General features: G+C 64.8%; 35 protein-coding genes. 8 read left to right on the top strand and 27 right to left on the bottom strand.

What is annotated here, in order from left to right:
- Window positions 1-250 precede the first annotated feature (250 nt).
- The gene (locus tag VF662_RS00205; RefSeq protein ID WP_464136278.1) at window positions 251-1,933 is read left to right on the top strand and encodes a hypothetical protein; all 1,683 of its coding nucleotides are present in this window, start codon (window positions 251-253) and stop codon (window positions 1,931-1,933) included.
- Between the two features lie 36 nt (window positions 1,934-1,969).
- On the opposite strand, the gene VF662_RS00200 is transcribed toward VF662_RS00205, so the two are convergent.
- Complete coding sequence (locus VF662_RS00200) at window positions 1,970-2,905, bottom strand: glycosyltransferase family 2 protein (protein WP_464136276.1); 936 nt, start codon at window positions 2,903-2,905, stop codon at window positions 1,970-1,972.
- 162 nt (window positions 2,906-3,067) lie between these two features.
- Here VF662_RS00200 and rfbH point away from each other — a divergent pair, with 162 nt between their 5' ends.
- On the top strand, window positions 3,068-4,420 hold the full coding sequence (gene rfbH, locus VF662_RS00195; protein ID WP_464136273.1) for a lipopolysaccharide biosynthesis protein RfbH: 1,353 nt from the start codon (window positions 3,068-3,070) through the stop codon (window positions 4,418-4,420).
- Between the two features lie 7 nt (window positions 4,421-4,427).
- Here rfbH and VF662_RS00190 read toward each other — a convergent pair whose 3' ends face one another.
- The 5 genes from VF662_RS00190 to VF662_RS00170 form a co-directional block, all read right to left on the bottom strand.
- The gene (locus VF662_RS00190) at window positions 4,428-5,951 is read right to left on the bottom strand and encodes a hypothetical protein (RefSeq protein WP_464136271.1); all 1,524 of its coding nucleotides are present in this window, start codon (window positions 5,949-5,951) and stop codon (window positions 4,428-4,430) included.
- Between the two features lie 138 nt (window positions 5,952-6,089).
- A complete protein-coding gene (locus tag VF662_RS00185) occupies window positions 6,090-7,787 on the bottom strand; it encodes a hypothetical protein (RefSeq protein WP_464136270.1) in 1,698 nt (565 codons plus the stop codon).
- A gap of 3 nt (window positions 7,788-7,790) precedes the next feature.
- Window positions 7,791-9,152, bottom strand: a complete 1,362-nt coding sequence (locus VF662_RS00180; protein WP_464136267.1) for an NAD(P)/FAD-dependent oxidoreductase — start codon at window positions 9,150-9,152, stop codon at window positions 7,791-7,793.
- A 15-nt stretch (window positions 9,153-9,167) separates the two neighbouring features.
- Window positions 9,168-10,196, bottom strand: coding sequence for a lysylphosphatidylglycerol synthase transmembrane domain-containing protein (locus VF662_RS00175; RefSeq protein ID WP_464136265.1), 1,029 nt, complete (start codon window positions 10,194-10,196; stop codon window positions 9,168-9,170).
- Window position 10,197: 1 nt separating this feature from the next.
- Window positions 10,198-11,217, bottom strand: a complete 1,020-nt coding sequence (locus VF662_RS00170) for a glycosyltransferase family 2 protein (RefSeq protein ID WP_464136262.1) — start codon at window positions 11,215-11,217, stop codon at window positions 10,198-10,200.
- A gap of 248 nt (window positions 11,218-11,465) precedes the next feature.
- Here VF662_RS00170 and VF662_RS00165 point away from each other — a divergent pair, with 248 nt between their 5' ends.
- Complete coding sequence (locus tag VF662_RS00165; protein ID WP_464136260.1) at window positions 11,466-13,190, top strand: hypothetical protein; 1,725 nt, start codon at window positions 11,466-11,468, stop codon at window positions 13,188-13,190.
- On the opposite strand, the gene asnB is transcribed toward VF662_RS00165, so the two are convergent.
- On the bottom strand, window positions 13,191-15,185 hold the full coding sequence (gene asnB / locus VF662_RS00160) for an asparagine synthase (glutamine-hydrolyzing) (RefSeq protein ID WP_464136258.1): 1,995 nt from the start codon (window positions 15,183-15,185) through the stop codon (window positions 13,191-13,193).
- 135 nt (window positions 15,186-15,320) lie between these two features.
- Between asnB and VF662_RS00155 the strand changes: the two genes are divergently transcribed.
- The gene (locus tag VF662_RS00155) at window positions 15,321-16,145 is read left to right on the top strand and encodes a class I SAM-dependent methyltransferase (protein ID WP_464136256.1); all 825 of its coding nucleotides are present in this window, start codon (window positions 15,321-15,323) and stop codon (window positions 16,143-16,145) included.
- A 27-nt stretch (window positions 16,146-16,172) separates the two neighbouring features.
- Here the strand turns inward: VF662_RS00155 and VF662_RS00150 are convergent, their stop codons facing one another.
- The 6 genes from VF662_RS00150 to VF662_RS00125 all read right to left on the bottom strand — a co-directional run bounded on the left by VF662_RS00150 (window position 16,173) and on the right by VF662_RS00125 (window position 22,910).
- Window positions 16,173-17,243, bottom strand: a complete 1,071-nt coding sequence (locus VF662_RS00150; RefSeq protein ID WP_464136255.1) for a glycosyltransferase — start codon at window positions 17,241-17,243, stop codon at window positions 16,173-16,175.
- Between the two features lie 35 nt (window positions 17,244-17,278).
- Window positions 17,279-18,259 (bottom strand): class I SAM-dependent methyltransferase, encoded by a 981-nt coding sequence (locus tag VF662_RS00145; RefSeq protein WP_464136253.1) that lies wholly within the window; start codon window positions 18,257-18,259, stop codon window positions 17,279-17,281.
- A 41-nt stretch (window positions 18,260-18,300) separates the two neighbouring features.
- Window positions 18,301-19,407 (bottom strand): UDP-galactopyranose mutase, encoded by a 1,107-nt coding sequence (gene glf / locus VF662_RS00140; protein ID WP_464136252.1) that lies wholly within the window; start codon window positions 19,405-19,407, stop codon window positions 18,301-18,303.
- A gap of 16 nt (window positions 19,408-19,423) precedes the next feature.
- Window positions 19,424-20,326, bottom strand: coding sequence for a glycosyltransferase (locus VF662_RS00135; protein WP_464136250.1), 903 nt, complete (start codon window positions 20,324-20,326; stop codon window positions 19,424-19,426).
- 8 nt (window positions 20,327-20,334) lie between these two features.
- Complete coding sequence (locus tag VF662_RS00130; RefSeq protein ID WP_464136248.1) at window positions 20,335-21,564, bottom strand: glycosyltransferase; 1,230 nt, start codon at window positions 21,562-21,564, stop codon at window positions 20,335-20,337.
- Between the two features lie 113 nt (window positions 21,565-21,677).
- Window positions 21,678-22,910, bottom strand: coding sequence for an EpsG family protein (locus VF662_RS00125; protein ID WP_464136246.1), 1,233 nt, complete (start codon window positions 22,908-22,910; stop codon window positions 21,678-21,680).
- Between VF662_RS00125 and VF662_RS00120 the strand changes: the two genes are divergently transcribed.
- On the top strand, window positions 22,888-24,021 hold the full coding sequence (locus VF662_RS00120; RefSeq protein ID WP_464136243.1) for a glycosyltransferase family 4 protein: 1,134 nt from the start codon (window positions 22,888-22,890) through the stop codon (window positions 24,019-24,021). The two genes, VF662_RS00125 and VF662_RS00120, sit on opposite strands and share 23 nt — an antisense overlap.
- Window positions 24,022-24,030: 9 nt before the next feature.
- On the opposite strand, the gene VF662_RS00115 is transcribed toward VF662_RS00120, so the two are convergent.
- The 6 genes from VF662_RS00115 to VF662_RS00090 form a co-directional block, all read right to left on the bottom strand.
- Entirely contained in the window at window positions 24,031-25,401 is a 1,371-nt protein-coding gene (locus VF662_RS00115; RefSeq protein ID WP_464136241.1) for an O-antigen ligase family protein, read from the bottom strand.
- A gap of 4 nt (window positions 25,402-25,405) precedes the next feature.
- Entirely contained in the window at window positions 25,406-26,665 is a 1,260-nt protein-coding gene (locus VF662_RS00110) for a hypothetical protein (RefSeq protein WP_464136239.1), read from the bottom strand.
- Complete coding sequence (locus tag VF662_RS00105; protein ID WP_464136237.1) at window positions 26,628-28,859, bottom strand: GumC family protein; 2,232 nt, start codon at window positions 28,857-28,859, stop codon at window positions 26,628-26,630. The genes VF662_RS00110 and VF662_RS00105 overlap by 38 nt, the downstream gene beginning before the upstream one ends.
- Before the next feature lie 33 nt (window positions 28,860-28,892).
- Entirely contained in the window at window positions 28,893-29,651 is a 759-nt protein-coding gene (locus tag VF662_RS00100; protein ID WP_464136235.1) for a polysaccharide biosynthesis/export family protein, read from the bottom strand.
- A gap of 157 nt (window positions 29,652-29,808) precedes the next feature.
- Window positions 29,809-30,627, bottom strand: a complete 819-nt coding sequence (locus tag VF662_RS00095; RefSeq protein WP_464136233.1) for a metallophosphoesterase family protein — start codon at window positions 30,625-30,627, stop codon at window positions 29,809-29,811.
- Between the two features lie 119 nt (window positions 30,628-30,746).
- The gene (locus tag VF662_RS00090; protein ID WP_464136230.1) at window positions 30,747-31,508 is read right to left on the bottom strand and encodes a class I SAM-dependent methyltransferase; all 762 of its coding nucleotides are present in this window, start codon (window positions 31,506-31,508) and stop codon (window positions 30,747-30,749) included.
- 179 nt (window positions 31,509-31,687) lie between these two features.
- Between VF662_RS00090 and VF662_RS00085 the strand changes: the two genes are divergently transcribed.
- Window positions 31,688-31,975 (top strand): PqqD family protein, encoded by a 288-nt coding sequence (locus VF662_RS00085; RefSeq protein WP_464136227.1) that lies wholly within the window; start codon window positions 31,688-31,690, stop codon window positions 31,973-31,975.
- A 7-nt stretch (window positions 31,976-31,982) separates the two neighbouring features.
- Here the strand turns inward: VF662_RS00085 and VF662_RS00080 are convergent, their stop codons facing one another.
- From VF662_RS00080 to VF662_RS00060, 5 genes are read right to left on the bottom strand one after another with little or no spacing between them, the layout of a single operon-like run.
- The gene (locus VF662_RS00080) at window positions 31,983-32,930 is read right to left on the bottom strand and encodes a hypothetical protein (protein ID WP_464136222.1); all 948 of its coding nucleotides are present in this window, start codon (window positions 32,928-32,930) and stop codon (window positions 31,983-31,985) included.
- Between the two features lie 7 nt (window positions 32,931-32,937).
- Window positions 32,938-34,755, bottom strand: coding sequence for an ABC transporter ATP-binding protein (locus VF662_RS00075; RefSeq protein ID WP_464136219.1), 1,818 nt, complete (start codon window positions 34,753-34,755; stop codon window positions 32,938-32,940).
- Window positions 34,756-34,761: 6 nt separating this feature from the next.
- Complete coding sequence (locus VF662_RS00070; protein ID WP_464136215.1) at window positions 34,762-35,211, bottom strand: lasso peptide biosynthesis B2 protein; 450 nt, start codon at window positions 35,209-35,211, stop codon at window positions 34,762-34,764.
- Between the two features lie 45 nt (window positions 35,212-35,256).
- On the bottom strand, window positions 35,257-35,604 hold the full coding sequence (gene csgH / locus VF662_RS00065; RefSeq protein WP_464136213.1) for a curli-like amyloid fiber formation chaperone CsgH: 348 nt from the start codon (window positions 35,602-35,604) through the stop codon (window positions 35,257-35,259).
- Window positions 35,605-35,631: 27 nt separating this feature from the next.
- The gene (locus VF662_RS00060; RefSeq protein ID WP_464136211.1) at window positions 35,632-36,168 is read right to left on the bottom strand and encodes a hypothetical protein; all 537 of its coding nucleotides are present in this window, start codon (window positions 36,166-36,168) and stop codon (window positions 35,632-35,634) included.
- Window positions 36,169-36,332: 164 nt separating this feature from the next.
- On the opposite strand from VF662_RS00060, the gene VF662_RS00055 reads away from it, so the two are divergent.
- On the top strand, window positions 36,333-37,112 hold the full coding sequence (locus VF662_RS00055) for a hypothetical protein (RefSeq protein WP_464136209.1): 780 nt from the start codon (window positions 36,333-36,335) through the stop codon (window positions 37,110-37,112).
- 35 nt (window positions 37,113-37,147) lie between these two features.
- Here the strand turns inward: VF662_RS00055 and VF662_RS00050 are convergent, their stop codons facing one another.
- Window positions 37,148-39,097: a beta strand repeat-containing protein gene (locus VF662_RS00050; protein WP_464136206.1), complete on the bottom strand. Its 1,950-nt coding sequence runs from the start codon at window positions 39,095-39,097 to the stop codon at window positions 37,148-37,150.
- Window positions 39,098-39,339: 242 nt separating this feature from the next.
- The gene (locus VF662_RS00045; protein ID WP_464136204.1) at window positions 39,340-41,886 is read right to left on the bottom strand and encodes a beta strand repeat-containing protein; all 2,547 of its coding nucleotides are present in this window, start codon (window positions 41,884-41,886) and stop codon (window positions 39,340-39,342) included.
- Window positions 41,887-42,234: 348 nt separating this feature from the next.
- Here VF662_RS00045 and VF662_RS00040 point away from each other — a divergent pair, with 348 nt between their 5' ends.
- The gene (locus tag VF662_RS00040; RefSeq protein WP_464136203.1) at window positions 42,235-43,176 is read left to right on the top strand and encodes a glycosyltransferase family 2 protein; all 942 of its coding nucleotides are present in this window, start codon (window positions 42,235-42,237) and stop codon (window positions 43,174-43,176) included.
- A 6-nt stretch (window positions 43,177-43,182) separates the two neighbouring features.
- On the opposite strand, the gene VF662_RS00035 is transcribed toward VF662_RS00040, so the two are convergent.
- Window positions 43,183-44,921: glycosyltransferase (locus VF662_RS00035; protein WP_464136200.1), on the bottom strand; the 1,739-nt coding region annotated here is incomplete at its 5' end.

Raw genomic sequence — 44,921 nt, 5'->3', positions numbered from 1 at the left:
CGCGTCCTCGGCCGGGCCCCGGCCCGGCTTCCCTGCAACTATGACAGCTTTCATGGAAAGGACGTCGACCTTGTAATTGCGCACTTACGCCGCCCGCTATCCGTACCCGCCCGATCCCGCAATCGTTAACTCATTCGGACTGCCCTCCCTTTTGGCCGGCAGCGGCCGCGACGAGGCTTGCGCACCAGGGAGGGTTCCTCCACCGGAGCCAGTGATTTTGAAGCCCCACTACTCCACTGGACCATCGAACATGCCTGAGATCGAACCAGCGGCCGCCAATGTCCCTGCGCCGGGCCGGTCCGGCTGGCTTGCGGACGCCTCGAATTCTCGCCTCGGCACATTGTGCCTCCTCTTCGCGGCGCTCCAGTGCGCGCTGTTGATCGGAACGACATGGTGGACCGGTGCGGTGCCGCAGATGGTGTTCGGCCATGACGTGATGGTGCTCCTCGACGGAGCCTGGAAGCTCAAATGGGGCATCACTCCCCACAGTGATTTCTACTCGCCGTTCGGGGTGCTGACGTTCCTGGTCATCGCCGTCGGGATCGATCTTACCGGGTCGCTGGTGCACGCGATCCCGGCTGCCACGTGCATCGTCGCCCTCTTCGCCCTGCCGCTCGCGCTCTACGCATCCTTCTCGCGCCTCCATCCGCTCATCGCGCTCGCCGCCACGATCGTCCTCATTGCAACCGCGGTCGCTCCGCACGAGCTGCGCTTCGGAAGCGACGTCTGGAGCTACGCCGCCATCTACAACCGCTGGGCCTATCCATTGTTCGGCATTGCGATGCTGATCATGGCCGTTCGGCCCTCCGAGCCCGCAGGGTGGAAGGATTGGGCTGACGGCCTCATCGTCGGTTCCTGCACTTTGCTCCTGATCTTCCTCAAGATCAGCTATGGCCTGCTTGCGGTGGCGCTGATCGTGGGCTTCGCCCCCATCCGGCTCCGTGGCCGCCGCTATTGGTTCGGCGTGCTCGTCAGCGGCCTGGCCTGGCTTTTGGCCTTTGGCTTTCTGCTCGACTGGGGCTTCGGTCATCTTCTCCAGGATATGCGGATCGCCGCGGGAGCCCGCCACGGCCTCGGTCCGATCGAGCTTCTGCGCTGGGGCTGGAGCCTTCGCGCCGAGCTGGTGGCGATGTCCGGGCTTGCGCTGATCTGGTGCGCGACGGGCTCCACCGTCGGACGCGCGGCGCTGCTGCGGCGGGTAATCGAATGCGGCTGGGTGTTCGGTGCCTTTGCAGGATCGGCGGCTGCGATCCTGATGACGAATTCACCGCTCGGCCACCTGAGCGAAACCCCGATCGCCGAACTGGGCGCCCTCGTTTTGCTCGGCGGGATTGTTCGCGATCTCAGGGAAACCGGCGCAGAGGCGGTAGGCCCGGTTCGACCGAAGGTTCTTGCCTTGGCAGGAATTGGGCTGGCGCTGGTCGTGGTGCTGCCGATGACGGGCCGCAACGTAGTGGGCGTTGCCGAGGCGGCGGCGGCAAAGCGGGCCGGCACGACCCTCTCCCCGGCCGAGCGCTTTACGAGCGGGCCGCTGGAAGGCTTGCAGATTTCCGCCTTCGGCGGCGACCCGCCGCTTCCTACTACCTATGTCGGTAAGGTCATGGACGGCCTTCGCCTGCTCCAGCGCACGGGCAATGCCGGCCGAACCGTGGCCGCCCTCGATTTCGCCAATCCCTTCAACGTCGTCCGGGGTGTTCAACCGAGCGAGACGGCGCCGACCTGCTGGCAGCTCGGCTTCCTGTTCTCACCGCAATCGGCGCCTCCAGCCGAGCGCGTCTTCAACGGGCGCGACGTGATCATGGTCCCGAAGCGCTTCGGCGACGGCGACCAGCGGAACCTGACCGTGATGCAGCAATTGTACGGCTCCTATTTCAGCAGGCATTACAGGCTTGCCGGAGAATCGGAGCAGTGGCGGCTCTTCGTTCCCAAGTAACGCGCCCGCCCTGGGGCGCGGCAACCGCTGCGAAGGCTAGAAGTTCAGCCGTTCCTTCTCGATCACGTGCGGGCGCTTCAGAACCTGGGTGTGGATCGCGCCGACATATTCCCCGATCATTCCGATGAAGAAGAGCTGCACGGACATGAAAAAGAAGAAGCCGATGAGGATGGGCGCGGTGCCCATCGCGAACTCACTCCAGAAGAAGAGCTTCGCGAGCAGATAGCCGACTGCGATCAGAAGGCTCACGGCGGACAGCAGGAACCCGGCCATGGTGGCCATGCGAAGCGGGACCTTCGAGTGGTTGGTCACCCCGAGCATCGCCATGTCGTACAGAGTGAAGAAGTTGTTCTTCGTGATGCCGCGCTTGCGCCGGGGCTGGTTGAACGGGATGACCGCAGCATCATAGCCGAGGTCGGCGATCAGCCCGCGAAAATAGGGATAGGGGTCGTCGATGTGCCTGAGCTGCTGGATCACCGCCTGATCGTAGAGGCCGAAGCCGGTGTAGTTCGGGACCAGCTTGATCTCCGACAGGCGCCCGCTCAGCCCGTAATAGAGCTTGCGGACGGCGTACATGGCCGCCGATTCCTGCGACTGGGTCTTCACGCCCATGACGACGCGATAGCCTTCCTCCCACTTCCGGATGAAGTCGGGGACCATCTCCGGCGGGTCCTGGAAATCGGATGCCATCAGGATGACCGCGTCGCCCTGTCCCTGGAGCATGCCGTGATAGGGTGAGCGGATGTGGCCGAAATTCCGGGTGTTCAGGATCACCTTGGTCCTGCGGTCCTCGCTCGCCAGCTCGCGCAGGATTTCGGGCGTGCTGTCGGTCGAGGCGTTGTCGATCAGGATATGCTCGTAATCATAGCCGGGAAGCTCCTCGAAGATCGCCTTGATCCGGCGGGAGAGCTCGCGGACATTCTCCTCCTCATTGTAACAAGGGGTTACGACTGAGATCAGTTTCTGGGCCATGGGGAGGGCGCATTGCATGGTCCCGGCGCGATTTGAAGCCGAAATCAGTCCCTTCCGCTGCAACATCCTTGCCCGCTCCGCGTCCGGGCATGATCCAGGGGTGTTGAGCTTCCAGCCGAAATCGTGCACCGCCCCGCCAGATTGAACTTCAGGAAAGACAAGATGTCCGACGGCCAGCGTTCCGCCATCATCCAGCTTGCGCGCGAATATTTCGAGAACCGCCCGCAGCCAGAGTTCGTGCCGGGGGTCACCTATATCCCGCCTTCAGGCAAGGTCATGGATGCGGACGATTGCGCGCACCTGATCGATGCCTCGCTCGACATGTGGCTGACGGCCGGCCGCTTCGCCGACCAGTTCGAGGAGGAGCTCGCGGCGAAGTTCGGGCGCCGCTATTCGAAGCTGACCGTCTCGGGCTCCGCCGCCAACCTCCTTGCCTTCGCCTGCCTCACCTCCTGGAAGCTCGGCGAAAAGCGGATCAAGCCGGGCGACGAAGTGATCACCGTCGCAGCCGGGTTCCCCACGACGGTGACACCTATCGTCCAATACGGCTGCATCCCCGTGTTTGTTGACGTCGACCTTGCCACCCACAATGTCGATGTGGATTTGCTCGAGGCGGCGATCACCGACAAGACGCGCGCCGTGATGATCGCCCATTCGCTCGGCAACCCCTTCGACGTCGCCCGCGTCGCCGCCTTCTGCAAGCAGCACAAGCTCTACCTGATCGAGGATTGCTGCGACGCGTTCGGCGCCTATGTCCAGGGCCAGCATGTCGGCACGTTCGGCGACGTCGCCACGTTGAGCTTCTACCCGGCGCACCACATCACGATGGGGGAGGGCGGCGCCGTGCTGATGAACAGCCCGCTGCTCGCCAAGATCGCGGAATCCTTCAGGGATTGGGGCCGCGACTGCTATTGCAAGCCCGGTCTAGACAACACCTGCAACAAGCGCTTCGGCTGGCGGCTCGGCCAGCTGCCCAAGGGTTACGATCACAAATATACCTACAGCCACGTCGGCTACAATCTGAAGGTCAGCGACATGCAGGCCGCGGTCGGCGTCAGCCAGCTGAAGAAGCTCGATCGCTTCGTGCAGCGCCGCCGGGAAAATTTCGCCGGCCTCGAGAAGCGGCTGCGCGAGCGTAGGCTGGACGAATATTATCACCTGCCGGAGCCCACGCCGGGCACCGAGCCGAGCTGGTTCGGCTACCTCCTCACCGTCCGCGACGGCAGCGGGATCAACCGCAACGACCTCGTCCGGACGCTGGAAGAGCGGAAGGTGGGGACGCGCCTCCTGTTCGCCGGAAACCTGACGAAGCAGCCCGCCTTCCGCGACGTAGAGTATCGCGTCCACGGCACGCTCACCAACACCGACAAGATCATGAACGACAGCTTCTGGATCGGCGTCTGGCCGGGGATCGACGGCCAGCGGATGGATTATATGGCCGATACCCTGTTGGCGGTGACCCGTGAGCTTAGGGGGGAGAGGGTCGAGGGTCCGCTCGAACAGGCGGCGCCGTAATCGATCTTCAACCGCGAATGCAGGCGAGTATCGTCACATTCTGCCGGCCATAATTGCGGCATTTCCAGGCAGGATCGATAGCCGAAATGCGGGGCGGGTGCCGTGTCGCAAGGGTGTGCGGAACGCGCGCATCGAACGCCCAGATCAGCGCATCCCTCGGCCCGGCCGCCCGGACCAGCGCCTTGTTGGGATCGACGTCGCCCCTGCCTGCAAGGATCAGCGCCCTCACCCTCACCGACGAACCCGCTCGATCGAAGAAGAACCCGCCGGTCCGTTGCAGCAGCTCCTCATAGCCAAGGGCTGTGGTCGGATTGTCCCACAGGAAGATGACCTCCCTGGCGCCCGCGGCCTCCAGATCCGCCGATGCCTGCTGCCAGCTGAAGTCCCACCGCGGATCCGCTTCAGGATCCCTGATCCGCTCGACAAGGGAGGCCGACGCGAGCCACAGGAGCGGAAGGAGGGCGGCCCAGGCAAGGAGCGGAACCCGTCTTCCCCAAAGCCGCAGCCACATCGCCAGAGCCAGCAGGAAGCCTGGAATGAACGGGATCAAGTAGCGGGCCGTGAAGCTTGGACGGATGAAACCCAGGCCGTACACGAAGGCGATTGCCGCCAAGCTGCTTGCCACCGCGATGGTATCGTGGCCGGAATAGGGCCAGCGGGCTTTACGGAATAGAACCCTCGACAGATCAATCGCCGTAGTCGCCGCCACGAGCAGAAACAGCGCCGCCGCGATCCGGCCCGCGCCAAGCAGGAGATCTGGGAACGCCTTCAGCGACTTTGGCGAAAGCAGCTGATGCCAGGCTATGTCAGGGCTGGAGAAGCGTATGTGAAGCGGGAGGTGAACGCTCATCCAGGCGATCATCGGCACGAACAGGAGAGCGGCAGGCCACAGCGCGAGCGCCCCTCTCCTCTTCAATGCCAGGAATGAGACGCCCTGCAGCCCCGTGACGACCAGCGCGTGATAGTGAGTGAGGATCAGCAGCGCCGAAACCGCGGCCCAGGTAAATGCCCGCGCGCGGGAAGGAGCATCCAGAAGTCTGAGGAACAGGATGATCTGAACAGTCGCGAGGAAGAACAGAAGGGCGTAGGGCCGCGCTTCCGTCGCGAAATAGAAACCCGGCAGCCATAGCGCGACGAGGGATGCCCAGAAGAGCCTGGTCATTCGGTCCGGATGGCCGCGCCAGCAGATGAGCAAGGGGGTGGCGACGGAGAAGATGAAGCTTGGCAGGCGGAGCGAGGCGTTGCTTGCTCCGAACAGCTTCTCCCACGTCCAGATGAGGGCGTAGTAGACGGGGCCGCCGAGCTCGTTCAGGCAATCGCGCAACAGCCCCGCGAGGCTGGGCTGGATGGCAATGGCTGCCGTGAATGCTTCATCGAGCCACAGCGGCGCGTCCCAGCCCACCAGGGCTCGGCGCGCCAGGCCCGCGATCAAGGCGGCCGCGACAAGAAGCAGGAGGAACCGCTCGCCCGCAATTGGCTTCAGCTCCGGCCTCTCCGTCGCCGCGGCTGGTGGTGGAAAGTCGTCCGCCATCAGAAATGCGGCGGCGCGCCGCGGCCGGACCTGTCGCAGCGGAGATCAAGCTTGCGCAGCGAGCGTGACTCGCCGCCGCTGCGACGGCGAGATCCGGACGATAAGCGCATCAGGACACGGTTCCGGGCAGCGGCGACATCACAGGCGCCGTTTGCGATAGGCACGCCAATAGTCCGAAGTGGCGACCGGCTCGAACGCCAAGGAGAGGTAGGGGCCGTAGACGCGCTGCATCGCCTCCACGGTGGGCAGATCCGTCGCGACCTTCGGGATCAGCACGACGTCGACGTCGGCGAACATACGCTGCGGGGGACGGTAGGAAGTCTCGGTGAAGGTTCGGTTCACGTGGTTCCACGCATCGACGCCGCGGGGAGATTCCCTCCCGAGCAGTCCGCTGAACGGATTTCCCATGTCGAAAACGAAGATCTTGCCCTCCAGCCGCGGCTCGCGCCGAAGCAGATCCATCCCGTCCTTCAGAGTGATGAGGAACTCAGGTTGAGAGAAGCCCTGCCGATATTTCGTGTTCTTGATCTTGTTGTAGATGTCGAGGTCGGCGCGCTCCGCCCGGTAGACGCGGCGCTGCCCTTGCGGCCCTATCTTCAGCGGGTCGATCATGCCTTCGGCAGTGATGAAGTCGCCGATCTGCTGCTCGTAAGGACCGCCGGTCGGCCGTGCCGATTTGATGGAGAAATAGCCGAGCGTGACGGCCGATACCGTCGCCGGCGGAAGGACTAGCGCCGCGAGCAGCAGCGAGCCCGTAAGCCGCGGCCAAAGAGGGGCTGTCGTCGCCTCGTTGCGGCCGGGGGCGAGGATGGCCACCAAAGCCGCGGGGATCAGCGTCAGCAATCCGGGGCCTTGCGCGTTCTGGTTCGCAAGCAGCAGGCCCGCGCCCGCCATGTACAGGCAAAGCAGCAGCGTCTGCCAGCGGACTGAGCGGTAAACCGCAAGGCCCATCACGAACAGGAAGAGAATGCACGCCATGAAGTTCTGCAAAGCGAGCCGCGACAGCGTGAACAAGGTTCCGCGCAGCGCTCCGCTTGCCTCCGCCGCGGCCGCAATGTCGCGAAGGTAATTTCCGGTGCCTCCCCAGGCGAGCTCGACGAGGCCGATTCCGAGCGCTGTGAGAGCGAGGGAAGCCGGAGCCATGAAGCGCTGCGACGGCAGCAGAAAGAAGAGCGGCACCATGAGCGCCGCTCCGAACATGAAATAACTCACCTTCAGATAGAACATGAGCATGAGCAGCAGTGCGGCCGCCGCCGCATCGATCCACCGGCTGCCCCTCCCCTCCCGGCGCGGAAGGATCATCAGGAACAGCAGCCCGAGCAGCGCATATCCCCACCGGTTGTAGAACATGGCGAAGGAGGTGGAATCAACTTCGTCGCCAATGTTGACCGGGCCAGCCGCGAGCAGGACCGTGTAGATGCCGAAGCCGATCGCGAAGCCCACCGGCAGCCTGGAACGGCAGACGTAGAGGAGGATCGGGGTCAACAGCAGCAGGAACGCCGCGGTCGCCCAAGGCATGAAACCGCCCAGGCCCCCGACGCGGAGGCCGAAGGCGGGAAGGACATAGGCAAGCGGCCCAAGCGGCGAGTGGAAGTCCCGGTTCGGAACCTGCCCGGCCAGCAAGCGATGCGCATTATCGAAGAAGATGAAGACGTCGTTGGTATATTTCCCGCTGTACGTCGCTCCGGGAAGAACGAGCAGGAGCACCGAGAGCAGCACTCCTGCAAGGATCACGGCCGGCACCAGCAGTTGCTCGCGCTCTTCGGCAAGTCGGAAGAGGGAGGCGAACCGCTCCCAAATTCCACCCGACATTTCGGGCATCGGCGAAGCTGCCATGTCCTAAAGCCCCGCCGGCGCCGCGGACGGAGCCGGAAAGCGCTTGCCGATATCGGCCGCCACGCGCCGGCCTTCGCGGATCGCGTAGTTCGTGCCGCGGTCCTCGGGGTAGATCTGCGCCATGGACGTGATCAGCACATTCTCGATCGGCGACTGCTCGGCAGGAATCAGCTTCGAATAACCCGGCTCCGCGATCTGCTGCGAGAAGCGGGCGCGCCAGACGTGGTGGGCGGTCACCCACTCTCGTTTGAAATCGGGGAACATGCGCTGGAGGTGCGGCACCGCGAAGTCGAGCACCTCCTCGTCCTCCATCCGGTAGAGCGCATCGCTCTCCGGAAGATATTTCGAGAGGAACACGATGTGCCGCCCGCCATAGGATTCCGGCGGCTCGAAATTCGTGTGCTCGATCACGCCCACGAACGGGAAGCTGGGATCGTTGACGTTGAGCCAATAGGTCTCGGAAAGGCTTCGATCCATCTCCAGCACCAGGCAGATGTTGGCGAGGTAATCGATGCGGCGGAGGCTTGCGACATAATCGGGGCTGGTGTGCGGCTCCATGACGTCAGCGATCAGCGGCAGCGCTTGGGTCAGAAGCACGGAGGAAGCCTCGATGCGCTCGCCGTTGCTGAACACGGCCGTCGCGCGGCCGTCCTTCACTTCGAGGCCGCTGACGCCCGCATTGACGCGGACGTCCACACCCATCTCCTCGAGCTTGCGCTTCAGCGCCTCTGCGAGCTCCGAGAAGCCGCCCTTGTAGTAAGCGAGCACCTCCCGCCCGTCGGAGGCGCGGCTGCCGCCGCGGAGCGCAAGCTTCTTCCAGAACCAGACCGCGCCCACCTTGTCTGCGTACGGCCCGAACTTGCCGACCAGCAAAGGCTCCCAGACGACCCGGAACACCTCGGGACCGGCAAGCTTGATCAGCCACTCCCGCGCCGTCATGTGCTCGATCGCCTTCCAGTCCTTGATCCGCCGCGCCTTGAGCGCGAGCAGGCCGAGGCGGACGCGGTTGACGAAGCTCAGGGCCTTGAACTTCAGGAGGTCGAGCGGCGTCGACAGCCGGAAGATGGTGTTGGCATAATACATGCCGGTCCGCGTCGGGCGGAACACGACCTCGTCATATTTGCCGATGTCCTTGATCAGGTCCATCACGTGCACATCGTTGGTGAACCAGTGATGGTAGAAGCGCTCGAGCGTATAGGGACCGACCATGAAGCCGCTCGCGAGGCCGCCGACCATCGCCTCCTTTTCGAGCACCACGACCTTGTTGCCGGCTCGGGCAAGCTCGTAAGCCGCGGAAAGGCCGGTGAAGCCGCCGCCGACGATCACGACGGGCGCCGTTTCGGCGATTCGAGTGGGTGCGTTCATTTCAAGGTCGTCTTTCTACTCTGCCGCGCGCGCGGCAGCGGCTGCGCCCCTGGTCCCGAAGCCCGACAGTGCGAGCAACAGGAAACCGCAGGCGGTGGTGGAGAGCCACAGGAGGGCATGGATCAGGATCGCGTAGGCCGCGGCGCCAACCGCTCCCGCGCCGAAGGCGGAGACCGCCTTGGCCGTGAAGAAGTGGAAGGTGCCGACATAGCCCGGAGAGCTCGGAATGATCGTCGATAGGGTACCGATGCTGACCGCGAGCAGGGCGGCGGGAACGGTCGGCGCGACGCCGAGCGCCAGCCCCACCATCAGATAGGCACCGCCTTCGGCAAGCCAGGCAAGTACGCTGAGGGCCACGACCCGCGCCAGGAACAGCGGACGGGAGAGCGTTGCCACCGCATCCGACAGCCGCAGGAGCGCCTCGCCCGCGGGCCTCAGCTTCGGGAGCCGGTCCTCGGCCCAGCGCACCACCAGCCGGATCAGCTGGGGCGCAGCGACGAACATGACGATCGCAGCGGCAACCGCCAGAGCGGCCAGCCTCGCGCCGGAGAGCAGTGCCTCGTCGAGCGCGCTGATTTGCCAGAAGGAGACCGTCGCGAAGAGGAACGCCATCAGCACGAACAGGTCCAGCAGCCGCTCGAGCAGCAGGCTGCCGAGCTGGCCGGCGGCCGGAACGCCGGTGAAGCGCTGGAACGCCACCACGCGGATGACATCGCCCGCCCGCAGCGGAAGCACGTTGTTGAAGGCGACCCCGCCGAGGAACGGTGCGGCCGTGTCCGACAGGCCGACCCGGGCGCCGAGGCTGCGGAGCATGATCGTCCAGCGATAGATTTTGAGCAGGTAGGCAAGGGCGATGCAGCCCAGCGACGCCGCGATCCACTGCGGCCTGGCGTCGGCCAAAGCATCCAGCACCTTCCCGAACGGAACCGTCGCAAAGGTGGCGTAGAGGAACAAGAGGCTGAGCAGCAGCCCGAGCCCAAGCTTGACGCCGCGGCCAAGGCGGCTCCCTCGCGGAGCCGCGGCTTCAGGGCTGCCCGCGCTCACTTCAGGCGCCTTGCCTCACCGGAGCGGCGAGATCGTCGAGCGGAAGGGCGGCACCCGGCTGGATTCGCGGCGCCTGCCCCTGTTCGAAGCCCAGTTCCTCCATCACCAGGAAGAGCGGCCGGTTCTTCGCCTCGCTGTAGATGCGGCCGATGTATTCGCCCATCACGCCGAGGAAGATGAACTGGAGGCCGCCGATCAGCAGCACGGTGATGAAGATCAGCGTCCAGCCGGGCACCCAGATGTCGGTGAAGAGCCGCTGGATGATGGCATAGAGGATGCCGATCACCGACAGCGCCGAAAAAGCGAGGCCAACCGTCGTGACGATCTTCAGCGGCACCGCCGAGAAGGAGACGATGCCGTCGATCGCAAGCACCAGCATCTTGCGAAGCGGATATTTGGAGGTGCCGGCGAAGCGCTCGGCCCGGCTGTAGGGCACGGCCACCTGCCGGAACCCGACCCAGCTCGTCATCGCCCGAAGCAGCCGGTGCTTCTCCCGCATTCGCCCGAGCGCGTCCACCACCGACCGGTCCATCAGCCGGAAATCGCCGGTATCGAGCGGGATCGGCACCTCGGACAGGCGATTGATGAACCGATAGAACATCTTTGCCGTCCAGAGCTTGAACTTGGTCTCTCCCGGCCGGTCGACGCGCTGGCCGTAGACGACGTGATAGCCCTCGCGCCATTTCACCACCATGTCGGCGATCACCTCGGGCGGGTCCTGGAGATCGGCATCGATCAGCACCACCGCCTCGCCCCGCGCATATTCGACGCCTGCGGTGACCGCGATCTGGTGCCCGAAATTGCGCGAGAGGCGGATCACCCGCACCTTCGGGCTCCCCGCCTGGATACTGTGGAGCAGCTCGGCCGTCCGGTCCTTGCTCCCGTCGTCGACGTAGATGATCTCGAAATCGGGCGTGATCTCCCCGAGCGCCCGCGCCAGCCGCTCGTTGGTGTGCTCAATCACCTCTTCTTCGTTGAAGCAGGGGACGATGACAGACAATATCGGAGGAACTGACGACACTCTCTTCATCCTGGCGGGGGCGTTTGGGCTGGTCCGTGCCTAATCGGCGCTCCTGCGGAGCACAAGCTCGGCAGACGCAATCGGCAAGCTGCTGAAACGGCTGACGAACCCCGATAATGGCGACGGCACATACACGTTCGCCGCCGCACATCCAAGCGCGCGTCCTCCGCTGGACTTCGAAGCCGCTTTGCTGTTGAGGACGCCTGATCGAGCGGACAGACCATCGGTCACATGCGGGAGGGCATTTTTTGAAGGTTTCTAGCGACGAGCGGGGCGGGGGTGCACCCCTCGCGAAGCTGGCGAGATCCTGGCAGCCGCTATCGCTCACCAAGCGGCATCTAATCGTCGCCGCCACGCTGGCGGCGGCCGCTTCCATCTTCCTGCTTCTCCTGATCGTGCCGGGCAAATCCGTTCAGGCGCAGATCGCCTCGGATCTATGGCTCTTCCTCGACAGCGGCTACCGCCTGCTGCAGGGCCAGGTGCCGAACCGCGACTTCGGCACGCCGCTCGGACCGCTTACCTATGTTCTGCTCGCAGCGGGCCTCGGGCTGAGCGGGTCCATCGGCGGCATGGTTCCCGTCGCGACAGGTCTGTTCGTAATCGCCCTGTTGCCGCTGACCATCTATTCCAGCCAGACGCGCCTGCCGCTCGGCATCGCCTTGCTGTTCGGGATCTACATCCTGATCCTGGCGATCGCGCCCTTCTTCATCGGAGACGTTGCGCCGAAGCCGACGCATGCGATGTTCTACAATCGCTTCGGCTGGGCAACCTTGAGCCTCCTGTTCCTGTTCCTGCTCCCGCGCCGGGGCGGCTTCGGCAACAGCGGGATCGACGCGGTCGTGATGGCCGCCTGCGTCGCTCTGCTCTTCTATCTCAAGATAACGTTTGCGGCGGTCGCCGCGGCATTCCTGGTCGGGTTGATCTGGTTCCCGCATTCGCGGCGATCCGCGATCGGCGCCCTTCTCCTGACGGCGGCTACGCTGCTGCTGGTCGAACTCTTCTGGGGGGGAACGGCGAACTATCTGAGCGATATACGCTCCGCTGCACGCGCCACCGGAGCGGTTCGCGACGGCTCGGTCGGGCTCGCAGCGAGCATCATCAACAACATCCATGGCAGCTACCTGTTCGCCGCGGTGCTGCTGATCGCCTGGCTGCGGGGCGCACGATGGGACTATCTGTTCATCTGCTTCTGCATGGGCGCTGCCGGGATCGTGCTCGACCGTCATAATTCCCAGGGGCCGGGGATCCTCACCTACGTTCCTGGCGCACTTGCCGCCCTGCTCGCTCCCCGGCGGGGTGGAGCGGCCGCAGCTTTCCCGCACATGGGCACGGCCGGAGCGCTCCTTGCGGGCGCGCTGTTCATCCCAATGGCCGCCTCCGCGCTCGGCAATCTCCTGTTCCACGCATGGAAGGCGACGCACATGTCCACGCCCCAATATGCGGGGACGATCGTCGACGGCATGATCGTCATGGAGCCCGCCACTTCGACACAGACGCTGGCGAAGGCTCAGGGCCTCCGGGCGGCGAAACGGGATTGCGGCCCCATCGAGCCGGGCCTGCTGATCAACCCGGACCGGCCGCCGGTCGAGACCGGGCACGACATGGTCGTCCCGGTCGTCGAGGATGCAGTCCGCTTGCTCGCGGCCAATCCGGCGCTCGGCGGTACGGTCATGGGCTTCGACACAGCCGAACCCTTTAACGCGATCCTGCACCGCCCGCCGCCCAGGACCGGCGTGTCCTTCGTGGATGCCGACATCACCATCAGCGAGACCGTGCACCCCAAAGCGGAGGACCTTTACGGCGACGTCGACGTGCTGCTGGTGCCGAAGATGCCTTGGAAATTCGGTACTTTTCGCCTTTTGGAGCAGCTTTACGGGGATTATGTCCGGCAGCATTTCGTGCTTGCCGACCGTTCGAGCTGCTGGGACGCGTATCGCCGCAAGGTGCCCCGCGCGGTGCGGACGGCGAAGTAGTCAGCCGGCCCGCTGCTCCCGGCGCCAGGCCTGGAACATGAGGATCGACCAGATGGCGTGGGTCGAATCGCTCTGGCCGCTGAGGTGCTGCTGCCAGCGGCGGTGGACGATCGCGGGATCGAAGAAGCCCTCCTCCTTCAGCCGCCGCTGATCGAGCAGCTCCTCCGCCCAGCCGCGCAGCGGCCCGCGGATCCACTCGCCCACCGGGATCCCAAAGCCCGCCTTCGGCCGTTCGAACAGCTGCCGCGGCGCCTCCCGGTAGAGCAATTGGCGGAGGATGTGCTTCCCGCTGCCGCCGCGGATCTTCATCTGGATCGGGATCCGCGCCGCCACCGCCGCCACCCGGTGGTCGAGGAACGGCACGCGCGTTTCGAGGCTCACCGACATCGCCGCACGATCGACTTTGCACAGGATGTCGTCCGGCAGATAGGAGACGGCGTCGCAATACATCATCCGCACCGCGTCCGGCGCGTCGCCGCCCGCGTCCATGTCGAACCCGCAGGCGGGGGGAATGCCCGCATCGCCGATCACCGGCGAGGGCGAGGCGGACCATTCGTCTAGGAAGGTGCTGAAGACGGTATCGACCGTCGAGGCGCGGCCCATGGTGCGGAACGCCTTTTGCACCTTTGTGCCGAAGTGCGGCGGCCGGCGCCGCGACGGAAGCGCGGCCGAAAGCGTGTTCCAGGCACCGGCCGGTAGAGCGCCCATGCTTCGGCCGATGCCGCTGCGCAGGGGCTTGGGCAGCTTCTTCATATGCTTCCAGAGCCGGGCGGTGCCGAAATAGCGGTTGTAGCCGCCGAACAATTCGTCGCCGCCGTCTCCGGAGAGCGCCACCGTCACCTGCTCGCGCGCGAACTTGCTGACGAGGTGGGTCGGGATCTGCGAGGAATCGGCGAACGGCTCGTCGTACATGGACGGGAGCAGCGGGATCACGTCCTGCGTCTCGCGCACCGTCACGTAGCGCTCGTTATGCTCGGCCCCGAAATGCTCGGCGACCTTTTTTGCATATTCCGCCTCGTTGAAGGCCGCTTCCTCGAAGCCGATCGAGAAGGTGCGGACCTTCGCGGTCGAATATTTGTGGTAGAGGTCGACGACGGTCGAGGAATCGATGCCGCCGGACAGGAAGGCGCCGACCGGCACGTCCGCCACCGACTGCCCCTGGATCGCGGTCGCGAGGGCCTGTTCGAGCTGGTAGAGCGCTTCCTCCTCGTCGGCGATCGGATCGCCGAGCCCGGCGCCCACCACGTCGCGATACGACCAGTAGCGGCGGAGCGAGATGCCGCCGCCCGATGTGCCTTCCTCAGGCGGCCCGGACGGACGCCGACGAACGCCTTCGGGCGTGATGGTCAGGATGCTTCCCGGCAGCAGCTTGTAGATATGCTCGTAGATTGAGAGCGGCGCCGGAATATAGGAGCGGGACGCGAACAGCTTCAGCGCCCGCCGGTCGACCTGGTTGTCGAAGCCGTCGAGCCCCTGGATCGTCTTCAGCTCCGATCCGAACACGAAGCGGCCGGCGACCCATCCGTAGTAAAGCGGTTTCTCCCCGAACCGGTCGCGGACCAGCTTCAGCTCGCGCTCGCGCCGATCCCAGAGGGCGAAGGCGAACATCCCGACGCATTTCTCCAGCGTCGCTTCGAGGCCCCAGGTGGCGATGCCCTCGATCAGCGTCTCGGTGTCGCTATGCCCGCGCCAGGGGATGCCGTTGCTGGAGGGGCCGTAGCCTTCGCCGTCAAGCTCGGCGCGGAGCTCGGCATGATTGTAGATCTCGCCATTGTAGACGATCACGTAGCGGCCGTTGTTGGAGACCATCGGCTGGTGCCCGAGCGGCGAGAGGTCGACGATCGACAAGCGCCGGTGGCCGAGCCCGACGCCCGCCTCGGCATCGATCCAGGCGCCCTGATCGTCGGGGCCGCGATGGGCGATCGGGTCCGTCATCCGCTGGACGACCGCCGGATCCATCGACCCGGCGGAGAGAATGCCTGCTATTCCGCACATGAGGCCGCTTTAGCGGGTGATGGGAGAACTGGCCATCTCTAGATAGAGAAACAGGGGGAGGCCGGAGGGTAAGCCCAGTCATTGCTGAGCCGAGGCGCTGATGCTAGCGGCTCCCGAGGCCGAGTGGAGCATAGAGTGGCGAATATAGACGAATCGACCGTGCGGGATTTCGGTCGTGAGTGGCAGTCCTTCAATCAGACGACCTTGCCATCAGAGGAGCTGGAGACGCGCTTCTGGCAGTATTTCGGCCTGTTCCCCTTCCAGGAACTCTCGCAAGGGGAGGGCTTCGACCTCGGATGCGGGTCCGGCCGCTGGTCCGCCCTCGTCGCTCCGCGCGTGGGAAAACTTCATTGCGTGGATCCAGCGGGCGACGCTCTCAACGTAGCGCGCAGGGCGCTGAAGGATCATCCGAATGTCGACTTCCACGAAGCCGACGCACACAATATCCCGCTACCCGACGAAAGCCAGGATTTCGGCTACTCGCTCGGCGTGCTGCACCACATTCCGGACCCGGAAGCGGCTATGGCGAAGTGCGTGCAGAAGCTGAAGCCGGGCGCGCCTTTCCTCGTCTACCTTTACTATAATTTCGAAAATCGGCCCGGTTGGTTCAAGGCGGCGTGGAAGGCGAGCGACATCGCCCGCCAGGCGCTAAGTCGTGCCCCGTTCGGCCTCAAGAAGCTCGTGACGTCAGGCATAGCCGCGACTGTTTATTACCCGCTCGCCCGTGCCGCTCTGCTGCTGGAGCGAGCCGGGAAAAACGTAAATTCCATTCCGTTGAGCCCATATCGGGAGTGGAGCTTCTACTCGATGAGGACCGACGCACTCGACCGGTTCGGCACGCGTCTCGAACACCGTTTCTCCCGAGCTGACATTCGGGCGATGATGGAACGCTGCGGCCTGTCGAATATTCAGTTCAGCGATGAGGTGCCTTACTGGGTCGCTATAGGCCGCAAGAGCTGACGTGGTTCGCCCTGGTTCGCCACTGAACTAGGGAGAGGGCGGCCCCAACATCAGCTCCAGATAGCGGTCGGAGGTGGTTTGTCCGGATATGGCTTCGGCGCGTGCTCGGAGCGCCTCGCGGTCGAGCTCGCGTCCGAATGCGTGCTCCAAGGCCGTCGCCAAGGCCGCTTCATCCCCTACGGGCACGAGCGTGCCGTAACGGCCGCCGGCGAGGATTTCGCGCGGGCCGCTTTCGCAATCGGTGCTCACGATCGGAAGCCCCGAGCGCAGCGCCTCGATCAGCACCAGCGGATAGCCCTCATAGTCGGAGGAAAGCGCAAACAGGTGCGCCGATGCATAATAGGGCCAGGGGTCGGTCGCGAACCCCGGAAGCAACACCTGATCGGCCACGCCCAGCTCAGCCACCAAGCTCTCAAGCGGGTTGCGCAGCTCCCCTTGCCCCAGGATCATGAGCTTCGCCGGCGCGCCCTTGAAGACGCGGGCAAAGCTTCGGACCAGGAGCGCATGGTTCTTCTGCGCCTTAAGCGCACCCACTGTCAGGATGCGCCTTTCAGCCTCGCCCCAAAGCGCTTCGATGTGGGGAGTCGGCGGCAGTGCCGCAGGAGGCCTGCCGACCGGGTTGTACACCACCTCCAGGCTGGCGCGGTCCAACCCGGAGAGGCGCGCCAGGTCATCGGCGGCGTCGTTAGCGACGAGGATACGGGCGTCCGCGAGGGGATAGAAGAGGCGCGTGGACCAGGCCAGCAAGCGATAGGCGCGCGGCCGAGAGGGCGGCACGTGCTTGGAGAGCGCCGCATGGTCGCTGGTGACGAGGCGCGCCTGCGACCGCGCCAGTCGGTGTGCGACGATGCCTAGCACCGTCAGCGGCCACATCGATATCTGCATCGCATGGGGCCGACGCCGCCGGAAATAGCGGATCAGCGGCAGAAGGCCGTTTCGAACGCGGGGGGCCTTGAGATCGAAGACTTGCACTTCGGCCGGAAGCAGGCTCAGCAGCTCGCCCTTCTCCTCCAGCAGCACCAGATCGACTTCCTGTCCCGCCTTCAGAAAGTCCTCGATCAGCCGCAGCGCCACTCGTTCTGCGCCGCCGCCGCGCATATCCGGCAGGAAGAAGGCAAGGCGTTTCGGAGAAGTCACTGCGGGTTCTTGGTGCCGCGCACCACTGCTGACGTGAAGCCGTCGTCCAGCGTCATGATGTCCGCATAGGTGACGGTGGCGCCGGCGCGCTCGAACATCCTGGCGACCGCCTTCACCCGCTGCGGATTATCATATTCCGGCGAATATTGATCGAAGGTATCGAGCACGACCCATTCGCGCAGCTCCTTCTCGCTCAGACCCCGCGGCAATGTGCCTCGGATGTCACAGACCGGCAGGAAGCGGGTCAGGACATGCAGCCCCACCTTGTCGAGGAAAAGGCTGGCCGCGATCAGCCTGTCGGCATTCTTTTCGATGAGACGGAGCAGCCGGTCGTGCGGCATGCGCCGGGTGATCGGGCGAAGCAGATATTTGGCGTGGATCTTCGTCCACCAGCCCTTGATCGGATAGAAATCGACGACGATCTCGCCGCCGGGTTTCGCCTTCCGGATCAAGGCCCGGACGGAGGCTTCAAAATCAGGCGTGTGTTGGAGCACGCCCATGCAGAAGACCTTGTCGAACGAACTAGCCGGGAAGGGCATTTCGTAGACGCTTGCCTGAAATAGATGAAAGCGGTCGCCGCTGATCTCGCCATTGTTTGCCAGGTTGGCTTCAACGGCGGTCGAATAGTCGATGGACCAGAGGTTCGCTTTCGTCCGCTGGAGCACCACCCTGCTGAAACGGCCAGCCCCGGAGCCGACCTCCAGCACATCCTGTCCCGCCATCTCCTCAGGGGTCCAACCCGTCGCCTGGAAGAAGCGCCGCTCGCTGAGCTTTAATCCGTGCTCGGGCCGGTCCATCTGCGTCGCCCGGAAGGCGTTCCACTGCTTGCCGAAATTCTCCGTATAATTGATGGGCTCGCAGACGCGCGGAATGCCGTTCACGACCGGATAGCCGCCGCCCTTCTCGTCGCGCAGCCATCCGTCGCCGGAAGGCTTGAGCTCGAGGCCTGAGGAAGGGTTGATGATGGCGATCGGCATGATGTGCTCATTTGGCCTGGGTAGCAGCGCTTCGGAAGCCTTCACGCGGCCAGCGGCAGGCGCTCCTGGATCCGGTCGAACGTCGCCAGCGCCTGTCCGACGATCTGGTCCATATTGTAATAACGATAGGTCGCGAGGCGGCCGACGAACCAGACCTCGTCCTGCGCGTCCGCCAGCGCCTCGTACTTCTTGAACAGCTCGGCATTTTCCGGGCGCGGGATCGGATAATAGGGGTCGCCCTCCGCGGACGGATATTCGTAGGTGACGGCCGTCTTCGGATGCTCCTGCCCGGTGAGGTGCTTATATTCCGTCACCCGGGTGTAATCCTCGGTCTGCGGGTAATTGACCACCGCCACCGGCTGCAGCCACTCCTGGTCCAGCGTCTCGTGCCGGAATTTCAGCGAGCGATAGGGAAGCTTGCCGAAGCGGAAGCCGAAATAGTCGTCGATCGGCCCGGTGAAGATCAGGCGCCGGTGCGGAACCGCGTCCTTCACGTCCGCATATTCGGTGCCGGTCCTTATCTCGATATTGGGGTGATCGAGCATCCGTTCGAACATCCGCGTATATCCGTCCTTCGGCATCGCCTGGAACGTGTCGCCGAAATAGCGGTCGTCGCGGTTGGTGCGGGTGGGCACGCGCGCCGTCACCGACTTGTCGAGCTCGCTCGGATCGAGCCCCCATTGCTTGCGGGTATAGCCGCGGAAGAACTTCTCGTAGAGCTCCCGGCCGACGGCGGAGATCACCACGTCCTCGCTGGTCCTCACTTCCTCGACCGGCTCCGCCCGCTGGGCGAACCACTCGACCAGCTCCTCGGAGGTGAGGTCGAGTCCGTAGAGCGTGTTCACCGTGTCGAGGTTGATCGGGATCGGCACCAGCTTCCCGTCCACCTTCGCAAGCACCCGGTGCTCGTACGGCCGCCACTCCGTGAACTGGGAGAGATGCTGGAAGATGCGCTCGCTGTTCGTGTGGAAGATGTGCGGGCCGTATTTGTGGATCAGGATCCCCGCCTCGTCCGGATGATCGTAGGCATTGCCCCCGATATGGTCGCGACGGTCGATCAGCAGCACGCGCTCGCCCCGCTGGCTGGCGAGGCGCTCCGCGAGGGTGGAGCCGGCATAGCCGGCGCCGACGATAAGCCAGTCGTACATGGGTGTTTATCTGCCTTCAGGCGTTGAAGTCGTTTCCGATCCGGCCCTGGAGCCCACGGCTGATCGCCCGTCGAAGGGCTGCATTCCGGCGGCCGAACAAATAGGAGGCCACTTCGGCGAAGCCGTTTCGCAGTGCGACGCGGCCGAGGCCGGCCCCAACCGCCAGAACGTTACGGAGCGATGCTCGATTATAGTAGAGGCGATTGACGATGATCGTATTCTTTATGAAGAAATAGGTCTTGATGTCGCTGAACGGCCGGCCCGCTACATCAGGATGGAAATGGTGCGCCTCGACATGAGAGAGGACTTCACCCCATTGGCGAAGCCGCATCATGTAATCGAGCTCGTCTCCGGCGATGAAGTAGCCGGTCTCGACATTGCCGATCGCGCGGATCGCCTCGACCGAGACGAGAACGCCGTTGAACAAGTGCGCGAACGGATAGAGCCCTCCGGACGAACGGCGCCGAAGCGCCGCCAACGAACCGATTTTGCGTGGCCATGCAAAGATCGCCGGAAACCCCTCCCCGTCGAGCACCGGCAGCGGGAAGACGAGATTGCCCGGATCGTTCTCGCGCAGCACGACCGAGGACACGCAGGCAACACCCTGGCCCAGAGCGTCCGCAAGATGCCCAAGTGCGTCACTGCCCGGGAAACCGTCATCATCCATCAGCCATACGGCATCATAGCCTTGCTCGACCGTATAGGCGATCGCACGATTGAAGCCGCCGGCCCCACCGAGATTAGGCTGGGTGATGAAATCGACGCCCTTCCGCCGAAGCATGGCCTCCGTGTCGTCGGTGCTGCTATTGTTGATGACGATGAGACCGTCCGGCTTCCTGGTCTGCGCGAGCACATGGTCGACGCAGCGCTCGAGCAGCTTCGACCTGTTATAGGTCACGATAGCGGCGAGGATCCTCATGCCCTTGCTCAGGCAGCCTTCGAATAAGCTGGGGTGTCGAGCTTTTCGTAGATGGAGGCGTAGCGCCGCACTCCTTCCTCAAGCGTGAATTGGACGCTGTTCGGCCTGATATCGTCGCGGCGGGCCGGATCGAGGGAGAGAACGCGCTCAAGCGCGTTGGTAAGCGTCGCCTGATCGAAAGCATCGACGATCACGGATCCGTTTCGCTCATAATCCACGATCGAATCCATGTCGCCGACGCCGGCATTGGCGATGACGGGCACGTTCATCGCGAACAGCTCTGCAAGCTTTGTGGGCGAGCACCCCGCCTTGGACTCAGTCGCGCGGATGAAGACTACCGACAGATCCGCGAGCGCCAGATATTCCGGCACCTGCGCCCGATCGACGGTGGTGAATCGGATGGAGTCCATCGGCACTCCCGCGGCGGCTGCTTCGCGCTCGACGAGGTCCAGCCCGTAATTGGAGACGAACAGGAACTTGGAGTCGGGCCGAAGCGCGAGCAAAGCCTTGAACAGCTGCATCATCTCGGGAAGCAGATAATCGTGCGCGATGCTGCCCAGGTAGAGCAGGACCTTCCCCTCGCCCAGGCCCAGCTCGCGGCGGTGCCGCTCGACGCTGCTTTCGTCCACATGTCTCCGGTCGAAATGCTGGAAATCGGCGCAGCAGGGAATGACGGTATAGTTTTCAGGAGCGCCGCCAACGGCCTGAGGATACCAGCGCCTCAAAATCTGGGCCGCCCGCTCCGTCAGCGTCACGATATGATCGCCGGAGTTGATATAGTCCGGTTCCCGCTTCTTGAGGTGGCGGTAGACGAACTTGAAGGGCTTCTTCTCGATGCCGACGTCAGCCCAGAAATCGCGGAAATCGACCAGAAGCTTCGCTCCGAACCTCTTCTTCAGCCGAACGGCGAGTTCGAGTGGAAGATAGGCGCGGCAGTGGATGACGTCTTGGCCTTCGGCGGCCATCACCGCGGCCGCCTTCTGGTACATGCGCCAGAGCATCACGGCAGAGGAGACGAGGGGTGGCTTGTTGGCGTAGGGTACGGTGGTCCACTTCACGCCCGCTTCATCGAACAGCCGCTGGTATTTTGCGTCAAGGACGCGGCGCCCCGGCTTCTCGGCGCTGATCACGTGGATCTTGTGGCCCATCCGGGCAAGGCCGAGGATGTAGGGCGCGATCTGCGCCTGGCCGATGTGGTCGGTGATCCCGTCCTGCGTCAGGTAAAGCACGTTCGCCATGGCAAGTTCGAAATCGTTTCCGCAGGATAGCAATATTTCGCCGGACCGGCGAACGCCAGCGGCACTGCTATGAAGCCGGTCGAAAGTCAAATCCAGACCGCCGACACGCGCTCTCAGCTCAGGAGCGGGTAGAATCGATATGGCAGCCACGCGTCGGCGTGCTGGGCCTGCGTCAACCAAACGAACTGGACGAGGGCCGAATAGGCTACGACGGCGACCACCAGCAGCGGATCCGGCTTGCCATTGCGGGGAAATGCATAAGGCAAGCGGGAGAAGACGAACACCTGCAGCGGGATCAGATACAGCGCCAGGCGGTCGGCGATGGTGCTGGAGGCGACGAGGAAGAGCAGGGCGAGGGTGAAGTAGGCGCCGATGGAAAAGTTTCGCCACAGCACCCGCTGGGCGGGGGTGATATCGAAACGCTTCATGAAAAGAAGGAAGATGGTCGCGGGGATGATGTTCATCAGCACCCGGACGGCCGCACCCTGAGCATCATATTGCTGGTTCACATAAGAGGCGGTGAAGCCAGCCATGCCGCGCTCCACGAAAACGTAGAAGATCATGATGCCGAGGACGGCCATCAGCGCCGCGTGCATCACCTTGCCGCGCGCGGAGCCGAGCGCCACCAGCGGGATCGCTGCGATCGCGCTCTTGTGAAAGGCTGCGGCGATGATGGCGTAGACCGCAAATCGGAAGATTGAATGCCGCTCGAGCTGAGCCAGGCCAATGAGGATGAACCCAATCGCGGCTGCCTGGCGCGTATAGCCCATCCCCACCACGATCACGAGGTAAGGTACCGCAACGACGAACCCGAGCCATGGATTGGGCTGGCGGGCGCAGAAAACGGTGAGGCCCCAGGTGAAGATTGCCGCACAGACGAGGTTTACGAACCAGACCTCCACCCCGAGCATGTGAGCGATCTTGTTCAGCATTGCATATGCGGGATCAGCGAAGGTGACGACGCGCCCCAGGTTCGCATATTCAAGAAGGTTGAAAATGCGGAGATAATTGATCCAGTCGCCGCCCACCTGATAGCGGAAGCCGATGAATATCGTTGTGAACAAGGCCACGGCCAGCAACAGCGGCGGAATGGACCGGTTGTCCGCCTTGCGCGTCGTCATCGCTCCGGCAGCGCACATGGAGAAAAGGAGCCAGTACGGAAACACGAATCCTCCAGGCGGCTCGCCGCCGAACTGCTCTGCCCGCTCCCCCGGGAGCGACGACAAGGTTTGATGATCAGAATATGACGTGGCACAGCGCCCGTCCAGCGTGCCGCAGCCCCCGCGCGCGACCGCCTTCAACATCTCCCTGCAAAGATTGCACATGAAAAGCAAGACGATCGCCATCGCAATCAACTCCTCCTGGAACATCTACAATTTCAGGAGCGGCCTCGTGCGGGCGCTGGTCGCCGCCGGGTTCGATGTCGTCGCGATCGCGCCGGAGGATCCGCATTCGGCACGGCTGACCGAGCTCGGCTGCCGCTTCGTGCCCGTCCGGATGAGCGCCAGAGGCACGTCTCCGCTCGAAGATGCCAAGCTCCTGCTCGATTACCGCCGGATATTGCGAAAGGAGCGGCCGTCGGCCTTCCTCGGCTATACGATCAAACCGAACGTCTACGGATCGCTTGCCGCGCATTCGTTGAAGATCCCTGTGATCAACAACATCGCCGGGCTCGGAATCTCATTCCTGAAGCACGGGCTGTTCCAGCGCTTCGTTCGGATGCTTTACCGCGCGGCCCTTCGGCGCTCCCGAACCGTCTTCTTCCAGAACCCGGACGATTGCAGCCTCTTCCTGGAGGCTGGGCTGGTCCGCGAGCGGCAGACGCAGCTCCTGCCCGGCTCCGGAGTGGATCTTGCGCGCTTCCGGCCTGTGGAGAAGACGCGAAAGGCGGAAGATCCCTTCGTGTTCCTGCTCGTGTCCCGGCTGCTGAAAAGCAAGGGAATCGCCGAATTTGCCGCGGCAGCCGCCCTCGTCCGCGCCCGCCATCCGCACGCGCAGTTCCGCATTGCCGGCATTCTGGAGCCGGGCCACCGGGACTCGGTCAGCGAGGAGGAGATGCGGCGCTGGGAGGCGGCGGGTGCGATCACCTATCTCGGAGCTCTCGACGATGTTCGTCCAGCGCTCGGCGAGGCCGATGCGATGGTGCTGCCCACCTTCTATCCAGAGGGCACTCCCCGATCGCTGCTTGAGGCGGCGGCGATGGGAAAGCCGCTGATCACGACGGACGTGCCGGGCTGCCGCGACGTGCTGGATGAGGGTGTGAACGGGTTCCTCTGCGAGCCAAAGAGCATTCAGTCGCTTGCCGATGCAATGCTGCGGATGATCGAACTCAGCGAGGAGCAGCTTCGCTCCATGGGCGCAGCCTCGCGGCGCAAGGCGGAGACGCGCTTCGACGAGCAGATCGTCATCACCCGCTATCTGGATGCGGTACGGGACGCTCTGGATAGCGCTTCATAGAATAAGCGCTCAGGCCGAGAGGTGGCGTGGGCCGTCATCCTCGTTCTGCTTCCGCCTCGAGCGCTCCCGCGCGCGCGGCTCCGCCATCAATGCGCAGCAGACCGCGAAGAGGGCGCCGATCGCCACGGTTCGAAGCGGATAGTCGACGACGCTGTGGACGAGGATGGCCGCCGAAGCGATCGTCGCTGCCCGCGCATAATAATCCGGCTCGTCGCCGCGCCAGATGTCCACTGCACGCCGCGCCCACCACAGCAGGAAGAGGAGGATCAGAAGCACGCCCGGAGCCCCCGTCTCAAGCGCCACCTCCAGATAGTCGCCGTGTACGTGGTTCATATAATAGAGGTCCACATTGGTGGGGTCCTCGTACATCTGGAAGATGCGGGCGAACGTTCCGAGGCCGGAGCCGACGGGGAACTGATCGGCCGCCGCCTCGCTGCTCAAGGAGAAGGAATAAAAGCGCGAATCCGATGCGCCACGCCCCTCGCCCGTCAGATTGTTGCTTGAGAAAGGCACGTTGTAGATGAGAACCGCCGCACCGGCCAGCATCAGTGCGACGCCCGCCCAGGCCCATCGCGGCAGCTTCCGCTTCCGCGACCAGATCATGAGGAAGCTGGCAAAGGCGGTCGGGATTGCAAGCCCGATGCCCGCGAGCGACCCGTTGATGATCACGCCGACCAGGATCACCGCCAGCGCGCCCGCCAGGATCACGAACATGCCGGATGAGCGGCGCGAGGACTTGCCGCGGCCTCGCCCCCCCAGATAGAGGCTCGCGAGGAACGGGATGGCCGCGACGAGCAGCGTAGCCATGTGGTTCGCGTTGGCGAAGAAGCCCGTGGTCGATCCCCGATTGGTATTGCTGTAGAAATACCAGGGGGAGTCATTGCCTCCTACGATCTGAAGCGCTCCGATCATGACCGATACGGTGGCGACGAGCGCCACCACCCATGCCATCCAGGCCGTCCGGAACGCGCCCACGCGGATGATACCGAGCAGCGCCGCCACCGCAGGCAGCAGCCAGAGCCCGGAAGCCAGCGTGGCGTAGGGCGCAAGCGAGATGGGGCGCCAGGGAAGCGGCAGTCCGAGCAGGCGGTACCCTTCGACGACCGGTTCACGGCCGGGAAGACTGGTCCAGACGCTGGGCGGCAGCGGGATCAGCTGCGCCACGATCAAGAGGAGAAGCAGGAAGAGCCCCACCACAAGCTGCCGCGCCGCGGGCGGCATCGGCGTCCCCCGCCGCACGATCACCGCCCAGGCGATCAGTGGAAGCGCAAGCAGCTGCAGCACCATGTTCGCCCAATATCCCGCAGCGCTCGCGCCGCCGAGGATCAGGCACAGGAAGAGGTAGGCGGGGACGATCGAAAGCCTGAGATAGTGGGTCACAGGATCATCCCGCCGCTGAAACTTGAATGGCGCTGATCGTCGCGGCCTGTCCCTTGGGGAATTCGCCGGCCGTGCCGATCAGCCGAAGCCATTGAGCCGAGCACCCGCTGGACGGAACGGTGAAATTCACGCTCATCGCGCGCGGGGCGTAGGTCAGCTTCCGAAGCACGAGATCGGCAAGCCGCGCCTTCGACGGCTGGCATTCGACTATCCAGCTGAGCTTGCTCCCCTCGCCTTCGGCATCCCCCTCCGCGCGGATCGAGAGCCGGTGGGCGCCGGGAGGAAGCATCAGCAGCTGGTTGGCGAGCTCGGCATTGTCCCGCCCGTAATAATCGACTTGAAGGGTTCGCGACGGCGTCCGCTCCGCAATCCCGGCGGGCGATGCGGGAAACGTCCAGCTGAAGGGGCCGCTGCCCGGCAAACCCTGGAAGCCGCCGTCATAGACTCCGACCTTCTTCGCGGGAGCCTTTGGAGCATAGAAGTTCCGCCACAGCTCATAGGCGCGCTGGATCTGTCCCTGGTCAGCCATCGAAACAACGAGCCGGCCCTGCCACGGCTGCGGCCCGGACGCGCCCCCCGCGGCCGGGACGTTGCGGGCGATGCGCAAGATCAGGTCGGGATCCGCATTGTTGTCGGCGAGGTGCGCGAGCAGGCGGTCCCGGAAGGCCGGGTTCTTCTTCAGCGCCTGCTCGAGCGGGCCCCTCGTCTCCGGGCTTTGAGCCAGACGGGCAAGCTCGCCGATCAGCAATCCTCCGGCCTCAGGCGCCACTCCGGACAAGGCGGTGATTTCCCCGGTGGCTTCGGTGATCCTGTTTCGCCTGAGATAAGTGTCGAGGAGCAGCAGCCGCGTGAGGTCCGTCCGGGGATCACGCAGCCGGGCCGCGATCAACAGCCGCTCGGCTCGGGGGCGGTCATTCTTCGTAAGCGCGTCAACGGCCGCGAGGAGGAACGGCTCCTCCGCAAGCGGCGCTTCGATGGAGGCGCGACGTGCGCGCTCCTTGCTGCGATCGGTGACCCGGCCGCCGCGGGTCATGAACTCGGTCATTGCGATGCCGAAAGCGACCCGCGGATCATCCGGCACTATCCTGGCGGCGACATAGGGGCTGTCGGCGGCAAGCGCGCTGGCGGCCGAGGTCTTCACCACCAGCCAGCCGAGCAGCGCCACCCCCGCCGCGGCGAGGACAAGCAGCAGCCACCAGCCCCCCCCACGGGAGGCACTCCCCCTCTTAGGCGTCTTCACGAGTGGTGATGAGCTGGATTTCACGCTCGCGGCTGCTGACGCCGCCATAACGGTAGGGCTCGTAGCTGTAGCCGTAGCCGTAGCCGCCGCCCTGGTGCCGGTACTTGGTGAGAACGGCGCCGAGCACATGGCTGCCGGCCGCCTTCAGGCGGTTGATCGCGTCCACGGCAGCCCTGGTCCGGGTCTTGCCGCTCTCGATCACCATCAGCGTGCCTTCGCACGCGGCGCCGAGCAAAGGCGCGTCCGCAAGGCCGAGCACCGGCGGCCCGTCCACGATCACCATGTCGAACTCGCTTACCGCCTCTGCAATGAGCGCCCTCAGCCTCGATGACGCAAGCAGCTCGGCCGGATTCGGCGGCAGCTGGCCGCAGGGCACGAGCGACAGATTGTCGTGGTTGGTCTTGAGCACGTGCTTGCGCAGTGCGTCGGTGTTGGTGAGCAGCGTCGACAGGCCAGTGCCTTCCTCCGCAGCCGTCACGAAGGCGGGCTTACGAAGATCGCCGTCGATCAGCAGCACCGAATTGCCGAGCCGGGCGAAGTTTTGAGCGAGTGCCAGCGTGGTGCTCGACTTGCCCTCCGCGGCGCGCGTGCTGGTGACCAGCAGGCTCTTGGGCGCTCCGTGCTCCGTGGAGAATTGGAGCGACGTCCGGAGCGAATAATAAGCTTCGGACACGGCGGACGTCTGGTCCTCCAGCTCCTCCGCAAGCGAACCCTGGCCCTTCTTCTTCGGGATGACGCCCAGCGAGGCAAGGCGGAGCTTGTCGCGCACGTCGTCCGGGTTCTTGACGGTGTCGTTGATGAACTCGAGCGCAAGCGCCGAGGCGACGCCGAGAATGAGGCCGAGCCCCAGACCCGCAAGCAGGTTCAGGATCAGGTTCGGCTTGTACGGGCCACCAGGCACGTCGGCGCGGTCGACGACGGAGACCAGGTTGGTGCCGATGCCGCCGGCGATGCCGATCTTCTTGTAGCGCTCCAGCAGCCCTTCATACATCGTGCGGTTCGCATCCACATCGCGCTGCAGGATGTTGTATTCGATGGAACGGTTACGAAGATTCAGCACCGCGCCCTTGAGCTGGTTGACCTTGCCCTGGATCGACTTCTCCTCGGCAAGCGCGGCCTGATATTCCGCCTGAAGAGCCCCGATGCGAGCACCGCCGACGGTGCCCGCCTCCCTGCGGATCCCCTGCTGAATGGCCTCGATCCTTGACCGAAGCTTCACCATGTCCGGATAATCGGGTTTGAAGGAGGTGAGCTTCTCCTCATACTCGGCCTGGAGGCCCGCTAGCTGCTGGCGCATCTGGAGAGTGCCGGTGGAGCCCTCGGCTGAGCCGAGGGCGCGGCCCTGGCGGAACTTCTGCTCGGCGGCGATACGGCGCGTCTGCGCCGCCGCAAGCTCCGAATTCAAGGCGACCAGCGAAGCGCCCTGAAGGGAATTGGTATCGCTTCCGCCGCCCTTTTCCTGGCCGCCCGAAGCGGTGTTGATGATGCCCTGGCGCTGTGCGTAGGCGACCAGCTGCCGCTCCGAGCGCTCCAACTCGACCTTAACCTTGCCGATCTGCCGCTGGAGGAAGTCGCGCGCATAGGAGGACGATTCGTAACGCCGCTCCAGGTTCGAGTTGATGAAATTATCGGCAAAACTGTTCGTCACTCGAGCCGCAAGAACGGGCGACGGCGAGGAATAGCTGATCTGGACAAGCCGGCTTTCGGGCACCGGCTGAACCAGGAAGTTGCTGACCAGTACGTTTGCGGCGGCCTTCTGCCGGGCGGCACGGTCACCTTGCTGAGCGACCACATCGCCGTTGGAGGCAAGGTTCAGCTCCTGCGCCACGCGCTCAGCGAGATTCCTGCTCTTCAAGAGGCCGTATTGGGTGGATAGGAAGGTATATTCGTCGCCGGCGCCGCGGAAGCGCGATTCCGATTCATCCTCCATCACCTCCACCTGCGGCGGATTGAGCTCCAGGGTCGCTGTTGCCCGATAGAGAGGGGTCGTCAGGAGCGTGACGATGATCGCGCCCGCCACCGCAGTGACCACCATGCCGAGGATGAGCCAGCGCCATTCCGAGACCACGCGCCAGATGGTCGCGAGGTTGAGATCCAGGCCGAGACCGGAGCCATAGGATTGCTGCCCCCATGCGGCCGGCAGCGCTCCCGAGTTGTCGGGAACTGCCACGGGCCACACAGGCGTACCCCCGACCGGCTGGATGTCGTTCTTGGTCATGTGTCGGACGAGCTTTCTAGTTCTTGACGCCGGTTAGCGCGTAATCAGGCCGTAAGGATTGAACATGCCGATGATCGGGAGCGCGGACAGGATCTCGCGCTGGGTCTGCTTGATCCTTGAGCCATCGACGATGATGATGTCGCCGCTGTAGATCTTCGGATCTTCGGCTTCGCCGCGGCGAATGCTGGTAAGATCGAATGCCGCCGCCATGCGCTGGCCGCCGATCGTCCTGAACACCGCAACGCGGCGGGGGTTCGCCTCTTCGTTGGTTCCTTTGGCAAGCGCGATCGCCTGGACAAGGCTCACCGGCCTCTCGATCGGATACATGCCGGGATACTTAACCGCCCCGTCAAGGGTGACGTTGCGGGTGGTCGAGGACTTCACGCCGACGCTCACCTGCGGCGACTGGAGATACTTCTCGCCGAGCCTGCTGGCCAGTTCCGCCTGCAGCGTCCCTGGCGTCTTGTCGATCGCCTTGACGGTGCCGAGCAGCGGCAGCGCAACGTTGCCGGTGAGGTCGACCTCGAACTCGCCGGAAAGGTCTGGAACCTGGAAGACCGCGATCTTCAGCGTATCGAGCGGCGCGATGCGGTAATCTTCCTCGAGCGCTGCGGCCGACGGACGATCCGGAACACCGAAATTCTGCACTTCATAAGGGATGGAGCCGCCGCGTGTGTTCGCGCAGCCGGCCAGTGCCGCGAGCGCCACGAGAGCGAGCACGAACAACGCCGCACGTACCAAATCAAAGCCCGCACGCGCCGAGGGCGCACCTTGGGGATGGAAACTGGTCATCATAAGCTCCGAATAATGCGTGGGGTCTGGCCTCTTGACCGGCCGCGCCGCCCCATTGCGCAATGCCCCTTACCCCGTCCTGAACAAGAATGCGAGCAGTAGCTGAAAACGAGTGCGGTTTTCCAGCAATATCACACGCTTAAAGGGCTAAAGCCGCTCAGCCGACCGACCTCAGGGGCTCGCCGCTGCGCTGCCCGGCCCTATCGGGCGCTTCGCTGGTGAGATAGCGCCGCTCCGCTCCTTCCACGACAAGGCAGGTGAGGATGCCGCTATGATAGGCGCCGGTGTCGATGGCGATGCGGTTCGGGCGCTCCTCGACACGTTCAACAATCGTGTGGCCGTGAACGACGACGAAGCCATGATCCTTTGCATCGCTGAGGAAGGGGTCGCGGATCCATCGCAGGTCCGAACGGTCCTGCTCCTCGATCGCGATGCCCGGCCGGATGCCGGCGTGGACGAACAGATAATCGCCGAACCGGAAGGTGTCGGCGCAATTTTCGAGGAATTCGCGGTGCGCACGGGGCACCTTGGCCTTGACGAGCTGGAGCGCCGAAGGCTCGTCGAGCCGGCGCAGCGCCGCCACGTCCATTCCGTAGCTCTCCGCGCATTCCGCTCCCCCGAACTTCAGCCAGCTCGGGAAGATCCCCCGCTCCCCCGCCAGGATCTTGAGAAGCACTTCCTCATGGTTGCCGCTGAGGAAGACGACGGTGGCGAAGCTCGGCTTGTAGGTGCGCAGCCGCTCGATCACTCCAGCCGAATCCGGGCCGCGATCGATGAAATCGCCGAGAAAGATGATGAACGTCCTGGCGCGCGGACGGGCGGCGATGTCCTCCTCGATCCGCTGCAGCAGCAGGTTGAGGAGGTCCAGCCGGCCATGGATGTCGCCGATCGCATAGGCGCGGCAGCCCTCCTTGCCGCGGGCGCCGTCCTTGCCCCCCGCCACCAGCGCCCGCGATAGCTTCCTCAATAAACTCATCGTCAATCCCATAGCGGGCGGGCGTACGGAGCCCGCAGCATCCATCTCGCCAATAGCGGCCGAATTAGGCAGGAAAGTGATGGCTGCCGGCGGCCGCCGCAACCCCCTCGCCTCGGGGATCAGCCCTCGCGGACCGCGATCACCCGATATTGCGCGTTCTTGAAGAAGAAACGCTTCAGCCGGTCGCCGGCATGCCTGGTCCGGCTCCGGTCATACTGATCCTTCACCTCCGCGATGTTGTCGCTCTCGCTGACGATCCGGAAGGGGAGCCCGTCGAATAGCCGGCGCGCGGCATCGAGCGTGAAGTGCACCGTGTGATCGGCAAAGGGCGTGATCTCGAACGGGATGCCGAGCGCGCGCCAGGCGGCATGGGTGGTCGCAGCCACATGGTAGAAGGGATGGTGGACGTTCACCTCGAAATAAAGCAGGCCGCCCGGGGCAAGCACCCTCGCCAGCTCCTCGACGATCTGCCGCGGCCCCTCCGCATGATCGACGACATTGTCGCACAGCACCACGTCGAAGGACGCATCCTTGAACGGTAGATGCTCGCCCGGCGCGGCGATCGTGCGCGCGCGCGACTGCCAGGCGGGGAACAGCTCCGCATAATGATCGGCCAGCGGATCCACTCCGACGCCGTTCTCGGTCCCGAAGTAGAAGATGAGCCCGTGCGCGCCGCACCCCACCTCGAGGACCCGCGCGTCGGGCGCGATCGGCTTGACCGCTTCGAGCTTCCCGCGAACGGCATTCGAGTGCGCCATCATGGATGCGATGAGCTGCTGCTCGTGCCCCTTCACCTGCGCCGACTTGCGCCGCTGATAGTCGAGCTGCCGCTGGAGCGCCCGCTCCGCCCGCCGTGTCCGGCCACTCGTCTGCAAACCCATCTTCCTCTCCGGGGCCCTTCGCCAAGCTCGCGGCCAAAGCAGCATATGCGCGCCCGATCAAGGATTCCGGCGGCAAAGGCGCTTCCCCAGCCGCTGATTGCGCTTCCCTTTTTCGGCCTCGGCCCCTAGGCGGTGGCGCCGGTCACACGGCACCTCACAGCAGGATCAGGTAAAGGCGCATGGCGAGCGAGTTCAGCCGGGAAACGGTGTTCAGGAAGGTCGGAGAGCTTCTGGAATCGGACGTGGACGAGGAGATTGTCGCGCTCGATGTGGACAAGGGCCAATGCTACGGCCTCAACGCCGTCGGCTCGCGGGTCTGGCGGCTGCTGGACAGCCCCAAATCCCTCGGCGAGATCTGCTCGGCACTGGAAGAGGAATATGAGGTCGAGCCGGACGTCTGCCGGGCCGAGGTGACCCGCCTCCTGTCGGATCTCCGCTCGGATGGTCTCGTCGAAGTCCAGGCTTGAGCCCGGCTTACGCCGCCAGGAGCGAGGCGACATGCTCCTGGATCGCCTCGAACTGGCGATCCAGATGGTCCTTCCCCCAGACCCTCTGAACGGCGAACACGGGAACCGCTCGGGCAAGAGCGACGCAGCTTGCGAGATGCTCGCGGCTGGTGCCCATCATCGGCACGTAGGCGCCGCGATAGGTGTTGGCGACCAGGGCGTCGATCGCCTCGATCCCGCTTAGGCGCTGGATGAAATCTCCCGCCGGGGCCTCCTCCTCGCTCTTCCTCAGCAAGTAGATCGCGCCGAGGGCGATCGCGCCCGTTGCTCCTCCGTCGCGGGTCGGCACATTATACTTGTCGGCGTCGTCGAACGAGAGCTCGTGCGCTTCGGCGGAGCGCCCGCTCGCCTCCAAGGCATCCCTCCACATGCGCAGCCGCGGAATGCCCGGCTGCGCGACCGGCGCTCCGTCTTCTCCAAAGGTGACGACGCAGACGTCGTCGGCAAGCACGTTGAACCCGCGGTCGTGAAACCAGGCGGCCATCGTCGACTTGCCGGCCCCCGAATGGCCCATGAAAGCCACTGCACGACCGCCGATCTCGATCGAATTGGCGTGGAGCGGAAGCAGGTGCCGCTGGTGGAGGATCGCGCCGAAGGCGGATCCGAGCAGGAACAGCCGCAGATGCCGCTCGGAGCCTTCGGGATCGGGATCCACGATGATCTCACGGCCGTCCCGGATCAGATATCGGCCCGCTTTGGGGATGTTGAGGATCGCCCCCTCGGCGGTCACTGCAATGCTGTTGACCCGCTCTCCTTCGATCGGCGGCAGCGAGCCGATGCGGATGACGACATCCCCGGCCCCCGCTTCCGCCGCCGCAAGCTCCCCGAGGGCGATCTCGGAGCGGACACGAAGCCCGAACACGCTGTATAGGTTTGCCGAGTGCGCGGCATCGGCCTTCGCGGAATGCTCGCTCACCGCCACCTCAACGTCCTCCGACCAGGTGGCCGTCGCGCAGCTCGATCAGATGATCGCAAAGTCCCAGCGAAGCATCGCGATGGGCGACCATCACGATGGTCGGCCGCCCCGGCATCGCGCAAAGCCGCTCCAGCAGGCCGCGCTCGGCTGTCACGTCGATCGCGTTCGTCGCCTCGTCCAGCACGAGCAGCTTCGGCTCGCGCAGCAGCGCTCGGGCAAGCGCCAGGCGCTGGCGCTCCCCGCCGGAGACGAGCGCGCCGCGCTCCCCGACGATCGTGTTGAGCCCTTCGGGCAGCTGGCGCACGAACATGTCGGCGCCGGCGATGTGCAGGGCGGACCAAAGCTGCTCCTCCGTCGCCTCCGGCTGCGCCCAGAGCAAGTTTGCCCGGATGCTGTCGTGGAAGAGGAACGGATCCTGCGAGACATAGCTGAGCGAGGCACGCCATGCCGCAACCGCGGCACCTTCCAGTGGCCGGCCGCCGATGCTGACAATTCCCTTCCGCGGCGGATAAAGGCCCACTAGCAGGTCGCAGAAAGTCGTCTTGCCCGCACCCGAGGGCCCAACCAGACCGATGAAGGCGCCCTCCTCCAGAGTGAGATCCAGATCCCGAACGCCGGGAACGGCGCCTGCACCATCGCCTTCGTGCCAGAAGCTCACGCCGCTGAAGACGATCGGCCCCGACGGCGGCTCCATATCCTGCGCCGGCGGCCGCCCGTCCGCCTGCGCCGCCGCCAGCTCGGCCTGCAGTTCCTTCACCTTGGCATAGGCGGGCAGGGTATGGAAAACCTGCTGCACGCCCATCTGGATCTGCCCGAGCGGGGTCACCATACGGCTCAGCACGAACAGGAAAGCCAGCAAGGTGGCGGGCGCGGCTGCAAAGAAGCCGACACCGCCGAGGATCACCAGGCTCGCGACGACCGCTCCGGCCGAAGTGATCAGGAGCTGGGCCTCGGTCCGCTGCCTGACGAAGGCGACCCGCCGCTCGGCCGCTTCCCGCAAGGTCGTCTGGAAGCTGCTCAGGAAGCCGAGCTGGAGGTCCTGGCTGAGCGCCAGCTTGAGCCCGCCGAGGAACTGGTTCGTGCCGCTCACCAGCGACAGGTTAGCGTTGGTGAGCGACTGGCCCAGCCGCTTCGCGCGGTTGAGGAGCGGCCGCATCGCGAGTGCTCCAACCACCAGCAGGCCGAGGATGAACAGCGCCAGCTTCCATGAAAGCAGGAACATGAGCAGCATCTGACCTGCGAGCAGGGTCAACGCCACGGTCGCGTGAAGGAGAAGGGCGGTGCCGTCCCCGCAGGCGTCGATGTCGCCGCCGAGCACGTGCATGATCCTGCCATGCCTGAGCCGCGTCGTGACTTCCCAGCGGCTGCCGGTGAGCAATTGAATGATCCGCAGCCGCTGCGCCTCGACGAAACCCACCTGCAGCCTCGCCATCAGGACGTCGCGGGCGCGAATGACGAGACCGCGCAGGATCACGATCAAGCCGAACAGCCCGAGCACCAGGCCGAGCTTCGCAAGCTGCGAGCCGGCGCCGGCAAGATCGAGCAGCCGCTGGGTGAACTGGTCCACCCATCGGCTGCCGGAGCCCTCGCCAAGCACGACTCCGAGCAGCGGAACGAGCAGCAGGAGCCCGGCACCTTCCACAAACGCGCCCAGCGCCAGGAACAGGCCCGCCTGGAGCGCCTGGGGACGGGAATAGCTGAAGAAGTCGCTGAGGTAGGCCGCCAGCACCCGGCTGCGCTCTCCAACGGGCTCAGCAGCGGCCGCCGCGTCGCTTCGGGGCGCGAGCGGCTGCCCCGCCATGGGAAGGTCACTTAGCTCGCCCATCCGCGATCAGCGAAGGCCAAGAGCGGGGAATGTCGCAAGGCAGGTATAGCCGGTCGCCTCTTCGCCTCCGATCACGGCTTCGCCTTGATACGTGACCCAGACATGGGCGCTGAGGCCGCGCTCCGGCTTCTGCGCGACGCCGTAATGAAGCGTCGAGGCGATGCCGCGGCGCAGAAGCATCCTGTGCACGGCCAGCCCCTTCTGGAAGCAGACGATCCGCCACGGAAGCCGCCGGGCGCACGCCTCGACCGCCCAGCGGATCCGCCCGATCTCCGCGAAATCCGCGCTTGAACGGCCGCCATGAGCAGGAGCAGGGCCGGCAAGGCGGGATGCGAGCACCCGGAACGGCAGCAGCCGGATTGCAAGCGAGGCGATCAGAAGGCCACGCGCCGCTTCCAGCAGCAAAGCGCGATCCTTCCACCCAATCTCGTTCAGGCGCCGAAAATCGGAAGCCACTTCATTCCTCGCTAATGCCGAGCGCCCACCGCCGTAGACTGGATGCTATTCGGACGTTCGTACCTGCTCGTAAGCACTTCCGGACTTCGGCTCCACCCTCAGCGTTGCGCGCCAAGCGGCTGCCGGTGCGAGACCGACGGTAACCGTCGAGAGCGTGACGTGCTCACCCCCGCCCAGGGTAACCGAGCCGCGGTGCCGCGACACATTGCCCCCGGCTTCGACGTCCAGCGAGAAGACCCCCTCGTAGGGCGCATCGGATTTGCCGAGGACCTGGACGCGCACACCGCCTGCCGAGGGCTCCGCCACCAGGTACACAGGAGCTTGCGCGCGATCGGCGCCCTCACCGGAAATCAGCGATGCCATTGCAGTCATTGCTCCGAGCAGCTTGAACATCAGGACCAATCGTCCGCGGAAAGTGCGCTAGCGTGGCGAACTCGGCGGCGGCGTGGCGCCCCGATCGCGGGCGACGATGCCCGCAACGCCAGTGCTCTGGACATCGCCGTTGGAAAGATCCCGCGCCACGCTGTTCGCATCGGTAGAGCCACCGACGGAAGGCGCAGTCGAAGCGGTCGTGACAGTTCCCGGCTGGCCGAACATCTCCAGCAGCGAACCCTCGGCCGTTGCGATCGGAGCCGCCTGGCTCGCCACCTGGAGCGCGGCGATGCAATCGACACCCTCCGGCGCCGCCTGATCGCCCGCCTGAGCGCGCCGGCATGCCTCGAGAACCTCGGGCGCAACCGCCGGAGCGACATTGCGCAGCGAGCCCTCCTGAGCCGAAGCGGAGGACGACCGGCCGCGGACCGGAGCGACGTTCACCCGATCGGCGCGCTGCTGACTCGAGGTGCCGGCCGGCGTCAGCTGCTCGACCGAGACTGCACGCGACGCCTGGCCATGCGCGGCGCTTGCTGCACAAAGGGCAGCGGCGGCAGCAAGGGCAAAGGCGGATCGACTGGTCACGACAGCTGCAACTTAGTGCTAACCGCCTGAAAAGTCCACGGCAGCGGCGGAAAAGCCCTGCGCGTCCAGTCGAGGCGAGCGGCGCGGTCATCACGGGGGAGCACGGCCAACTTGACGGTAGTCACCGCTTTTCCGGGCGGCTAAGCCGACGCCAAAGCGAACCAGTGAAAGGCAAGATCGACACGATGGCGGCCATCAGCAGACTTCTGATCGCACTCCCGACGACTTCACAGTCGATGAAGAGCTCGACCGCGCTCACGATCGCTAATCTCGTCAAGCTGCTGCAGTCGCACGGCATCGATGCCTATCTGCACAATATCGATTCGGCCGAGATCGTGACCGCCCGGGACATGTTCGCGAACATGGTCGTCTATTCGGACGATCTTGACGGGCTGATCTTCATCGATTCGGACATGGCGTTCGATCCCGAGATCATGATGAAGATGCTGCGCACCGGGAAGGACGTGGTGGCCGCGGCCTGCACCCGCCGCACCCTCAACCTCAGCACCCTGCTTTCCGCGGCACAGCAGCATGGTAACGTCCCCCGCGCGATTGCGCAGGCGTCCGATTTCACGGTGAAGCTCTCGTGGAATGATAACGACAAGGCTCCGGTCGAGGTCACCGACGGCTTCTGCCGGGCGGCCGCGGTGGGCATGGCCTGCGCCTACATCTCGAAAGGCGCGCTGATGGCCATGGTAAAGGCCAAGGCGGTCGAGCCGCGCCTCGATCTCAGCGCCGGGCCGGGCCAGACCTGCTGGTCCTTCTTCGCGCCGGTCGCGCCGGACGGGGTCCGGCTCGGCGAGGATTATTCCTTCTGCTACCGATGGACGAAGACGATGAGGCGCGAGCTCTTCGTCTGCGTCGACGAGGCCATCATCCATTGCGGCGATTACAATTACACCGCGAGGTTCATCGACCTGTTCGAGCAGACGCCGGCGGCCTGATCGCGCGGAGCGCCCGGGGGGCGCTCCGGGACGCGTCAGGGACGGGTGACGACGTTGTTGGCCGAGTTGTTGTTGCCGGTCTGGGTGACGACCACATACTGGCCCGGCGAGACCTGCGTCACATTGTAGCTGTTGCCGCTGCCGGTCTGGCGGATGATCGCGGTTGCGTTGGTCGCCGCCGCCTGCTGGACGATCGAGGCCGAGTTGTTCGCGCCCGACTGCTCGATGCGGGCAAGCTGGCCGCGGCCATATTGCTCGATCGATGCGCTGTTGCCGCTGTTGGTCTGCAGGATCCGGAGCTCGGCGGAGCGGGCGCCGCCGCCGAAGTAGAATTCGTCAGCCGCGCCGCCGCCGTTCTGGGCCGAGGAATTGCCGCTGGCCGGGTCGCCGGCCGCCGAAGCCCCGACACCCGGACCCTGATAAGCGCGTGCGAAATTGCCCGTTCCGGTCTGGGAGACGAACACGATGTTGCGGAGGTTCGCCGTGCCGGTGCCGTTCTGGTCGACGTTCGCGGTGAGCGAGACGCCGTCCTGATGAACGGTGGCATCGTTGAAGGCGCCCGCCTGCGTCACGTTCGCAGTGACGTTGATCGTGCCGGCGCCGGTGGGTCCGGCGACGAAGCCCGGAGTGGCGGTGGTTGAAGGCAGGCTGGTGCGGCCGAGGCCCTGGGCGATGTCGGCGGTATTGTTGCCGCTTCCGACCTTCTGCCACGCGGTCGCCTGAGCGCCGACAGCATCCTGTCCGATCGTGACGCGGTTGTTCGTGCCGTATTGCGCAACCGTTGCGGAGTTGAACGCGCGAGTGCTGCCCTGGTCGCCGGCATCGCGCTGCTGCACCGAGACGCTGCTCGCGGATCCGAACGCCTGCGTGATATCCGCGAAATTGTCGCCCGCCTGCTGGACCGTGGCGCTATCCCCGGCGGCGTTCTGGTAAACCCCGGCAAGGGCCCGCGCCGAGGTCGTGCCGGCGCTGAGGCCGTCGCTCTGCGTCACGCTCGCCTGGTCGCGGGTGCCGTACTGGAAGATGCCGGCCGAATTGAAATTGCCCGTCTGAGTGATCGTAGCGCTGTTGCCGACCGCCGCGGCGGTCGAGCGGCCCACCGTCAATTGCGCGGCAAGATCGTTGCCGGTCTGCGAGATCACGTTCCGGTTGCCGTCGGCCGAAGCGGTGCCGCCGCCTTGCGTGCGCACCTGGGCAATGTTGCGGAAGCCGTCCTGGGTCAGCTGGCTCTGGTTGCCGGCGCCGCGCTGGGCGACGCTCGCTGCGTTGCTCGAGACGGGATTGGTCCCGGGCGCGCTGCTGTTGCGCTGAACGATCGTGCTCGAATTGGGCGCCGCGGTGCTGCCTTCATACTGGAACAGCTCGGCGTAATTGCCGCGGCTTTCCTGCGTGATCTGGCTGATCTGCTGGAGCGTGCTCGATGTGCCGGAGCTGCGCTGGAAGACGTTTGCAGTGTTGTCCGAAGCGGCGAGGCCGGCGACACTTGCCGCGCGCTGGTTCACTACAGAGGACAGTCCGGCGCCGCTCTGGTCGATGGAAGCGACATTGTTGTTGGCCGAGCGGTTCTCGCCGTTGGGCACCGTGGAATCGACGGCATAACCCTGCCGGACGGTGCTCGTATTGTAGAAGCCGACCTGTATCGCGGTGCCGGTGTTGTTGTTCCCGACCTGGGTGATGAAGCTGCCGTTGAAGTCGCCGTTCTGGCGCGAGTCCGCGCTGTTCGAATTTCCGGTCTGCCGGTGTCCGACCTGGTTGGACGTTCCGATTTGCTGCATGAACGAGCGGTTGAAGGTGCCCCGCTGGACCACGAGGGCGTTATTGGTCGTCCCGTTCTGGATGATCGTCGCCGAGTTGTTGCTGTTCCCCTCGATATTGTTGTCGATGGTGGCGTTGTTGCCGGTCCCGGTCTGATTGTACTGGGACGTGTTGGTGTTCGACTGCGCATGCGCGCTTCCGGCTGCGAGCGCGGCGAGGGAAATACCCAACAACAAAGCCTTAGGGGACATGATCGATCCTATCGAGAGTTGCCGCGAGCTTCTAACGCCTCGATCGGCGTTTCACCAGCGCATTGAATTTCGCCCCGCGGCTAGGCGGCCGGGGCTGAATAGCGGATTAACTCGGCTGCTCGTGCGGGTCGGCCGCTCCACGCCCCGGGGCAAGGCTGAGCGCAAACAAAAGCCCCGGCCGATCGCTCGGCCGGGGCTGTAATGTTCGGCTGTAGTGCCGATCAGAAGGTCGGGAAGCCGGCCGGGGCTGCGGTGCCCTGGAAGCTGCCGCTTCCGGTGGCGCCGCTCTGGGTCACCGCCGTGTTGTTGCTGCCCGTCTGGTTGACGTTGATGAACTCACCCGGCTGCGTCTGGACGACGAAGAACGAGTTGCCCGTGCCCGACTGGGTGATCCGGGCCGTCGCGTTCGTCGCACCCGTGTCCTGAAGGATACCGGCCGTGTTGTTCGTGCCGTTCTGCTCGATCCGTGCAACCTGGCCCTTGCCGCGCTGCTCGGCATAGGCACGCTGGCCGGTGCCGCCCTGGAGGATGTTGATCTCCGGAGAGCGGGCGCCGCCCGTGAACGCACCCGGCGAGGCCGCAGCATTGCCCGTGCCGCTTGCAACCGAACCGGCTGCCGACTGGCCGACATTCGCAGTCTGACGTGCAGTCGCCTGGTTGTTCGTGCCCTGCTGGATCACCTGAATGATGTTGCCGACGTTCGACTGGTTGGCCTGCGTGCCGCCCTGCGCATTGCCCGCATTGGCAGCGATCGGAGCTCCGGTGCCCGTACCAAGCTGCGACACCGTCGCCACCAGGCTGGTGCCGTCCTGGCGGACGCGCATGCCGTTGTTGCTGCCGCCCTGCGTGATGCTCGCAGTCAGGTTCTGGGTGTTCGCACCCGTGCTCGGCGATGCACTGATCGTGCTCGGCGAGTCCGCGTTGAAGAACTGGGTGCTGCCGGTGCCCTGCTGCATGTCGACATTGTTGGTCGAGCCGCCGTTCTGGAAGATCGTGGCCGAACCCGCACGCGTGTTCTGCTGCGCAAAGATCGTGTTGCTGGTGCCGTATTGCACGATCGTCGCGGTGTTCGACTGGCGGTTGAAGCTGCTGTTCGGGTTGCCCTGAGGATCGAACCCGCCGCCCGCCACCGACGTATCGCCGGCGTCGGTCTGGTCAAGGTTGATCGTGCCGCTCGCATCCAGGCCGAGACGCCCCTGCGTCACATCCGCGAAGTTGTCCCCCGTCTGGTTGACGGTCACGCTCATCAGACGCCCCGCCTGGAACACCTGCGCCCGGGCACGTGCGACCGCGCCGTTCGAATAGGTAGTTCCGGAACCGCCGCCGCCGGCGTTGGTGTCGCTCTGGTTGATGGTGAGGTTGCCGAACTGGCCCTGCTGGTAGGACACCGCGTAGAGACCGCGCGAACCCGGGAAGAAGCCGGTCTCGCTGGAGCTGTTGAACGCCGTCACGCCGCCCGTCGGAGCCGCGAAGTTCGCGGTCGCGGTCTGGCTGATCGAGCTGACGTTGCCGATGCCCTGTCCGGTCTGCCCGCGGCCCGCCTGCGTCACCACCACGGCGACGCTGCCCCGGCCGATTTGGCTGACGGCGCTCGAGTTGCCGGTGGAGCGGCCGCCCTGCACACTGGAATTGCTCCCCGCGACGCCGGAGGCAAGCGTCACTTCAGCGAAGTTGTTGCGGCCGTCCTGCGCGATGGTGCTGCTGAGCTGATCGCCGCGGCCGAGGAACGCACGCGCAACGTTGTTCGACAGGACCGTCGAAGACTGCGTGCTGTTCCGCTGGGTGATCTGGCTGACGTTCCGCGTGTTGGCGTCGGTGGTTCCGAACCCGCCGGCATTATTGCCGCCGGTCATCACGACCACGGCCGTATTGCCGCTGCTCTGCTGCGTGACGTTCGACACGTTGGACGCACCGCCGAAACCGGTGCCGGTGCTGTTCTCGCTGTCCTGGCGAACGTTCGCGACGTTGTTCGTCACCGAGGTGTTGCCGCCGGTGCCGGGCGCCTGCTGCGTAACCGTCGAGGAGCCGAACGAGCCGCTCTGCATGATGGTGACGCTGTTGCTGTTGGCCGATGTGGGCGTGAAGACCGGCACCATGCAGTTGGTGCCGGGGCCGCATGGAAAAATTATGGTGCCGGTTTGCACGTCCCCGCCCTGAGCGACGGTGCTTCGTTGCGTGATGCCGCTCTGGGTCACGGAAACGCTGTTGCTGTTCCCGGTCTGATTGACGGTGCTGCTGCTGCGCCCCTGGCTCGAAGTCTGGCTCGTATTCTGGACGATGCGGACAATGTTGCCGCTACCTTCGAGGCTGGCGCCGCTCGTGGAGTTGGGATTCTGCTGCCCGCCGTTCTGGGCGACGCTCGAATCGTTCCCGTCGCCGTTCTGGCTGACCGTGGCGCTGTTGAGGAAGCCCTGCTGACTAAGCGTCGAGCTGTTGTTGCTTGCGCGCTGCGTGGACGTGCCCTGCAGAAGCTGGCCGAAATTGTCGTTGCCGTTCTGGGTGATCGAGGCGCTGTCATTGTCGCCGATCTGGGTGATGATGCCCGTGTTGCGGGTCGAGGACGGGATGGCGTTGCCCTGCGTTACAGTCGCGCTGTCGTTGTTGCCGACCTGGATGATGCGGCAGATGTTCCCGCTGGTGCCGCTGTTGTTGCACGTGCCGACGCTGCCGCTGCCCGAGGTGGTGACCTGGTTGTTGTTCTGAGCGCTTGCAGTGCCCGCCGCCAGAGCGAGCGTCGAGATGCCGATGAGAAGGTGACGAGAGGCCATGTTCATTCCTTAAAGCTTGGTAGGGCGCTTACAGGAAGCTCCGCACGGTCGATGAGAGATCCGGTCGCTTCCGATGCAGCACAAGGAATTGCGCATCACCGGAACGTCCGAACCAGGCGAAGCGGAGCAAAAGCCTCTTCGACCGGTGGCTCGCCCTAGCCGAATTTTGCGTCTGCGCCAAGCAATTAGCGCGCACGCCTCACAAGGAGCAGCGGGCACATGCTTGACGCAAAGCCCTTGCTCCTGCTTCTGACCGGAGATGGCTGGTGAAGGAGCAGACCGATCCCGTTAGACTCCGATGCGGCGGGGGCTTCCGCCGGTGGCCCGGCGCCGCTGGTAAGCTGCCTCATGGTGAGCCGCGGCGAGGCGTTCCCCGCCCGCATCGCGATCGATTGCTACCGCGCGCAGACCTATCCGAACCGCGAGCTGATAATCGTCTGCGACAGGCCGGACAGCGAGCTTTCGCGGCTCGTATCGAGCCTCGGCGACCGGTCCATCAAATATATCGAAACGCCCCGGATGGTGCTCGGCGAGTTGAGGAACGCCAGCGTGGCCGCGGCCTCGGGTTCGCTCCTCTGCCAGTGGGACGACGACGACCTCTACCACCCTCGCCGGATCGCCTATCAGGTGGAAGCGCTGGCGAGCACCGAAGCCGTGGCGCATTTCCTGGACCGCTGGCTGCTGTGGTGGCCGAAGCGTCGGCTGATGGGCGTATCGAAAGCGCGTGGGTGGGAAGGATCGATGTTGATCCGCCGCGACGCCATCCCCCGCTATCCCTCCATGACCAAGATGGAGGATGCGGTGCTGATCGAGGCGTTGGTGAGAGACCAACTGATTTCCATGTCCGACTGTCCCGAGCTCTATTGCTACGTCAATTACGGCGGAAACACGTGGGGGGACTCTCACTTCCGCGAGCTGTTTCAGGAAGCGAGCCTGATATATGAGGACTATGACGAGGCGCTAGCCCGTGTTTCGGCCGATTTGCCGGTGAAGGAATATGAAATCCAGTCGGAGCGCGCCATCCCGTCCGGCATCGAATCCCTGAGCAGTACGGCACGCGAACCCTTCATTGTCCAAGACCGGGTATTCGGCGACGAGTCCGTTTCGTTCGACGGCGTCAGGTATATCAACTGCACGTTCAACAGATCGACGCTCGTTTATTTTGGCGGGACCGTCGAATATGTGGGCTGTGCGTTCGAAGACGTGAAAATCCGCTTCGAGGGCGCTTCGAAGAACATTTTCAACACCATCCAGCTACTGCGCCAGCACGGGATAGTCGGCCCGATCTGAACCGTGTCAGCCGGTCGCTGTCTGGCGCCGATAGGACGAGCGATGCTTCGCCGGAGGTCTGCCGTCCTCCCGCGCGAGCAGTTGGCCGATCGGCAGCCGCTTGGCCAGTTCCCGTGCCACAGCACCATAGCGGGTGCCGCTGTAGCTGTTCCTCGCAAAGGGCGACAGCTTCCGGTCTTCCCAGGAGCCGATGCGGGCGAAAAGGCGCGGAAGATCGATCTCCGCCACCGAGAGGTCGTTGACGATCTCCTCCAGCGAGGCCGAGTTGAGACACAGCCGGGCCAGAGTGCCGGCGAACACTGCGCGGCGGCAGAAGAAGCTTGTCTGCCACGGCTCGAAGGCGCCGATGCTCAGGCGTCTGCGATCGAGTTCGAGACGGATCGATGTCCCGATCACCGAAGCGTCCGCGCCGACGGCGAGCGCCGCAAGCTGATACTCCAGCCGGACGGGATCGTGCAGGGCATCGGCATCCCAGATGCAGAGATAATCGCCCCTCGCCTGCCGGAGGGCCAGGTCCGTCCAGGCCGGATCTGTCCAGGCCGGTGCCCCCCTCGCCTGCCGCGGAAGGCGCAAGACTTTGACTCCCTCCTGCCTGGCGGCCTCATCGATCCAGGCCGGCGCCGAGCCGGTGGCGTCGATCAGCACCAGCTCCTTGTCGGGGTAGGTCTGGGCGAGGAAGCCGGAAAGGGACGTCTCGGCGAGGGCATCCTCGTCGGTGACCACCATCAGGCAGGAGACTCTCGGCCTGCCGGGCCCCTGCGGCGACGGCGAGGCGGGACCGACGACGTTGATCCCACAGCTTGTCTGGATGCCGCTGGCAAGCTCGCTGCCGTCCCGCCACCAGGAGCCGTCCCAATAGTGGATCGCATAAGCGTCGCGCGTCGCCGCCTCCCAATATTCAAGGTCGAACACCTGGCCTGAATCGCATCTTTCCCGGTCCACCGGGTAAAGCTCGCTGGGGGGCAGCACGCTCAGCGAAGAGGGCGAGGCGAAGCTTTCATAGGCGCGGGTGAGGACGAAGGGTCCGGTGGAATCGAGCACGTCCTCATGGTCGCGCGCCTCCTGCAGCCGACCCAGAAGGTGATCCCAGAACAAATGGCCGGGGATCGAGGCGATGAAGGTCGGGCACAGGATCCGGGAGAGGCCGCTGGCCGCCGCCTTGGCGAGTGCGAGATGCTCCTGCGGCTCGCATCCGATCACGAACTCCCGGCTCTCCAGGAGGCCGTCCAGCGGGCGCAGGCATTCGCAATCGAGATCGGCATAGACGCCGCCAAAGGAGTTCAGGACGAGGTAGCGGCCGAGGTCGACGCGGCAGATGTGCGAAGCGTAGGAGAGGAACAGCTCGAGCAGCTCGGGATATCGGTCGCGAACGAGCGCCTCGAGGTCGTTGTCGGACCACAGGCGGTACTCATAGCCCGGGTTCAAAGCCCGCCAGCTTTCCTGCCACTCGAGGTAGCGCGCGGGAACGTCCGCATCCTTCCACGTCTGGTGAATGATCTTCGGGATCGGGAACGCGGCTCCCTGTCGGGCCCGGAGTCCCTCACCCGTGCCTTCCTCGGCCCCGGTGCCGGCAGGGACAGCCTCCTCCGCCGCATCGGGGCCGGGATCGACGTAGATCCTCCGCTGCTCCCACAATTCGGCATAGGCGTTCCCGTTGTTCATGCCGAAGTCGGTGAGGCCCGGAGACGCCATGCGCTTCCGCTTGATGGCCATGAGGCTGTCCCCGAGGGTGAGGCAGTGAACGC

It is taken from the genome of Allosphingosinicella sp. (assembly GCF_036387215.1).
Classification (GTDB): Bacteria; Pseudomonadota; Alphaproteobacteria; order Sphingomonadales; family Sphingomonadaceae; genus Allosphingosinicella.
This window is presented reverse-complemented; position numbering and strand designations above follow the sequence as displayed.

Bases quoted from the DNA above. Each gene is read 5' to 3' on its own strand.
- VF662_RS00185 (WP_464136270.1), bottom strand. From the start codon at position 7,787: ATGGCAGCTTCGCCGATGCCCGAAATGTCGGGTGGAATTTGGGAGCGG.
- rfbH (WP_464136273.1), top strand. From the start codon at position 3,068: ATGTCCGACGGCCAGCGTTCCGCCATCATCCAGCTTGCGCGCGAATAT.
- VF662_RS00090 (WP_464136230.1), bottom strand. From the start codon at position 31,508: ATGGGTTTGCAGACGAGTGGCCGGACACGGCGGGCGGAGCGGGCGCTC.
- VF662_RS00180 (WP_464136267.1), bottom strand. From the start codon at position 9,152: ATGAACGCACCCACTCGAATCGCCGAAACGGCGCCCGTCGTGATCGTC.
- VF662_RS00085 (WP_464136227.1), top strand. From the start codon at position 31,688: ATGGCGAGCGAGTTCAGCCGGGAAACGGTGTTCAGGAAGGTCGGAGAG.
- VF662_RS00095 (WP_464136233.1), bottom strand. From the start codon at position 30,627: ATGAGTTTATTGAGGAAGCTATCGCGGGCGCTGGTGGCGGGGGGCAAG.
- asnB (WP_464136258.1), bottom strand. From the start codon at position 15,185: ATGTGCGGAATAGCAGGCATTCTCTCCGCCGGGTCGATGGATCCGGCG.
- VF662_RS00100 (WP_464136235.1), bottom strand. From the start codon at position 29,651: ATGACCAGTTTCCATCCCCAAGGTGCGCCCTCGGCGCGTGCGGGCTTT.
- VF662_RS00135 (WP_464136250.1), bottom strand. From the start codon at position 20,326: ATGAGGATCCTCGCCGCTATCGTGACCTATAACAGGTCGAAGCTGCTC.
- VF662_RS00205 (WP_464136278.1), top strand. From the start codon at position 251: ATGCCTGAGATCGAACCAGCGGCCGCCAATGTCCCTGCGCCGGGCCGG.
- glf (WP_464136252.1), bottom strand. From the start codon at position 19,407: ATGTACGACTGGCTTATCGTCGGCGCCGGCTATGCCGGCTCCACCCTC.
- csgH (WP_464136213.1), bottom strand. From the start codon at position 35,604: ATGTTCAAGCTGCTCGGAGCAATGACTGCAATGGCATCGCTGATTTCC.
- VF662_RS00045 (WP_464136204.1), bottom strand. From the start codon at position 41,886: ATGGCCTCTCGTCACCTTCTCATCGGCATCTCGACGCTCGCTCTGGCG.
- VF662_RS00145 (WP_464136253.1), bottom strand. From the start codon at position 18,259: ATGCCGATCGCCATCATCAACCCTTCCTCAGGCCTCGAGCTCAAGCCT.
- VF662_RS00130 (WP_464136248.1), bottom strand. From the start codon at position 21,564: ATGGCGAACGTGCTTTACCTGACGCAGGACGGGATCACCGACCACATC.
- VF662_RS00105 (WP_464136237.1), bottom strand. From the start codon at position 28,859: ATGACCAAGAACGACATCCAGCCGGTCGGGGGTACGCCTGTGTGGCCC.
- VF662_RS00125 (WP_464136246.1), bottom strand. From the start codon at position 22,910: ATGGCGATCGTCTTGCTTTTCATGTGCAATCTTTGCAGGGAGATGTTG.
- VF662_RS00120 (WP_464136243.1), top strand. From the start codon at position 22,888: ATGAAAAGCAAGACGATCGCCATCGCAATCAACTCCTCCTGGAACATC.
- VF662_RS00150 (WP_464136255.1), bottom strand. From the start codon at position 17,243: ATGCGCGGCGGCGGCGCAGAACGAGTGGCGCTGCGGCTGATCGAGGAC.
- VF662_RS00040 (WP_464136203.1), top strand. From the start codon at position 42,235: ATGGTGAGCCGCGGCGAGGCGTTCCCCGCCCGCATCGCGATCGATTGC.
- VF662_RS00200 (WP_464136276.1), bottom strand. From the start codon at position 2,905: ATGGCCCAGAAACTGATCTCAGTCGTAACCCCTTGTTACAATGAGGAG.
- VF662_RS00190 (WP_464136271.1), bottom strand. From the start codon at position 5,951: ATGGCGGACGACTTTCCACCACCAGCCGCGGCGACGGAGAGGCCGGAG.
- VF662_RS00075 (WP_464136219.1), bottom strand. From the start codon at position 34,755: ATGGGCGAGCTAAGTGACCTTCCCATGGCGGGGCAGCCGCTCGCGCCC.